This is a genomic window from Rhizobium sp. 01N424 (assembly GCF_056399485.1).
Genome location: NZ_JBFTRK010000013.1, coordinates 56,272 through 113,271 on the forward strand (window position 1 = coordinate 56,272; position 57,000 = coordinate 113,271).

Sequence of the window (57,000 nt, forward strand, 5' to 3'; positions counted from 1 at the left end):
CCCGATTCCAGCACGCCACACCACCTCACGGATGCAGAAAAACATCGGATCAAGTCCGACCTCCTCGCCGCGCTCAAGACCCCGGACGCACTGTTCTCGACCGTTCGCGCCGTCGTTTCCCGGTCCGGCAAGATGACGGTATGTGGATGGGTCAGGGTGAAGTCCGACTTTCCGGATTATCCCAGATACCCTGATAACAGGCCTTTCGTGGTCACTTACACGTATGAACAACCGCTCAGGGATTTCCGCCTGGTGCATTTTGCCAATACGCAGAGCGAAGTCCCGCCGTTGTACGTGCTTTGCTCGACGCTCGGAATTCCGCTTTGACCGGGGAAGGCGCGAAGTCGGCCACCTCTCCCGACTCGCGATCTTTGGTTGCCGCAGTGTGGCGGCCGCGGATCACGAGCCGCCCTTTAGTCTCAAGGCGTGGCCGCCTTTCACTTCCGGACCTTTATTGCGGTGCGACGAGGCTTGCGAACACATCGGCGTCCCGAGCGATGATCTCCACCTCCTCTAGCCCGGCCGTCCCGGATGGACGCCGCTGCCATAGAACGTTGCGCCGGGATAATCGACGGCCACGTCGAACCCGAGGACATCGTGACAGAAGCGGTCCGCCACAACCGTGACCGCCGCATGGACGAAGCGGATGCCTTCGCATCGAGGAGCGCGCGGTCCGCGTCGTTGGGATCGATGACAACGAAGCGCGAGCGGTCGAACTCGAAATGGCGCTCCAGCGGCTACAGCATGCCTTTTCCGATAGAGCCGAACCCGATCATGACGAGGGGCCCCGTAATCCTGCCTTGAACCAGCCATTCGTTGTTGTTCATGAGACTGTTCAATCTTCAATTCGGCGCCTGTTCGGCGCGCTGTTCTGGCTCGGAGTGCGCGGGGATATCGCCGGACGCGGAAGCGCGTCGGCGCGATCAGCGGCTTGAGCCACTTGTCGTGACGGGTCCGTTTCCGGCGTACGTCGTGCGATGACCGCCCCGCCCAATGCGTGTCGACGGTCCTTATCATCGTGCTAGGACGAAGATTGCCTGCGCGGCGCCTATCGGCCGCCACCAGCATTGTGCCCCACAGCCGGGCGCAACATGTCCCGACAGGGGGCTAGTTGCCCGCGATGGGGCACACCCTGAAGAGAATTACGCTGAGGGGGAAGACGCTGGTCATCCCCGAGAGGTGGGAGTTATCGGCATGCTTGTCAAGCAGCCGTGGCGGCACCGTCCAGCATCCTCCCGCCGGATGCTAGAGCAAAAATTCGCCCGACTTGACTTTGCGTCCGGGGTGTCCCACGTCCTGTGGCAACATGTCGACCGATCGCTGCATCCTCCCCCTTGAACGGGCGTTCCCCATCGCGGGCACCTAACCCCCGGCTCGGTCGCGTCGCGCCCCGGCCGCGGGGCATATGCCTACACGCGTTGCGATACGCGGCATTGTAGGAACGGCGACAAACCAATCCATAATGGCAGTCCTTCAGCCGTTGGCGCCCTTGTCGCGCCCGCGGTTCGATCAGTTTGGAAGAGTTTTGAAAATGACCACCACCACGGGCAGGCGCAAGCCTGCAATCACCATGACCCGCTCCGACCATCAAAGCCTGTCGCGCCTTGCCGAATCCCGCGCTGCCAGGGATCCGGATTTGTCCGAGCAACTCCTCGCCGAACTCGACCGCGCCCGCGTAGTGGAGGACAGGCGCATCGCAGCCGACGTCGTCCGCATGGGCTCGACGCTGCGGTTCACCACCGACGCGGGCGAGGACCGTACCGTCACGCTCGTGTTCCCCGGAGAGGCTGACATCGCGATGGGAAAAGTGTCGGTCCTGACGCCTATCGGCGCGGCCCTGATCGGCCTCTCAGCCTCCCAGTCGATCGACTGGACGTCGCGCGACGGCCGCGTCCACAGGCTGACCGTCGAGCATGTCGGACAGAACAATGTCGCACGGCCGCCACGGCCGCAGCCCGAACTGCGGACGGCATGACCATGTCGATGCCTCTCAGCCGCCTCTCGCTTTACGGAGGATGCCTCATCGCAGGATCGTAGCCCCCTGTGCCGCACCCTTGCGGCCAGGGGTTCTCCACCTCGTCCCGACTTACCGCTCCCAGGCGGAGCAATGGAGAACTACGATGTCAAAAGAAACCTGCATTCTCACCACGAAGGGCTTCAGGATCGTCGAGCTCATGCGCGACCGCTGCCTCGGCCAGGACGATCCGCTCGCGCCGATCCTCAAGCGCAAGATCGAATCCGCCATCGTCATGTTCCGCGACGACGTTCCGGACGATGTCGCCACCATGAGCAGCCGCGTCACGTTCAGCGTGAACGGGCGCGATCCCGATACGCGCATTATCTCGCACGACAGGATGACGTCTCCGGTAGGGATGTTCCTGCCCGTCACCACCTTGCGTGGACTGGCGCTTCTCGGCCTCGCTGAGGGCGAGCACTTCATGTTCACGAACAGAGACGGCGTGGAGGAGCGGATACTGCTCGAGAAGGTCCAATACCAGCCGGAGTCCGCGAGGCGTGAACAGGAAGCCTTGGAGAGGCTCGCTGTGCCCCTCCCGGCAGGCCTTCGCTGAGGCTGGTTCGCGGCGCATTCTACGACCGGGCGCCTCTCGCCGCCGACTCCCTGGAGGGGTTCGACGATCCTGGTCCATCGGCTGCCTAGCGGCCGCACCGCGCTCAACGACGGCAGACGATGAACAGGTGTACGGTCGGCCGTAGTCGAGCGCGGTCGTTGTCGTCGATTGGCGGATCACGTAGAGTGGCCGGGATTGATCTGTTTCAAGAGGCGGAATGGAGAACTACCAGCTACTTCTGATCGTGGCCCTGCCCTTCCTGGCAGGGCTTGCGGCGTTGCTCCTGCCGTCAGACTCGCGCGCTCCTGCCACATGGCTTGCCGGGGCGACGACCTCCGCATGCCTGGCGCTGACGCTGTCGCTCTACCCATCAGTCAGCAATGGGGGCACCTTCCACCACAGGACCGCCTGGATGCCGTCGCTTGGGGTCGAATTCACCCTCAGGATGGATGGGTTCGCCTGGATCTTCGCCTTTTTGGTAAGCGCAATCGGTTTCCTCGTCGTCATCTACACCCGCTACTATATTTCGCCCGAAGATCCGGTAAGGCGATTCTACCTGTTCTTCCTCGCATTCACGGGCTCGATGCTGGGCGTCATCTTGTCAGGCAACCTCATCGTCCTGGTCGTGTTCTGGGAATTGACCAGCATCACCTCCTTCCTTCTCATCGGCTATTGGCACCATAACCAGGCGGCGCGCGACGGTGCGCGTATGTCGCTGACCGTAACGGGTATCGGGGGCCCGGCGCTTCTCGGGGGCGTGCTGATCATTGGGCATATCGTAGGCAGCTATGATCTGGACGCTGTCCTGTCCTCCGGCAATGCAATTAGGGACAACGATCTCTACGTACCCGCGCTCCTGCTCGTCCTTCTCGGTGCCCTCACGAAAAGCGCGCAGTTTCCGTTTCATTTCTGGCTGCCGAACGCCATGGCAGCCCCCACACCCGTCTCGGCTTTCCTGCATTCGGCAACCATGGTGAAAGCCGGCGTGTTCCTCCTTGCGCGGCTGTGGCCAGTGCTCGCGGGAACTCCGGAATGGTTCACGATCCTGGGTATCGCCGGGATGGCGTCGCTCGTGTTGGGCGCCTACCTCGCCATGTTCCAGCAGGATCTGAAGGGCCTGCTCGCCTACTCCACGATCAGCCACCTGGGACTGATCGTTCTCTTGCTCAGCCTCGGAAGCCCGCTAGGGGCCGTGGCGGCCATCTTCCACATGCTCAACCACGCCACGTTCAAGGCATCGCTTTTCATGGCGGCGGGGGTCATCGACCATGAAACGGGTACCCGGGACCTGCGCAAGCTGTCCGGGCTTTTCCGCTACATGCCGATAACCGGAACACTGGTCATGGTGGCCAGCGCGGCGATGGCGGGCGTGCCGCTGCTGAACGGGTTCCTGTCGAAGGAGATGTTCTTCGCGGAGGCCGTCGAGACCCATTCGGATTCCTGGGTGGACACGATCGCGCCATATGCTGCGGTGCTCGGCAGCGCTCTGGCGGTCACCTATTCGATCCGGCTTATCCACTCGATCTTCCTCGGCGCGCCGCCGGAAACCTTTCCCAAGGAACCGCACGAGCCTCCGTTCTGGATGCGTTTCCCCATCATGTTCCTGGTGGTCGCGTGCCTGATCGTCGGAACGATTCCTGGCCTGACGGTCGGACCTTTTCTGCATGTCGCCGTATACTCCGTGCTCGGCGATGCCACGCCGCAATACAGCCTGGCGGTCTGGCATGGGCTCAACTTGCCGCTCGCGATGAGTGCCGCGGCGCTGGGAGGCGGCTTTGTGCTTTACCTGGTCGCGGGAGACTATCTCGAACGTTCGGAACGAGCGCCCGTCCTCGACCGGATTCAAGGACAGCGCGTCTTCGAACTGGTCATGGTAACCATCTCATGGAAGTGGGCGCGCTTGGTCGAACAGGTCTTCGGGACGAGACGGCTTCAGACGCAGATGCGACTGCTCGTCGCTTCGGCCGTGGCAGCGGGCGCGATCCCGATCCTCGCTTCGGGCGTCGGACTTAGCGCGGGTGGTTGGGGCACGACTGACATCGCCTTCACAGGACTCTGGTGCGTAGGGATGGCATGCGCGGTTGCAGCGGCGAACCTTGCGAAGTTCCATCGCCTGGCGGCGCTCGCGCTTCTGGGCGGCACGGGACTGGTCACCTGTGTCACCTTCCTATGGTTGTCGGCTCCGGATCTTGCGGCAACGCAGCTTGTCGTCGAAATCGTAACGACGGTCCTCATACTGCTCGGCCTGAGATGGCTTCCCAAGCGCTCCCCGACTGTATCACAGCCAAACGGGATTGCGCCGCATCTGCGTCGTTTCCGCGACCTGGCGATCGCGATCGCAGCCGGGGCGGGAATGACGGCCATCTGCTACGCTGTGATGACGCGGCCTCCCGTGGACAGCATCGCGCACTTCTTCATCGACAAGGCATACACTGAGGGGGGAGGCCGCAATGTCGTCAACGTCATCCTCGTCGACTTCCGCGGCTTCGACACCTTGGGTGAAATCACGGTCCTGGGTATCGTGGCTCTGACCGTGTTCGCGCTGTTGCGGCGGTTCCGCCCCGCTCCGGACAGCGTCGATCGACCCGAACAGCAGCAGGTCCAGCGCGCCTACGATGAAGCTGAACCGGACCGCAAGCCAGACGCGACGGCGGCTGAATACATGTACGTGCCTTCGGTGATCATGCAGTGGATGTTCCCGGTGGTCATCGTGCTCGCGGCCTACCTTTTCCTGAGAGGCCACGATGCTCCCGGCGGCGGTTTCGCGGCAGGCATCGCAATGGCCGCGGGCTTCATTCTCCAGTACATGGCAGCGGGAACGGTCTGGGTGGAAGACAGGCTTCGTATCCTTCCTGTGGCCTGGATCGGAACAGGACTGTTGCTGGCCGCGCTGACCGGGACCGTTTCCATGCTTCTCGGCGATCCCTTCCTGACCTCATATTTCCGCTACGCGGAACTTCCGCTGATCGGAAAGGTCCCTCTGGCGAGTGCGACGATCTTCGACCTCGGCGTCTTCAGCCTCGTGGTCGGAGCCACCGTTCTGATGCTGATCGCGATTGCCCACCAGTCCATCCGCCGGCTCCGCGCGGCCCGCCTCGAGCAGGAGCGCCAGTCATGGAACTGATGCTCGCGATCGCGATCGGCGTTCTGACCGGGTCCGGCGTATGGCTGGTCCTGCGGCCGCGCACCTACCAGCTCGTGATCGGTCTCTCCCTTCTTTCCTATGCCGTGAACCTCTTCATCTTCACCATGGGGCGGCTGCGCGTCGGCGCCGCTCCGGTGCTGGGGTCCGAGGGAACCATCAATCCGGCCGACTACGCCGATCCTGTCCCGCAAGCCCTGGTCTTGACCGCGATCGTGATCGGCTTCGCGACGACCGCGCTCCTCCTGGTGGTCCTGCTTGTGTCCCGAGGTCTGTCGGGCAGCGACCATGTGGACGGCCGGGAGAAGAGTTGATGGAGTGGGAAAGGCATCTACTCGTCGTTCCGGTCCTCCTGCCCCTCCTGGCCGGAGCAGCTCTCCTTCTGCTCGAGGAAACACGGCACACGCTGAAGGCGCTGGTTAGCCTAGGGTCGACCACGCTGCTCCTCGTCGTTGCTGTGACGTTGATGCGCACAGCCGACCAGAGTCCGGATGCGGCCGGCTCGATTTCGCTGTCCTATGCCGTCGCAGACTGGCCCCCCCCTTTCGCGATCGTCCTCGTTCTGGATCGCCTGTCAGCATTGATGCTGGTGCTCGCGTCTACTATCGCCCTTGCTTCGCTGGTGTTTTCCGTGGCCCGGTGGGACCGCGCTGGCCCGCACTTCCACACCCTCTTCCAGTTCCTACTGATGGGATTGAGCGGCGCGTTTCTGACGGGGGATCTGTTCAACCTCTTCGTCTTCATCGAGGTCACCCTGGCGGCGTCCTACGGGCTGCTGCTGCACGGTTCCGGCGCGTTCCGGGTCCGCTCCGGCTTGCATTACATCGCCATCAACCTCGGGGCATCGTTGCTCTTCCTGATCGGCGTAAGTCTGATCTACGGCGTCACGGGAACGCTGAACATGGCCGATCTGGCCCTTCGAATTCCGGGCGTACCCGCCGAGGACCGGATGCTGCTTCAGGCAGGCGCGGCGATTCTCGGCGTTGCCTTCCTGGTGAAGGCGGGCATGTGGCCGCTCGGGTTCTGGTTGCCGTCGGCCTACATGGCGGCCGCAGCTCCTGTCGGCGCGATCTTCGTCATCCTCACCAAGGTCGGGATATATGTGCTGCTCCGCCTGACGCTGCTGCTCTTCGGCAGCCCCGCGGGCGAGCTGACCGGGTTCGGAGGCATCGCGCTACTGTGGGGCGGCATGGCGACGCTGACATTTGCGACTGCGGGCGTTCTCGCTTCCCAGACGATGGGCAGGCTGGCGGGATACAGCGTACTCGTTTCGTCGGGAACATTGCTCGCGGCCGCAGGAATGGGCGATGCGCCGGTCGTGTCAGGAGCGCTGTTCTATCTCGTCAGTTCGACGTTGAGCACGGCCGCGTTCTTCATGCTGATCGAACTCGTGGAGCGCGCGAGAGAACCCGGAGCCGACCTGCTGGCCGTGACGATCGAGGCGTATGGCGATGAAAGGGACGAGGTCGAGGAACCTAAAGAGGAGGAAGTTCGCGTCGTCATGCCCGGTGCCCTCGCCGTCCTCGGCGTGTCGTTCGGCTGCATCGCACTGCTCCTCGCGGGACTGCCGCCGCTGGCAGGCTTCGTCGCGAAGTTTTCCATGCTGACCGGAATGCTCAACCTGAACGGCCTTGGAAGTCCTGCGGAAATTCCGGGCAGGACGTGGCTGTTGGTCGCACTCGTCATTCTGTCCGGACTCGCGGCACTCGTCGCCATGATGAGGACGGGCATCCGGACCTTCTGGGCGCCACTTGAGACGATAGTCCCGCGGGTCCTGGTGGTGGAGGTTGCTCCCGTGCTTGCGCTTCTCGCCATCTGCCTGGCGATGACGGTGGGGGCAGGCGCAATGGTCCGTTACACGGACGCGGCCGCCCGCTCGCTGAATGATCCGGCGAGATACATTAAGGGTGTTCTGGGCGCGGACGAGCGTGGGAGCCGTGCCAGATGAGCAGGTTGCTGCCCTATCCCATGCTGACCGCGGCGCTGTTGCTGACATGGATGCTGTTGACATCATTTTCACTGGGACAGTTCCTGCTTGGAGCGGCAGTCGCGACGGTGGCGTCCCGCGCGATGGCGGTCCTGCAGCCTTCGAAGCCAAGATGGAGACGATGGGAGCTCATCCCACGGCTGGCGGGAACTGTGGCGCTGGACATCCTGCGCTCGAACATAGCGGTCACGACCATCATCCTGCAGGGCCACCGCCGAAAGCGGGTTTCGGGTTTCGTAGCCATACCGCTCGACCTTAGGGACCGCACGGGGCTGGCGGTGCTCTCGTGCATCGTCACCAGCACGCCAGGCACGGCGTGGGTCGAGTATGCTACCGACACGGGCGTTCTCCTGATCCATGTCCTCGACCTTGTCGAAAAGGACGAATGGATCGCGCTGATCAAGAACCGATACGAATCCATGCTGATGGAGATTTTCGAATGACGGCAGACATCCTCCTTTGGGCCGTAACAGCCGCGCAGGCCATGCTGGTAATCGCGATGGGATGCTACGCCTGGCGGGTGATCCGCGGCCCGCGTGCGCAAGACCGGGTCCTGTGCCTAGACGCGATGTACGTGACTGCGATGCTTCTGGCCCTCACCGTCGGCATCCAGACCGGAAGCACGATCTACTTCGAGGCGGCGCTCATCATCGGCGTGCTGGGCTTCGCGTCGAGTGTCGCGCTAGCGAAGTTCCTCATGCGGGGCGAGGTGATAGAATGACCCACGCAGCCGACCTGCCTGCATGGGCCGCGCTTCTGACGGCCATGTTCATTCTTCTCGGGGCTGCCCTGACGCTGGCAGGTGCGATCGGGACCCTGAGGTTCGAGAGCTTTTTCGAGCGTGTGCACGCACCGACCCTCGGGACGAGCTGGGGCACGGGCGCGACCGTTCTCGCCTCGATCGTCTTCTTCTCGGCGCTGGATTCCAGGCTGGTTGCACATGAGATCCTGATCGGTGTGTTCATCACCGTCACCACTCCGGTCACGCTGATGTTGCTTGCGCGGGCGGCGCTCTATCGCGACCGTACGGAGATGGAAGCGACCGTGCCTTCCCGCAGGATACTCGCCGTGCCAGGCAAGGCCCTGCCGCAGGATGGAAGCAGCGACGGCGTCTCATGAGGGACGCCGTCGCGCAGAATGCGGATGTCAGCGCCGCTTCGCCTAGTCCGGGCTTGGCGATCGCCGACACTGTCGAAGGAGCCTGAACCTGCTTCTCCTTCGGCTGCTTCGGCTTGCGACCTTCGCGGTTGCCTTTTCTGGTCGCCATTTCGATTTTCCTTCTTCCAAGCGCCAGACGCCTGGATGGGAATGCTTCGAACTGTGGAAAGGGCAGCGCTGGTCCCGGGCGCTCGCCGCAGCCCAGGGCTAGAGGCCTGCTTTGGGCCGCCGCCGGAAGGAAAGTCGTATGATGGAATTGTATTCACGGCGCGCACCATGGCAAATATAAATATAAATATAAATATAAAATCAAACAGAATAATAACGCTTCCATCAGCGACGGAAGGCCGCACTCAAGCTTTACCCTTGCAATATCCATCTGAGATAGTTATATATTTTCCATGTTAAACTTCATCCGGAAGAACAACTGGTTTGCTTTTATAGCGCCATCCCTGACCCGCTCCTAGCCCCGAGCGGCTCGAATGCACGCGTTCGCCGCCTCGGGGATCCCAACACGACAATCACGCACAACGCGATGGCGCGCTCCCACGTGAACGCACCAGACGCCGTGCACGCCGCCAGCGCATTCTTGCGCGCGCGGCTCAATCAACATCGTGAATGGAGCGGCAATCATGTCCGAATTCAAACAATCAGGAACCCGTCCCGTATCAGGCCCGCGATCCGGTTTTCGCGCGAGACTGGCGGGTCTCTTCTCCCGCGCGATGGAACGCTGGCACCGCAGCCAGGCGGCGGCCGCGTTTCATCGCCTCGACGACAGGCAACTGGAAGACATCGGCATCTCTCGGAACGACGTCCCCCACGTCGTCGAAGGTCTCGTCCCTTCGAACATCGAGACCGCGACACAGGATTCCCGGATCTCGGCGCATGCCGCCAGCCTCCTGGAGGCCGCCCGATACCAGTGATGGAGACTGATATGGATATGACGACCAGGACGATCGTGGCCGTGGGCCTCCTCAGCATGATGATCATCGCTTTTCTGGTGATCTGAACGAAGTGCCCCTCCGGCGACGGTACGCCGTCCGCGGGTCGGGCTAGGTAAGGTAGACGCCACCATGCGCATCGAAACGTTCATCCGGATCTCGAGGCTTGCCGGGAAAGGCCGAATCCTTTCCCGGAGCAGGTACCCCACCCTATATTCCCGCATGTAAACGGCTGCTCCGGGACTCTTTCGACAATGCGGTTCATTCCGCGGCGCGCGCGCCGCATCCATGGAGCGTGACATGAGAATATCCCGGTCGAGGCGCGTTTGCCTTTCCTGCAGCCGTCCATTGCCGCGGGCGGCGTCCCGTTGCCCATGGTGCATCGAGTCCGTCGTCGTGCCGGCGGCGCTGCTCGATCACCCCGCCCCGCATCGCCACCCGCGCAGACGCGACATGCTGCCGAGGCAGCCATGAAACTCAGCGAACTCCTCGGAGAGGACGGTTTCGCTAGGCGTGCCGTCAGCGGAGAAGCGTTCTGCCCTCAGGGCGGTCGCGACGAAGCTCGCCGCCAGGACCGGACGTAGCGAAGGAGCGATCCTGAACGTGCTCCTGCGGCGCGAGCGCCTTGGGTCGACGGCGACGGGTGACGATGTTGCGGTCCCCCACGCCATGCTCGATGGCATATCGGAGTCTGCAGCCGTCATCGCGACACTGAAGCACCCCATCTCGTTCGACGCGCCCGACGACAGGAAAGTCGATCTGCTGCTCGGCGTGATATGGCCTCGCGACAGCAGGGAAGGATTCGTTCCCGCGCTGTCGCGACCCGTCCGCCTGCTTCGCCAGCCTGGCTATCGGGAATGCCTTCGCAACGCGACGTCGTCGGCCGAAGCCCACGCCGGGATCGAAGCCTTTGAGGCGGGAAGTGGCGGGTCCCTTCGGTACGCCCCTTCCAAGGGGCGGAAGGCATGAGTCGATAGCGCTTCCGCGCGGGCCGCGGGACTCCGGACGAGGGTGCGAATGCGGGTGCGCGTCCCGAAGATCAGGGCACCCGGTCGTTCGCGACTATCCCGCCCTCGCCCTCCATGCGGGCGATGCGCTTCGCTTCCGATTCCGTGAACTTACGCCGTACCCCGATGCCGCCGCCGTTCTCCTCGATGAACACCGCGCCAAGTTCTTCAAGGGCTGCCTGGAGGGCCGCGATGGTCTTGTCGTCAGGCTCGTAGAGCTTGTGTTCGAAGTCGCGGATGACGGCTTCATCGATGCCGGAGCGGATGGTGAGCTTGCCGCGGGTGATCTCGACGAGTGCCCTCGCCGCCCGGCATTGCGAACCAGTTATCATTCTCTTCTCCTTCAGTCCTTAATGGCGGGCCAGTCTTCTCCTGCCGCCGTCCGGAAGCAAGGGGCGCCGGGCCCGGGTCGCGGCCGTCACGTGTCGCCGGAAGGCTCGCCGTAGTGTGGCAGCGACTAATTCCAATGCAAGGCCCCGAAACGGATCGCTAGGGCCACGACGAAACCAGTTACGATCGCCGGCCAGCGCCAACCGGTCACGCGCTTTCAGGCCGTTCTCGGCAGCCGCGAGCAGCCAGTGGGCGATGGGGAGCAATCGCGACTCACGATTGCGATCCCGGCGGCTGCCAGCGTCCAGTGCTGTTTGCCGCCGCCGCTCACCTTAATCCAAGTCGATGATGCGTTGACGCGCTTCACACTGACGCCGCGGCCCCCTGAGTGCGGAACGGGCTATACTGATGAAGGTTGTCGCGTGAAATGGACGCTCGACAAAACTGACATTGCCCAAGATTTCCGACAGTGTCGCCGCCGATGGATTGCGTTCTGGACCACCGCCGCGCCCCGTCAGAATTACGAACGGAAGATAGGACCAGCTTGGTTGTTTTTCAATCCAGAGCGCAATGGAGCGTAGATCAGCTGCGCGTGAGGCCCCCTCCGTGACTACTCCAAAGGCGATCAACGGCACGCCAAAGCCAGTGTTTGCTATTTTGATCGCGCGAAGCTTGCAGCCGTTGCACAGGTGCTGGTTTAGCGTTCTTGTATTCCGCTCCCATGCAAGCCGTGGATGACCGTTCGACGCCACGAGTGGTCAGGAGACTCGACGTCTTTCAAAAGATCGTGTTGTCACCGGAGTGTGTGTGGTCGGGCTCGCTAGCTCAGGCTAATTGCGTAATTCGGTGAGTACGAATGCGCTCTGTTGATAAAGGCTGATCAATGTCGATTTTGAATACCCTGAGTTCCGGACATCATGTCGTCGATATCGATGGAATTCGCCAAAGTTTTCATGTCACGGGCAAAGGGCCGGTGATCGTGGTTCATCCCGGTGGCCCAGGAATTCACTGGCAATATCTTCGCATGCCCCTCTTGGAGCGCCATTTTACCATGGTGTACCTTGAGCCGATTGGTACAGGTGGTTCAGGCCAATTAGCAGAACATCCGCACGGCTACACTATTGAACTCTTTGCAAATCAGCTTCGCAGATTTCTTGAGACGCTCGACATTTCTAATGTCATTCTTCTCGGTCATTCGCATGGCGGTTTTGTCATCCAGGAACATACGAGCGGAAGCCCGGATCGCGTATCGGGGATGATCTTGTACTCATCGTCGGCGGTGACAGGCAATGACTTTATGAGGAACGCCGCAAACGGCATTCAAGCCTTTGCTGATCGCCGTCACGCCGATGGGCCGGCGGTACTCCAAGCTTGGCAGTCGGTCCCTAAGATGTCGAGCGATGACGACTATACAAAGATAATGCGCGACCTACTCCCCGCTTACTTTGCCGATGGTGTCCGAGAGAAGCTTGATCTTGAAGCGTTTCGCGCAGGGATTAACGCCACAATTCTCATTGGCAACAACGAACCCTTTGATGCTCGATCGAGACTTCAAAATCTTTCCGTGCGGACGCTAATTCTTACAGGTGATCACGATTTCATATGCGGGCCTAAATGGGGCGAAACCCTGCATGACAGCCTTCGAAATTCCGAGCTGGTACGCTTTGCCCATAGCGGCCATTTCGCTCATCTTGAGCAGCCGGAGGAATTCCTCGCCTCGGTACTTGCATTCGTTAAAGCTCATAAGCTAACCCCGCACTGAGGCCTTAGCCAATCTCAGCTTCCTCGCAGGATCGTCACTCCGCATGACTTTGTTTCCAGATGGACATTACGTTGCCGTCGTTTGGCTAGCCTTCTCGACATCTTAGAGTTCGCCGATCCGGTGTAAGGCTGGGATCTCGTCGTGCTGCCAGTAAATGATTTTCAGCCAGATGCGGCAGGGCCGCTGTTCAACCTTCATTCCCCGGGGCGTCCACAGATGCCCCTTTAATGTTCAGGGGCCTGGATGGTAACGAGGTGGCTCACATGATCCGCAAGCGCCAATTTTCAACCAGTGGCCAATCGGCATTTCAGCAATTCGCCGCACTCGCTGCATAACTGTGTCCAGCGATGGCCGCTTCTGCGATCTTTTCAAACGTTTGCGACAAAACCCGCGCGGCTTCTGAGCAGTACGTGAATGAGAACCAGTCTTGGAGGGGAAGTGGCGTCACCCCGCCGGAGCACTGATACTCGCATGAATCTTTCGGCGCCCCCTTGCAAAACCGCCCGCGAACGTTTAGATGATTGTTATCATCCATCTGATAGGGAAGGTGAGCCGCCATGCGAAACAGCGCAGCCAAGAAAGACGCTAATCGCCAGCTGATCTTGCAGGCCGCAGGACGGCTATTTCGAGAAAAGGGCATCGAGCAGGTCGGCGTGGCGGATGTCATGAGAGCCGCTGGAATGACGCACGGTGGATTCTACAGGCATTTCTCGGACAAGTCGGATTTGGCTACGCAAGCCATCAGTCAAGCCTTAGCCGTGCAGCAGGAGGCAGCGATCAACGGTGCTCCTGGCATTCCCGCACTTGCAGAGAGTTACCTGAACTCCGAGCACCGGGACAGCATCGGTTCAGGCTGTGTATTTGCGGCCCTTGGCTCGGAGACGGCCCGCGGACATGATGCGAGCCGTGCGGCGATGTCGCAGGCCATTCGCAGCCAGATCGATTTTCTTGCGGCAGGGGCTGCCGGCAAGACTGACGAACAGCGGCGACAGATAGCGGTCGGCAGTTGGTCCGCAATGATCGGCGCCTTGATCCTCTCGCGGATCAGCGAAGATGCCACTCTCTCAGAAGAGATTCTCCACGAAACCAAAGGTTGGCTGCTCAGCCAGCAAACATCTATCTCGGCCGATCGCCCGTGAGCGTCGGCACGAAAGCAAGTACGCAAGCGCGATCGAATTGAGGATTCTGCACCATGAACGTCACCCCCCTTTTCCGTCCCTTTAAGCTTGGGCAATTGGACCTGAGAAACCGCATCGTCATGGCTCCGATGACGCGGAAGCTAAGTCCAGACGGCGTTCCGGGTGAGGATGTATCGCAATATTATCGGCGTCGCGCCGAGGGTGGTGTCGGATTGATCATCACCGAAGGCACGACTATCGGGCGTCCTGCCGCCTCAAGTAGTTCGTCTATCCCGAATTTCCATTCACCCGACAGCCTCGTTGGCTGGGCAAAAGTAGTGAGGGAAGTCCATGCTGCCGGGTCGCGAATTGCGCCGCAGCTCTGGCATCTCGGCAACCTCCGCGCAAAAGGGACCGGACCATCACCGGAAACGCCCTCTGAAGGCCCGAGCGAAACGGAATCTGGGGCGAGGGCGATGACCGATGCCGATATCGCCGATAGCATTGCGGCGTTTGCCACGGCTGCCGCGGCCGCTCGCAAGATTGGATTTGACGCGGTAGAGCTCCACGGAGCCCATGGCTACCTCCTCGACCAGTTTTTGTGGTCGCGCACAAACGGCCGCGCGGATGCTTACGGTGGCGACGCGGCGCAACGGACGCGATTTGCGACAGATGTCGTCCGGGCCGTTCGTCAGGCCGTCGGACCTGACTTCCCGATCATCTTCCGCTTTTCGCAATGGAAACTTCAGGACTATGCGGCAACGCTCGCGGGAGATGCTGTGGAGCTTGAGCAGGTTCTAGGCCCACTCAGCGACGCCGGGGTCGATATTTTTCATGCGTCGACGAGGCGCTTTTGGGAGCCGGCATTTACGGGCTCCTCACTTAATCTCGCGGGATGGACCCGCAAGATCACAGGGCGGCCAACGATCAGCGTTGGTTCGGTTGGCCTCTCTGGTGCCGATTTCCTCGAACAGCTGCTCGGCGAGTCAAATGGCGCACCGCTCGGCACGCTGGAGGAACTGTTGCGACGCATGGAAGAGGAAGAATTCGATCTGATAGCAATCGGACGAGCCCTCATCAGCAACCCGAACTGGCCGAACGCCATGCGGCGGGGGGATTTCCAGGCGCTGTTCCCCTTCGAAAAGTCGCATTTGGCTTCACTCGCCTAGCATCGACAGTTTCCAATTTGATCCATCAACAGGAGTTAAACCTTGACTACTTATCTGATCAACCACCTGCGAATCCCCGGCGACGTTCCCAATGACCAGGGCCTCACTTATCTCGAAAGCGTTGAAGCAACAGTTGCTCCATTTGGCGGTAAATGGCTTGCGCAGGGACCTGCGACCGTTGTCGAGGGGACTTGGTCTGGTGCCGTCGTCCTCATGGAATTTCCCAGCCGCGAAGCAGCTGACACCTGGTACAATTCGCCTGAATACCAGGCTATCCTGCCGCTTCGCACGAAGAACTCGATCTCCGACCTTATCTTGATCGATCAGTTGCCTGAAGGCTTCACCGTCAAGGGCTTTGCCCAGGATGTCCGGCGCGCGATCGCCGGCGCCTGACCCAAAACAAGTCGCTGCGCCGCGTCACGCGGCGCAGCACAAGATGACGGGTTCTGTCGCGCGCTGCTGCATGGACTCATGACTGTTAGACCGCCTGCGAGACCAGGAGATAAAAACACACCAGCCGGCGGATGGGCCGCTCCGCATGAAGTTGGCTCCTCACCAAGCGGTTGGTTCCGTTGTGAGCAATAGGCTGTAGTTCCACTGGGCTGTTAGACGCGGGATCCCATTCATTTGATTGAGAGGGAAGAGCCGTCTCATCTGCATCCGCAACGAAGACTGCGAGTAACCTTGCTGCATCGTCTCGTCGCATTTCACACCGGCTGGATCCCACCAAGTGGTTCAACGCGTAAGGTCTTTTTTGTCAGACGCCGCCGTCGAACGCCGACTGAGAGATCAGGGCCTAGCCCGGGCGATCAATGGATTTCACGGACGTTCCTACCATACGAACGAACGGAGAAAGGCGATGAAGCGAAGCGCGGCCACTTGCGGAGGCCGAGGGCGCAGTCCTCCGCAACCTATCCTCATGCGCTATTTGCACTGAGCTTGGCTTGGCTGTGTTCGGACAGGTCGGTGCGGCGTGGGAGATACTGGCGCAGCAATCGATTGGTGTTTTCATTCGAACCGCGCTGCCAGGGTGATCGGGGATCGCAGAAGTAGATCTCAACGTCAGCGGCCATTGCCAGACGCTGATGGTCGGCCAGTTCCTTGCCCCGATCCCAGGTCAGTGATTGAAGTTCGCACGGTAGTTTCTGCGACTGCTTGATCAGGGCAGAGACCACGCTTTCGGTATCCTTGTTTGCGACCTTGATCAGCATGACAGAACGCGAGTGACGCTCGACCAACGTCGCTATGTAGCTGTTCCTCGACCCGCCGATAAGATCGCCCTCCCAATGACCGGGAACGGCACGGTCTTCGACAGACGCAGGTCTCTCGCTTATGGAAATCGCATCTTTGATCTGTCCCAAGCCGCTCCGTGTCATGCTGGCATGCCGGGAACGACGGATTGTTCGTCTTGCCCTAAGGTGTTCGAGCAATTCCTTTTTCAGCGCCCCGCGGGCCTGTATGTACAGGCTGCGGTAGATCGTTTCGGAGAGGCGCGAAAGCGACCAGGAACTCCTGGGGCCGCGCGGGGCAAGACGCTCGCGAGGCGGGACCTGCTGAACCCGGCGATCCTCCACACGGTTAGTACTGCCAGAAGATCGAGACCTCCAAGTCAAATTGCGCGGCAGGGCAAGTTTGTCGGGTGCTTTGCGGCCGATTGTGCTTGCCCTGTTGCCAGTGCGGGACACGTCATCCACGGTCCGGCGCGATGCCGTTACGGCCGGGCGACATGCCAGACGCCTTCGGCGCCGTCACCATGGACGTCTCCCGGCTCGGAATCGAAGTGGTAGGTATAGAGCGGCGCGCCGTTATAGGCCCACTGGGTGACGCCGGTCGGCCGGGTGACGATGCTCCAGGGGCCGGAAGCCTTGGCCCCGGCCGGTGCTTCGAACGGAGGCCAGACGAGAGCGCAGAGCAGAGTGCATTCGGACTTGCCGGGCTGGTCCTTGTCGAAGGTGTAAAGCGACTGGCCATCGGCGGCCGTCAGCAGCTTGTGCTGTCCGATCGTTGCGACGGCAGCCGGCGACATGGTCTTTGCCTCTGCCAGCGATGTCGACATCAGGGCGAGGCCGAGGGAAACGAAGAGGGTTCTAGTCATTGCAGACATTTCGAGGTCCTTTCTGTTGTTGCTCCGAGCCGAATGGGGGTATGCGGCACGGGCGGCGTGTGTTTGGTGGAGGGTTTCAGTCTCGCGGGCACCTAACCCTTGGGGGCGAGTGCCGGCGGCACCGGCAGAATGAATTCCAAAGCAACCTTCAGGTCGTATTGTCTTCGACGGCGCGCATCGTGCCATCGCGATTCCAGTCCCTTCCAACATGAATCCAGTCGATGATCATAAGGAAGGGCTTGGGCGTCCGCCCTGGCTAGCATAGGAGACGGTGATGTTCATCGGCGCGTAGGATTCGGCCACATGAGGCGTCAGGCCGTTTCTCGCTGCGTGGTCCCCAGCGCCCAACGTCCCTGCAGTCTATCAAAGGTGGGACCGGAACCAGTCGATGACGGCTCCCGATGAGGTTTCGAATTCGCGCTCGTAGGGGTCAAAGTGGCCGCCCTTGATCATGACGAGACGCTTGGGATGCAGGGCGCGCTCATAGGCCTTGAGTGCGAGGTCGGTCGGCGCGGTATGGTCGTGCTCTGCCACGATCATCAGAAGCGGGGTGGGGGAGACGCGGTCTATCCATTCGCCGGGGGCATACATGCGGGCCCAGCGGGTCGAGCGCAGCGTGACCTTGTTTTCCCATTTTCCGGCGGGCGCTTTCTTCAGGTAGAAGTCCACGGCGTCGGTTGCCTTGTAGGACGAGTTCTGATCCGCCTCCGTGCTGACGATCACCTGCATCGCGGGCGGCTCGCCGCGAAGCTGGGCAAGGTCGTCGGCGGCCAGCAGCGCTTCGAGATCGGCCACTTTTTCCGAGGGTACCCGGCGCAGGCCCGAGGCATATCCGTCGATCGTTGGAACCTGGGCCGCGATCGCCTTCAGGCGGCGGTCGGTCGCACCGAGGACGATGGCGTGGCCGCCGGCGAAACTCGTTCCCCACAGGCCGACGCGATTTTCGTCGACTTCGGGGCGCTGCTGCAGATACGAGATCGCCCGGCGCCAGTCGGTGATCTGCTGCCACGGGTTGACGTCATGGCGGGGTTGACCGCCGCTGTCGCCAAAGCCGCGATGGTCATGCAGCAGCACCACGAAACCGGCCTTTGCGAACGCTTCGGCAAAGGCATCAATGCCGTGATACTTCGTACCGGCATAGCCATGGGCCATGGTGATGGCCGGAAGCGGTTGCTGCTGGCCCTGCGGTATGTAGAGCCATGCGGATAACTCGATACCGCCCTCTGCGGGAAAGCGAACGTCTTTTTTCGTAAACATCGGTCGATCCTCTCATTGATCCAGTGAGCCCAGCAAGGGGGCAAGGCTAAGCTCTGCGTCTCGCGTCTGAAAGCCGTGCTCGAATGCGCGTCGAATGCGCCGTCCGGCCTCTTCATGGCGCAGGCTTTCGCCGAAGAGGTCGGAGTCGCGCCGGAAGTCCTCGATCGGCGCAAGGGTGGCGGCGTTCACCCGATCCTTGATAGCGGCGAGCCCCGCAGCCGGGAAGCGCGCGATGCGATGGGCCAGCGCGGTCACAAAATCGGCAAGCTTCAGGGGCGGCAGCGCCCGATTGATCCAGCCGTAGCGCTCGGCGGTATCGGCATCATAATCCTCGGCGGACAGCATGATCTCCAGCGCGCGGCCGCGGCCGACAAGCGGGGCCAGATGCTGGACGCCACCGGCGCCCGGAAGCGCGCCGAAGGCAGCCTCGATCTGGCTGAAGACCGCCGCACCCCGGGCCGCGAAGCGCATGTCGCAGGCAAGGACGAACTCGCTTCCGGCGCCCCGGGCGCGACCCTCGATCTGGGCGATCGATATGAGGCGGCTCTGGCTGAGGTGGCGGAACAGGAGACCGATGGAGGGTTCGCCTGCGAGCCTTGCGGCCTCGTTGCGATACTCGCTGACGCGGGTCACATCGACGTGGGAAATGAAAAAGTCGGGATCGGTGCTGCGGAAGACGACGACCTTGATGTCAGGGTCGCTCTCGGCATGTTCGATCAGCGATACGAAATCCCGAACCAGTTCGGGGCCGATAAGGTTCATCGGCGGTGCGTCGATCTCTGCAAACAGGACGCCTTCAGCACTCTTCGTCTTGATGGTTTCGAGGTTCATGGCAGCAACCCTTCCTTGGCATGGTTTAAAATAAACCCTTCCAAGGCTGAGCAGCAGCCGTTAAAAACGAGAAGCACCCTTTCACAGGTGGAAGGATATGGATCGCCTCGAGGCAATGACAATATTTCTGGCGGCCGTGGAAACGGGCAGCCTGTCGGCGGCCAGCAGGCGGCTGCGTATTCCCCTGGCGACGGTGAGTCGAAGGGTGTCCGAGCTCGAAGACCATTTGAAGTTTCGCCTGCTGGTGCGGGGCAATCGCAAGCTCACGCTCACGCAGGCCGGGCAGACCTATCTGTCCTCCTGCCGACGGATCCTCGAAGACCTGGCCGAAGCGGAACGCGATGCGGCCGGCGAATACGAGATGCCGCGCGGCTTGCTTACGGTCAGCGTGCCGCAGGTTCTGGGGCGCGTTCATGTGATGCCGGTCGTTGCCGAATTCCTGCGCGAATACCCCGACATCCGCGTCAGCGTTCAACTCACCGACCGCAAGATCAGCGTGGGAGAGGAAGGCGTCGATCTTGCGCTTCGCGTCGGCGAACTTCCAGACAGCAGCATGATCGCCTTGCGCGCCGGTTCGTTCGGCCAGGTCATCTGCGCCAGTCCATCCTATTTCGCGGATCGGCACGTTCCGGAACATCCTGCGGATCTGGCCGCGCATAGCTGCATTGGCTATGAGGGGCTGGCAACCGGAACGCGCTGGGAGTTCGGCTCCGGCACCGCGCGCCGGACTGTCGAGGTGCCGTGCCGCCTCCTCGTCAACTCGATCGAGGCAGCGTTGAGCGCCGCGCTGGCCGGCGGGGGGATTGCGTGCGTTTTGTCTTACCTGGCCGATGAGCTGGTCGAGGCGAAAAAGCTTGTGACCGTTCTCGACGCTCACGCTCCGCCTGCCATCCCGGTCAGCTTCATTTATCCCGGTCAGCGCCAGGTGCCAGTCAAGTTGCGCGCATTTCTGGATTTCGCAGTTCCGCGGATGAAAGACAGATTGCGGTACGGACAGCACTAGAACTGTCAGGCGAAAACGGGGGAGCGCCCGTCATCGGGCGGCGGACGTCGATCTATAGCAGCCAGTGGCCGGTGCAACCCTCACGCCTCGGCGCCTGCCATCCGGTCCATTAAGGAGCATCTGCTGCGCGATCTAGCTCCCAAAGGTGGCGTCGCCTTTACGGATCGTAGCCGCGGGCAAGGCACGCGTCCCGAATTTCAGAGCACGGTCGACAATGCGATTTCACGCCAGGTGTTGACGGCGCTGGCGCGGAGTTGGCGGTGGTCTGCGGCAGTGAGATGTTTCCGATGGAGATGAAAGAGGTTGGCGACCTGGCCATGAACCGAGACGAAACGTTGACATTGCCGCGCCGATTTGAAGCGCATCATCCGCCTCTCTCGTCGCCGCAGCGGAAGATGAGAATTTCCGGCGCGGTTGTTCAACCCCTTGTGCGATCGATGCTCAACGCCGGGTATCAACTCAGCTTTCGCGGCAGCATAGGAGCGCAGCTTGTCGGTGACCATCCCCCTCGGCGTGGCACCCTGGCTTTTGAGCAGTTTGCGGATCAGCCGCAGCGCACTTGTTCCTACGGCTTTGTAAAAGCGCATCGAGAATAAAGCCTTCGGCATCGACGGCACGCCACAGCCAGTATTTCCTGCCCTTGATCGATACCACAAGTTCACCAAGATGCCATTTGTCGGCAAAGTTGCCGCGTGATCGCCGCCGGAGTTGATAAGCGAACTTGAGGCCAAAATTCACCACCCATTTCGACACTGTCTGAAACGACACTGCAATCCTGCGTTCGGCAAGCAGGTCTTCGACATCGCGGAGGCTCAGCGGAAATCGGTAATAAAGCCACACGGCATGGGCGATAATCTCGGCCGGAAAACGATGGCGGTGGTAACGGGCAAGCGGTTCTTCGGTCATGCTGGTCGAATATCACCTCGATCAGCAAAATCCGTTAAGGCGACGCCACCTTTCAGAGAGATTTCTCTGTCTAAAATAGCAGCCAATCGCTCGGAAAAAGTGTCCTGCGACAATCACGGTGTTCTTGGACAGCAATCTTAGCGAAGCTAGATCGATATCGCCGGACCCTCGACGGGGACCGCCCAAGATGAAGACATCGGCGACTGAAACCAACGAGGAGATCGAAAACGATAAGCTGGCTCCTGAGACTAAATCCAGAAGCCACTCTCGCCACCGGATAAGGCGGCATTTCCTTGTTGGCGCACGGCCCTATAGTAATACGCGGTCGGTTTCCTGAACCAGTATTCGCCGCCGGAATCAGCCGGGCCAGCTTGAACCCAGGATGACGCTGCACATATCGACCCGCTGAAACTTCGGGTCCTTGAATGCCAGCACGTCATCATTGAAGGTGCCGAAAGTGGTGTGGGGCCGGTGCTTCATGCCGTGATAGAACGCGTCGATGATCCCGTGCTTAAAGTTATCCTCACGCGGAAAAGCTTTGACAACGGCCTGCCGTTCCTCATCGGTGAATTGATCATAGCCGCGGCCGGCCACATCCATGCCGGCCCCGCTCTGAAGCAGCGCGATCTCGGGATCCATGAATTCCGGTATGCCCGGCGTCGTGTGTAGAGCGACCGCGTTCCAGACGATTTGCAGGTCGTTGTTAGTGACGCCGTAACTCTTGAGGAAATCGCGGGCAGCATTGGCCCCATCGACCTCAAAGCGCAGCTGGCTGTTCTCGTAGTGCGCGGTCAAGCCGATGTCGTGGAACATCGCAGCCGTGTAGAGCAGCTCGGGATCGAAGGTCATGCCTTTCCGGTTGCCTGTCATGGCGCCCCAACAGAAGACGCGCGCAGAATGATGGAAGAGCAGGTCGCCCTCCGTGTCGCGAATAAACTGCGTCACATCGCGACTGAGTTTGCTGTCAGGAATTCCTAAGTTGGAAAGCTCGTCTGTGTTCATATCAGTATCTCCTTTGCTGCGAGACCGGTCGATAAACTAGCACCCGGCTGGCTAGGCCGCCCAGCATGACTTGGGATATCGCGCCGCGCGGCTCGGTGCGCCCGGATCCCATTCATTTGATCGGGGTGGTAAGGGTGGTCTCGTCAGCATCGACAACGAAGACGGCGAGCAACCTGGCTGGTTTTGTCTTGCTCGCGTTGCGGCTCACCGAATGGACCGCTCCGGGTGGTTCAAACCAGCTGTCGCCGGCTTTGTAGACCCTGGTTTGGCCGTCGTTCACCTTCGATTCAATCGCGCCTGCAAGCACATAGGCATAGATGAAGGCGGATTTGGCGTGGCTATGTGCCGGCGATGCTGCGCCCGGTGCATAAGTGACCTCTACGACACGAAGCGACTTACCGGGGATATTAGCAATCGCCTGATCGAATTTGGGTATGACCGTTTCGGCCTGACCGTCATGGGCAAAGGCATGCCCGCCGAGACTAAAGACGAGTGCGACGCAGATCGCGGGGAGGATGGTGCGGATTTTCATGGGTCTCTCCTTCTGATACTGGAAAGATGGCCAGCCGGAAGGTCAGAATAAAGTACCAAAAACGAAGCAAAATCCTGTACCATGGCTCATGACCAAGCCCCTGAACTTGAATCTCGACCGCTCAGCCAAAACATCCTTGTCGGAGCAGATCCGCAAAGCGATGGCCGCGGCAATTGAATGCGGGGTGTTGGTGCCCGGCGCACGCCTGCCGTCATGGCAGGATCTTTCTGTCCAGCTTGGTGTCGCTCGGGGAACAGTTCGAACTGCATACGCAAAACTCGCAGCCGCACAATTGATCGAAGCGTCACGAGCCTCAGGTACACGGGTTGCGCAGCGCCCCCATGCGGTCAAAAAAGGCGACCCTCTGCCACAGGCAGGTTCGTTTCTGGAGACCTATCTGGAGATGACGCGGGGACCGGCGTTCTTCCAGATGGGCGTCCCAGCAACCGACACCTTCCCAGCGACGTTGTTCTCACGCATCCACGCGAAGGCTGCCCGCATAAAGGCAGGTGCGTTGCCTCTTTATCCCGATCCGCGCGGCGAGTTTGAGCTCAGACGGGAGATTGCCTCCTACCTCGCCGTCGCCCGAGCGATCAACTGCTCGCCCTCGCAGGTGATCATCACCGGTGGATTCGGCGCGGGCCTCGGCTTGACGCTCAGCGTCCTGGCTCTGACTGGCCATGCCGCCTGGGTCGAAAATCCGGGATTCCCTTGGTCAAGAAAAGGCCTTGAGCTTTCCGGCCTTTCACTCGCACCAATTCCCGTCGATGCGGATGGCATCGATATTGATTTCGGATTGCGTCAGCATCCCGACGCCAAGATTGCTATCGTCACTCCAGGGCAGCAAGCCCCTCTCGGGCCGACGATGTCGCTTGATCGACGTCTTGGTCTCCTCGAATGGGCCAGCAACGCTGGCGCATGGGTCATCGAAGACGACTATCTGAGTGAGCTTCAGTTGACGGGACGCGCCGCGCCGGCGCTGGCATCACTCGACCGGGGCGGGCGCGTCATCCACATCGGCTCGTTCAGCAAGACGATCAGCCCGGCAATACGGCTCGGTTTCATTGTCGCGCCGGCCGATCTAGTCGGCCGGTTCTCCGAGATGGCAGCCTGCCTGGCGCCGGCCCCTGGACCTGCGATACAGGTCGCCACCGCGGAGTTCATGCAGGAGGGTCACTATATCCGCCATCTGCGCCGAACCAAGCGCGCCTACGCAGCCAGGCAAGAGGCGCTATTGGATTACCTGCGGTCGCGTGTTGGTATCGATAGGGCCGAGGCGACCGGTTTGGCCGTCTTACTGAGATTGCCCGAGGATGTATCAGACGTGGCAGCTGCTCGCGCAGCTTTCAGCTTTGGAATGTCGCCATCGCCGCTGTCGGCCTGGTACCTGTCGTCCGACGACGCGGCATCCGGGCTCCTTCTCGGCGTCGCGACGACGCCGATGAAGAATCTCGACCGATCCTGTGATCGACTGCTCGAGGCGATACGTCACTCACGCTTGCCCGCTTTACCCTGAACCAGCTCTACGAGATCTTGTAGGGCAGTTAGCTTAAACGGAGAGAACAATCTTGCCCCCTGGCGCACTACGCACCCCGTCCAGCATCAGATGAGCCTCGTACGCATGCTCAAGCGGGAGGATCGTCCCGACACGCGTCTTCAAAGCGCCATCGTCGATCAGCTCGGCGATCTTCTTCAGCTGCTCGGTTCCGACGCTGACAAGAAAGAACGCGGCTTCTACCCCATGCTCACTTGCAAGATCCTGGTCGGGTGGTGAGACAGCCGAGATCAGTTTGCCGCCGTGCTTCAGGACCTGGAACGAACGCTTTTGGGTGTCGCCGCCGACGAGATCAAGGACAGCGTCCACATCGCGGGCAACGTCTTCAAAGCGCTCGCTGTGATAGTCGACCAAAGTATCTGCGCCCAGTTCACGCAGGTAGGGAAAATCTTTGCTGGCGGCGGTGGCGATGATCTCAATACCCGCACGGCTCGCAAGCTGCACGGCGTAAGCGCCGACATTTCCAGCGGCACCATGGATGAGCACCTTCTGCCCGGCGACGAGCCGCGCTTGATCAAACAGGCCCTGCCAGGCAGTCACTGCGATCACCGGTATGGAGGCAGCCTCTACGTAGCTGATAGTTGCAGGCTTGCGAGCCACCATCTCCGCCGACGCCACCGCAAACTGCGCATATGCGCCGATGAATCTCGGATTGGTTACGCCATAGACCGGGTCTCCAACGGCAAGACCGGCCACATCGGCGCCAATGGAAACGACGTCTCCGGAAAGATCAGAGCCAAGCGTCAGCGGCAGGGGCTGAGGCAAGGCGCTCTTGCCGGCCCTGATCCATCCATCCCATGGCCCCACTCCAGCGGCCTTGACCCTGATCAGAATCTCGCCTGGACCAGGTGCCGGCTTGGGAACAGGCTCGAATTTCATAACCTCTGGCGAGCCGAAATTATGGACGCGCCACGCCATCACGGATGCATCCCTTTGTTCGGGATTTGGATTAGTGGTTTCGAATGTCATCATGAACTCCTTGAGTTGCTTTTCGTGGAAGCTCGGAACTTCTGCCTGTGCGCCTAATCGCCGACAGCCCATTTCGAATTGCGCATCAAATTGCTGAAGTCCCTGCGGCGAAAGGCAGGATCTTTATAAGCCATGACATCAGCAAGCCCTGTGCCCTGTGTCGTCTCCGGACGATGCCCAAGGCTCTTGTAGAGAATATCCATGAAGCCATCCGCAAAGTGTGGCGGGTGGGGATGGGCCGCCTCCACTGCGTTACGCTCTGCAGTCGTGAAATCATCGTAGCCTGCCCCAACTAAATCCACATTGGCGCCCTCGGCAACCAGTGCCGCGGTCGGGGAAAGGTTGGCGGAAATGCCATTCGTCGTGTGGAGCGCGATCGCAAGCCAGATATTCTCGCGTGAAACTTCGGCCACGCCGTGGCCGCGCAAGAAATCACGTGCGGCGTTTGCGCCGTCGACTTCGAAGCGAAGATGGCTCTGACCATACCTGTCCGTGAGGCCAAAATCGTGAAACAAAGCCGCCACATATAGTAGCTCAGGATCAAAGATGAGCCCTTTGCGTCTGCCCGCCAGCGCGGCCCACTGATAGACGCGGACAGAGTGCTCGAACAGAAAGTCGCCCTCCGCCTCGCGAACCAGGCGCGTCGCGTCGCGTGTCAATTCGGTGTCCGGTATATCTGCTGCGGGTTTACTCGTGTTGATATCTGCCTCGGCTACAAGCGGTTCGGCTTGGCCGTCTTTCGGAAGACCAGTCAAGCCGGCAAAAACCGAAAGCGTGGTGCAGGTAGCCGCGATGATGGTTCGGAAGTTCATTGGATTTCTCCTTATCGCACGCTGGATATAATTCCGCGCTGGATCAGGAAACAGGACCAAGAATTTCGAAAAATTATGTACCAGCTGGGTCCGTCCAGTAGCGTCCTACACTGAGACCGCGGCACCGAAGCTGAAGGCGGACTTACAGCCTCCAGCCTCTACCATTTGCGAGACGTTGCGATCGCCGTAGGCGTTAACCGTTGTATATAGACCTGTGTTTCACACCGAGCCTATCGCCTTGAAAGTAGTCGAACAGTCGGCTGCGCCGTTGGGTACGCGATATTCTCATCGCACATCGACCAAGCTTCCGTTCCCGATTCCTTTGTGAAAGTTCTCGCACCCCTCGAAATCAATCTAGGACTTCTAGCAATTTCAATTGGATAAGACTTTCAGCACTGGCGACGATTGCTTCTTCGCTTGTGCGTGGCTTCCACCCGAGCCTCTGCCTCGCCTTGTCACTGCTGGAGCGTCTATGGCTCGCGCTAGCTGAGGAAGAGGCGCCACGACTAGGAACTCTGGCGGCAAATTCTGGAAAGCGCTCGCGCAATATGGTGGCAACCGCCAACAGAGATACTGGCTCGCCGCTCACGGCAATAAAGCGCTTGCCCGCCGCGTACGGATCAATCATGGCCCGCAGATGCAGGTCGGCGACGTCGCGCACATCGACCACACCGAACCATATATCCGGCAACTCAGGTGGAAAGGCTCCGTCCAGCAGTCCTTTGATGATCTGAATTGACGTCGAAAGCTGAGGGCCGAGCACGGGTCCGAATATTCCGGTTGGGTTGACGACACTCAGCTCGGGTGTTCCACTGTCCTTCACGAAATCCCATGCAGCACGCTCCGCGATGGCTTTCGACAGGATGTATGGCTGATTTGGTGCATCCACCGGCGTCCAGTCATCCTCGGTAAAGACATGACTTGGTGCTTCCGTGCCGTACCCAACGGCGGCAAAGGAGGATGTGAGGACAACGCGCCTCACGCCGGCACGGCTGGCCGCGCGAAGAACACGCAAGGTCCCGTCACGCGCCGGCGCAATCAGGTCGTTAGGGTCGTCCGGCTGGACTGACGGAAACGGAGAGGCAGTGTGCAGAACATAGTCGCAGCCCGTGACAGCGTCGCTCCAACCTTCGTCATGCCCCAGATCAGCTTCATAAAATGCGACCTCGTGCTTGGGATCGACACCGGCTGCCGCGAGCATGGCGCGGACTTCTCCTGCCTTGTCGAGACTGCGAAGCGTCGTGCGAACCTCCTGCCCCGCGGCGAGCGCCGCTACGATGCAATGGCTGCCAAGGAACCCTGAACCACCCGTTATAAGAATCTTGGTCATATGATTTTCCATACCTTCACTTGTCCTTGCGACCAGTCATTGCGAAGCATATGAAAATTGGCAAGTAGGATGAATTTTCAGAGGTAGTATGAAAAACCAGACCATAGAGCCGCGGATATATGGCGAAGATTGCGATGGCTGCACGGGACCTGAGCCGATCGACGTCATGCGCTTTCAGCGAGCGATCCGGGCGATCACCGGTAAGTGGAAGATCGAGATCGTCTGTAGCCTGGTTGCTGGGCCGATGCGTTTCGGCGAACTGCGTCGTGCGCTGCCGGGTATCACTCAGCACATGCTGACCGAGCAGCTTCGCGACCTCGAGCGCAACGGCATTGTCATTCGCACCGCGTACGCCGAGATACCGCCACGGGTGGAATATGCGCTTTCGCAGGCCGGTATCGTCCTCATGCCGACCTTTGCGACCTTGCGGGACTGGGCCTTGCGTTACGAAGAGCAGTTGGCGGGTTAGCTACGCAGATACACCGCGTCACGTGCGTTTACTGAGGGCGTCGCGCGGAAAGCCGGCAGCGAGATGGTCGATGAGCGCCCGGACGGCAGGTGACAGGCCGCGTCTCGTCGTAAACATCAGATGCACGATACCCTGTAACCCACCCCAAGCTGGCAACACGCGCACAAGCTTTCCAGCCTCCAGCGCCTCGCGACAGACATGATCGGGCAGCAGCGCAATACCCAGGCCATTGATTGCAGCATCGCGCACGGTTGCCATGTCCTCGCATCCCATCCGCGGCTGGACGCGAACGACATGCTTGCGCCCACCCTCCGCTTCCAGGTGCCATTCGAGATCGTCCGACGCATGGTCAGTTGCCAATGTCGGGAAGGTGTTCAGATGCTCGATGTTGGCCACCTGGCTGGCAAGTTGAGGACTGGCAACCAGAATGCGGATCGAGGCTCCCAGCGACCGCATGGTCAGGGCTGCATCCGAGGTAAGGCTGGCGCGGACGCGAAGCGCGAGATCAATGCGTTCTTCGATCAGATCCACCGCCCGGTCGGTTGCCACCAGCTGGAGCCGCACTTTCGGAAAGCGTAACAGGAAGGATGACATCAATGCCGAAATGGGCGCGACCATCCCTGTTGGGCAACTGAAGCGGATGCGGCCATGCGGTTCAGCCTGCGCCTGCGCGACCAGCGCTTCCGCCTGTTCGGCTTCCGCGAGTATTGCTCTGCATCGCTCGTAAAATGCCTGGCCAGTGTCAGTCACCCGGAAACGGCGGCTCGACCGCTCGATCAATCGCAAGCCTAGCCGCTCCTCAAGGCCGGCAATCCTTCGACTAAGTTTAGACTTCGGCTCACGCAGCGCCCGTCCTGCGGCGGCAAAGCCGCCATGAGCGACGACTTCGGCGAAATAGGCGTAATCGTTCAGATCAATCCGCATCCAGCGTTCCTCCCATGGAACGGTACGTGTCAAACTCGTTGACTACAAGCCTCATCGTTCATCTTCCATATTCGAAAGCGACGGCACTTCGCCGGTTTTGAAGGAAAAAGACGATGACGAATAGGTTCAACAACAAGGTCGTGGTGGTGACGGGTGGATCCAGCGGTATCGGCCTCGCCGCGGCGAAGGCGTTTGCAGCAGAGGGTGCTTCGGTATTTATCACCGGCCGCCGGCAGGAAGCATTGGATTCAGCCGCAAAGCAGATCGGCGGTCGGGTCACTGCGGTGCGGGGCGACATGGCTGATCTTGCCGATATCGACCGGCTTTATGACGCCGTCCAACAGAAGCACGCACAGATCGATGTGCTGTTCGCCAATGCCGGTGGCGGCGAAATGGTCGCGCTCGGTGCGATCACCGAGGAACATTATCAGCGCACGTTCGACACCAACGTGAAGGGCGTCCTGTTCACGGTTCAGAAGGCGCTACCGCTTTTGAAGGACGGTGCCTCCGTCATCCTGACGAGTTCTACCACCAGCATTTCCGGCACACCGGCCTTTAGCGTCTATTCGGCGACCAAGGCCGCGGTGCGTAACTTCGCCCGCAACTGGATGCTCGACCTGAAGGATCGCCACATTCGCGTCAACGCGATCAGCCCTGGCGTCACGGACACCGCCGGCCTGGACGAATTGTTCGGTGGTGGCACGCAGGCCCAGGGCACAAGGGACTATCTCGCCAGCCTGATTCCTGCCGGTCGGGTCGGCCAGCCGGAAGAGATCGCCAAGTCCGTGCTGTTCCTTGCCTCCGATGACGCGAGCTTCGTCAACGGTATCGAACTCTTCGTCGATGGCGGCCAGGCTCAAATCTGAAGTCCCACATGTCGCCTGGAACCTTGGCGCAATGTCGTGGCCGAGGTCGGCGTCTTCTCAAGGAAAGATGTCATGATACAGTCTAATGAATCCGCGGAGCGTATCCGCGAGTTGCTTGACCGGAACCTCCAGGAGGTCTTCGGCGAAGGCGACAACGACCGCCGGCGTGCCGCGATCGGCGAACTCTGGGCAGGGGACGGCGTCCTCTACGTTCCTCCCGGTGCAATCATCGGCCACGATGCGATCGACAAGTTCGCTGGCGACCTAAGAGCCACGCATCCGCACTATGTCTACACACCACATGGCAAGCCGCAGGTGCTCCATAACGCCGGACGGATGGCTTGGGGTTCGGGGCCGCGCGGCGAAGCGCCTGAATATACCGGCTGGGACGTGATCACCGTCCGCGATGGCAAGATTACAGCGCTGTACGTCTTTCTCGACGAGACCTCGGATGAGTTTCGCCGGGCCAGCGGCAAAACTGCGAGCTGAGTTGCTCTCCTGAGCCGGCAGGCATGCCGGGCGAAGACGGCTGAGCGACCGCGATCCTGTATAATGGACTGATGGGTCGGCCCAACCGGCCTCTCATCGACGCCCGGCCTTCCGCATGCAGTAGAAAACGCACCCTAAGGAGACGCGAGCAAAATCCGTTGCTCGCGTATTACGCCTTGAAGGGATCTGAACCAACGACCCTGTTATTTGAATAGAGCTAACGCGCTGAGATGCCACAGCGGGGAGAGTCGTTTCACTTAAGGGGGAAAGGCTGATTTGGGGCCGGAGGCGGACTGTCCGTTGCTAGACGGTCATTGCGAAGAGCAGACATCCAAGGCGTGACTGCGGAAGTCTGGACTAACTCAAATCAGCCATCAGGCTGGGTTTTTCCTGGCGCCGTCCGAGCGTGATATTCCATCATCGGGCTTCCTTCCGGGGATGTGCCGGCCCGTTCGCGGACCTTAAGCTTGTCGAAGTCGATGCATAGGCAAGAACGAGGCGAAGGGGGAACATTTGTGAGACGGCAGGTTAGACCGAGTGAAGGACGAGATGCGCTTCAGACGCCTTCTTGGCACAGCCTAACATTCCGCACCGACAACGCTACAAGGAGTGTCAAGAGCCCCCGATATCGATGACGGCGTGAGCGAAAGGTTGCGACGCCTCCTGTGGCAGATTATGTCCTATGCCGCCACTGATAATCCGATGCTCATATCTGCTCGAGAATTTCTTTGCATAGACAGTCGCAAGCGGATGTGGGGCACCATTGTTATCCCCCTCAAGAGTAATCGTCGGAACGGTAATAACCGGGCTTTGTGCGAGCCGCTTTTCCAGGTCATCGTATTTCGATTCCCCGTCTGCCAACCCCAGGCGCCAGCGATAATTATGCACCACGATGTCCACGTGATCTGGATTGTTGAGTGATCGGCCGGTCCGCTCGAACGTTGCATCATCGAACTTCCAGCTTGGCGATGCGGTCTGCCAGATAAGCCTGGCAAAGTCCTGCCGGTTCACAGAATATCCAGCACGTCCGCGCTCGGTCGCGAAATAGAACTGATACCACCACTGCTGTTCGGCGTTTGGGGGCAGAGGCATCTTATTCGCTTCCCGACTGCCGATCAGATATCCGCTCACCGACACCAATGCCTTAACGCGTTCCGGCCATAGGGCGGCAAGGATACATGCGGTCCTTGCGCCCCAGTCGCATCCGGCAATGATGGCCCGGTCAACATGCAGGGCGTCCATCAACGCGATGACGTCGACTGCAAGCGCAGCCTGTTGGCCATTGCGCGGTGTGTCCGCAGACAAGAACCTCGTCGTGCCATAGCCGCGTAAAAAAGGGACAATCACCCTGAAACCCTTCAATGCCAGCAAGGGCGCAACGTCGACGTAGGTGTGAATGTCGTAGGGCCAACCGTGCAACAAAATAACAACAGGCCCATCGGCAGGGCCAGTTTCCGCATATCCAACATCAAGGACGCCGGCTTTAATCTGTTTCACCGAGGCATACGTAGTTTTGCTTGTGAGGTTAGCCAGCGCGGTGTCGTTCGATACCGCCTCTGCTGAGTTCGCGCGCGCAGGACGGATCGTAACAGCTTGTGCTAGGGCTAAAGTCCCAGTTGCGATAGCGAGAAATTGGCGGCGTTGGCCGCTGAACCCGGTGGACATTGAAGCTCCTCCAACACTTTGCGATCTACGTTTTCGTGACGACGGTCGCTGTCCGCTACTGGCGTTCAACTTTGACAGTCGCAAGGTCAATCGTAATGGGCGCGAATCCCTGGTCCGCGACCCCATCGGCGTCGTGAAGAAACACTCGGCGACGGGTTGGAAAAACGAACCCGTCGAACGTTTTGTGATCGAAGGTGTAGTGCGCCACAGGCGGTTTGCCCGTCACATCCGGTGAGTAGTCCATCCGCCGAAGAAGAAAGGACTCATCATAATAGAAAGTCTGATCGGCATTATGATTGGCGATAGATGTCGGGAAACTGACAGCCAGTCGTCGCCAAATCTGGCCGTCCTCGGTCCAGGGATTGATCTCCGTGGCTATGACACCAGACTGCACAAAAACAAACGGCGCTGTGAGGTAATTCCATACCGCCGCACTGGTGAAGTATGCGACCTGGATCGCGTCCCATGGCGTGGTGAAGGGGTCAAAGACTGTTGGAAAGGACTCGCGCGGATTGAGGCGCTCTTGAACCGCGCGACCATCCGACGTCGTCAGTGCAACACGCTCAGGCGCTACGTCCAGCACGGACGTGTACCCCTCCGCAGTGAATGGCGAAAAGGTAATGTGCTCGCGATGTGGATCTGCGACGACGGTTTGCCTGTCGAAAATGCCTGGCCATCCACGGGCTGCCCAAAAAGGACCCCCGAGCGTCATTTCAGCCGTTAGCTTGGTGACCTTCGACCAATTTTGCAATCCACCATGCGCGTCAAGGACGCTCGTCAACAACCTGTCCATTTTACTTCCTCTGGGATCTCACTTGATTCATGCTCATCGACGCAACAAATCCTTTGAAATGCTCGTGGCGACGGAGCGGCGACACCTATTTGTTCGACGGCGCCCACCGAGGTCGGCGCCGTCAGGTGCTCAAATGGACGAGCGGAGGGACTTAAACGCAGTCCTCAACTCGGCGGAGAAAAGCTCGGGCTGCTCCCACGCGGCGAAATGGCCACCCTTGTCGACTTCGTTCCAGTGGATGATATTGCCGAAGCTTTTTTCGCCCCAGCTTTTTGGCGCACGGTATATTTCCGCAGGGAAAATTGTGACCGCGACTGGCAACGTTGGGATGTCAAACGCATTGAATGGACCGCCGCCGGCTTGGGCACCTTCCCAATATGACCGTGATGAGGATGTCCCCGTGTTCGTCAGCCAATAGAGGGAGATCGCGTCGAGCATCTCGTCATTGGTGAGGACCTTTTCAGGTTCGCCGCCCGTGTCGGTCCACTCAGCGAACTTATCGTAGTAGTATGCCGCCATCGCCACTGGCGAGTCAGCCAATGCATAACCGATTGTTTGCGGGCTCTGGTTCATCATCGCGGCGTATCCGAAGCCGTCGCGGTAGAAATGAAGCAGTCGGTCATAAGCGATCTTCTCCCGATCAGAGAGTTCAGTCGGCGCTGGGTCGAAGTTCAGCAGGTGACGCAGCACGTCCGGCGGCAAGGTACCTGGCATATTGATGTGGATGCCGAGCAGCCCTTCAGGAGCCTGGACCGCAAGAATTTCCGAGATAATTGCACCCCAGTCGCCACCTTGAGAGACATACTTCGGATAGCCAAGTCGCAGCATGAGTTCGTGGAAAGCGGTTGCCATCCGGGCCGGACTCCAGCCCGTGGTCGTCGGATTGCCGGAAAAGCCGTAACCGGGCATCGTAGGAAGAATGAGATGGAAGGCGTCCTCGGCGCGGCCGCCGTGAGCGGTTGGGTTGGTCAGCGGCTCGATGACCTTCAGCAGTTCGATGATTGAGCCCGGCCAACCATGCGTCATGAGCATCGGCATAGCCTGTTCGTGCGGCGAGCGGATATGTGCGAACTGGATGTCCAGCCCGTCGATCTCCGTGATGAACTGCGGCAGGGCGTTGAGCTTCGCCTCAACTTTTCGCCAGTCGTAGCCAGTTCCCCAATATTCGACGAGCGGCTTAAGCTTCGCCAGTTGCACACCTTGCGATCGATCGTTGACGGTCTCGCGGTCCGGCCATCGTGTGGCCTGGACGCGACGGCGCAAGTCGGCGAGCGCAGCTTCCGGAATGTCGATATGAAACGGACGTATCGCGCCACTCGTTGCAGCGGTGGCCACTTGCGGCGACAACACGCTGAATGCAGTCGTGCTCGCCAAGAGTGCGACTGATGTGGCTGCCGAGACCGAAAGAAAATCCCGTCTTGTTTGTGGAAATGATTTCGCGGTCATGCTGATGCTCCTCACCTCATGTGAATGCTGTTTGCATCATGCAAACGCTGAGCTATTCAGATCATGGCGACGGCACCAAATATATTGAACGATGGTGTCGGCGATACTAAAGCATTGCTTTTGACATCGTTTGAAGGACGGCCGGCTTAAGACGACCGTAAGCTCTGCATGACATCGGCATGTCGTGCAGAGCATACGTCCCCGCGAGGAAAATTAGGATCTGCCAAAGGCCGCGTTGAGAGCGGCAAGCAGGGCGATGTCCGTGAACGGCTTGAATAGGCATTCTACTGCTCCGCGCGCCATCATCAAAGGCCGAACGTTATCGTCGCCATGGGCGGTGATAAATATGATCGGGATTTCCATCTCGTTTCGCCTCAACTCTTCCTGAAGCTCCGGACCCGACATTCCTGGCATTGCAACATCAAGGACGAGGCAACCGGTCCTGCCCTGATCCTCTGAGGCGAGGAACTCTTCTGCGGAAGAGAATGCTCGCGCTGCAAAGCCAAGCTCAATTATCAAGTCCGGCAGAGAATCCCTGACGGACTCGTCGTCATCGACGATGGAAACAAGCGGATATTCGATCATTGCGGATGCCTTGAGACGTCTACGAGTTTTAACGGCGGAATACGAACGATGGTCCTGCCGACGGATTCAGCGCTCTCCGAGATTGGCAAGGAGAAGGAGAACGTCGCTCCGGGGCCCTGATTTGGTGTTGCAGACAGAATTCCGGAGTGACTTTCAATGATTGAACGACTGACGGACAACCCCATGCCCATTCCGGTCTCTTTAGTGGTGTAGAACGCCTCGAACAGCTTTTCGAGATCCTGCCATTCCAAGCCAGCTCCGACATCCTGAACGGAGAGGTCTACCCTGTCGTCTGCTTGATGTCGGGTCCGAATAATGAGCTTTCTGGGCCGGTCATGGATCTCGCTCATTGCATCGCAGGCGTTGAGCAGCAGATTGAGGATAACCTGCTGCAACTGCACTCGATCCCCCGAAACAAGCGGCAGCTTGCCCGCGAGATCGGCTTGCAAATTCACCCGAGCACGCTGCAGTTCGCTCGATGTGAGCGCAATAACTTCCCTAGCGGCTTCGTTGAGGTCTACTGGTTCTGTCGTGGTGCCCTTTGTGCCAAAAAGCGAGCGCAACCGGGTGATAACATCGGCTGCACGATGACCGTCACGAATGGACCGTTCGGCGGTCCTGCGCGCGCCCTCGATGTTCGGTGGGTCGGCCGCCAGCATGCGCAGGCAGGTGCTCGCGTTGGTGACGATTCCCAGCAGGGGCTGATTGACCTCATGGGCGATCGATGCGGTCAGAACGCCAAGTGTCGTGACGCGTGCAACATGAGCCAACTCGGACCGGGCGCGTCCCAGAGCTTCTTCGGCCAAATGGCGCTGCGTCACATCCTGGATCGCGCCGATGTACTCGAGCTGACCATTTTTGTCGCGAGAGCCGTGAGCCACCAGATGAAGGTGCTTCACGGACAGATCCGGCATCTGCGCGCGGTAAAGGTAGTCCAGGTCATCGGCCGGACCTCGCGCGATATCGATCATCTCCTGAAGAATGGGAAGATCCTCGGGGTGTATGCGTGATGCGATGACGTCGAGGGTAATTGTCTGAAGCGGATCAAGTTCATAGATGACGCAGGTCTGTTCGGAAAACTCCAATGTGTCCGCCGCTACTCGCCAGTACCAGCTTCCGGTCGAGCTCAGGTGTTGCGCTTCGCGCAACCATGCCTCGCTTCGCTTGAGGGCCGCTCCGCTCTGCAAGCCTTCGACCGCAATGCTGGCAATATGCGCAAACTGTTCAATCAGTTCACGGAGGACTGAGGTGGGCGTGCTTGGTTCCCTGTGATAGATCGCGAAGGCGCCTAACGCCCTGCCGGTCGATGATGAAATCGGGGTTGACCAACAGGCCATAAGGCCGTGTTCCATAGCGACAGGGCACCAGGTCGGCCAGCGCGTTTCGGTGCTGATATCCTCCGAAGTGACTTGCTCTTTCAAAAACGTCGCCATCCCGCAAGGTCCAGACTCGGCGTTGATCGGTCTGCCGATTAGGGCATCAATAAATTCGGCAGGGATACTGGGAGCTGCACCCTGCTCAACGCGCTGTCCGCTCTGGTCCGCCAGGATAACGCTACAGTAGCAGCCGTCAGCAGTGCTCTCGACCAGTCGGCAAAGCGCATCCAGCACAGCGGGTGAAGAGTCACCTCTTGCGACCATTTCTAGCAATTGCTTCTCGCCGAACAGCAGTGCTTCCGCGCGTTTGCGGTCCTCGATATCGGTCTGCAGAAAGTACCAAACGGAGATCTCTCCATTTGAGGCTCGCAACGGGCATCCTTGCGTGTGAAACCACCGATACGCTCCGTCTGCGCGCCGGAGACGAGCCTCGAAATCGTATGGCTGTCCTGATGCAGCAGAGCGTTCCCACCTTTTTAATACCTCGGGGCGATCTTCGGGGTGAAAAGCCTGGCCAACCGCACGCCCGCGCATCTCCTCGCTTGTGGTGCCGAGATATTCAAGCATGTGCCTATTGGCATGTTCGACGTGACCGTCGGGGGATAAAAGGGTGACTATTGACGGCAGCCCATCGACGATCGAGCGATAGCGGTCTTGGAGTTCGCGTCCAATCGTCTCGGTCCGTTTTCGGTTGTCGATATCCGAGTTTATTCCACACCATTGTATTATCTTGTCGTCCGGGTCGAGGAGTGGATTGGCGCGAATGTTGAACCACCGATGCACGCCGTCGAAGCGCCGCATACGCGCTTCAAATTCTCCCGCTTGGCCTGATACGACCATACGCTCCCAGCTTGCCAGGAATTCAGCCAGATCCTCGGGATGAACACACGAATGCCAACCGGTGCCTAGTGCCTCCTCACGCACCAGGCCGGTGTATTCAAGCCAGCGTTTGTTCAAAAAGTCGGCTTGACCATTGGGATGAGCAGTCCAAACCAGTCCGGGGAGCGCGTCAACGACATGGCGAAGCGGGTTGTTCATGGCAGTCCTTTCAGGACTTCTAACGAACACCATGCAGCCAGTACGTGCAAAAGTCCATTGTCCTAAGGTATCGGTTTAGATCCGTTGAGCCATCCGCAGAGCGCAGGTCATCTGAAAACGTTCTAGCCCGGCGTTGCTGCACGCTCACGCCGACCAATGCGATGGTATCGTCGATACTATTGTACAATGGTTTCCAGGAGAGTTCTGTCTGAACTTACCCGCGCATTTGAGAACAGATGCCGAGAAAGGGAGACAAATAATGGATACCGCGACACAGATTGAAAAAGTCTATTACACAGGCAAGACCCACACGACGGGGGGCAGAGACGGTGCGTCTCGCAGCTCCGATGGGCGGCTCGACGTGAAGCTTTCGTCCCCCGGCACGGCGGGGAGCGGCACCAATCCGGAACAGCTCTTTGCAGCGGGCTGGTCGGCATGCTTCGAAGGTGCAATGGGGCTTGCGGCTCGCAAAATGAAAATCGCCCTGCCAGCCGACCTCGCGATCGACGCAGAAGTCGATCTTTGTCTGGTTGATGGTCAGTACTTCCTGCAGGCACGTCTCAACGTTAGCCTCCCTGGACTTGACCCGGAAATGGCACGTGCCGTCGTAGACGCCGCCCATCAGACATGCCCGTATTCCAAAGCCACGCGTGGCAATGTTGACGTGGTTATCAACGTGGTTTGACGCGTTCGCTGGATCCCAATCGATTGGGATCGCCTGACGCTAAAGGAGCTTATTGTGAAACACACCGTGATGGGAACCGCGTTAATCACCGGAGCGTCGACCGGCATCGGAGCGGTTTATGCCGACAGGCTATCAAGGCGCGGTTACGACCTGATCCTGGTTGCAAGAAATGCTGCGAACCTAGAAAAAATCGCTGCTCGAGTTCGGACCGAAACAGGCCAAAAAGTTGAGGTTCGGGCGGCGGACCTGACCAACTCGGACGACCTCGCGAGCATTGAGCGGTGTATTGAAACCGATGCCTCGATCACTCTGTTGGTCAACAATGCAGGGATTGATCTGAACGGAGGGTTGCTCGACAACAAAGCCGCCGAACTAAAACAATTAATCGACCTCAACATTACCGCGCCAACGGTATTGGCCGCCGCCGCAGGCAGAGCATTTATGGACCGGAAGGCAGGTGCCATCATCAACATAGCTTCGGTACTGGCATTCGCCCCGGAGTTCTTGGATGGCGTCTATAGTGGATCGAAGGCGTATCTGCTCAATCTCAGCCTGTCGATGGCTTTGAAGATGACAACCGGGAACGTTCAGATCCAGGTTGTCCTCCCAGGAGCGACGCGAACCGAAATCTGGGAGCGCTCCGGCAAGGACGTCGACGCCATCGTTCCAGAGGCAGTCATGGATGCGGGGGATCTGGTCGATGCTGCCCTTGTTGGATTTGACAAGCGTGAGGTGACTATCCCACCTCTAGCGGACGAACGGCTCTGGCTTGCGTACAACGAGGCTCGTTTGGCGATGGCTCCTTATTTGTCGAAAAAAGACGTTGCCCCGCGATACCAATAAAGAAGAAAAAGGGCGTTCGAGCTCATTGCAAACGTCCGTTCATGTTTACCAGATCCGGCAACGATTTTGCCTTCATCTTCCGCATCCCCCAAGGTTTTGCCTTGTCGCTGGAAAACCAACACTATGGTGCCATAGACAACAGAGAAATTCGAGCGCAGACTTTCACATGGCTAGTGGGCACCGCACTTGCGAAGACGCCGCCCATGCCCATGAAATACCGCCCGTTGCGCCTGCTGTTTCGCGAGGGTGTGTCACACCGCCTAGCAAGCCCCAAAGGATACTAATGTGATCGACACCGTCGCAAGAAGGCCGTGGCCCAGTTATGTGGCTAAGGTCTCGGCGGTTCTGATGATCACGCTCGGCGCTATCGTTCTCTTGGGCTGGACTGTCAAAAGCCCGGCTTTGATACAGCTCTCGCCCACTCTGCCGCCAATGACGCGAAACGCCGCATTGTGCTTCGGATTATGTGGTGTCGCCCTTCTGACTTTGGCGATCGATGGTCCTCGTTGGGCTGTGTTCCTGTGCGCTGGATTGGTGACTTTTGTCAGCATGACGACAATCATCGAGATCGTGTTCCGGGTCGATGCCGGTATCGACGAACTGCTCGGCAGCTCCTTCATTTCGGTGAACCTGAGAAGTCCCGGAAGAATGGCTCCGCTGACAGCAGTCTGTTTCGCGTTTAGCTCCGTGGCGCTGATGCTGGCCCCCAGTACATTCACGATCACATCGTCCCTCTTGGTGGGCCTGGGTGGCTCAATCGTCACTGCCTTCGGAGCGGCCGCAGTTGTTGGCTACTGGGGTGGGGTGACCCTCGCAGCCCTCCATACTTCATTCGGTCTCGTGATCCTCGGCGTGGGAATGCTTGCGTTGGCTTGGCGGGTTGAGGCACATCCCATGCCAACGCCGCCATGGCTCCCCCTCAGTGTCGTGATTGGAGTTTTGACGGGTATCGTCGGCCTATGGCGAGCGCTCGTATTGGGAGGGTATGCGCCATTCTCCATGTTGCCGACGGTGGTATTGGTCGTCGGGTGCGTGGTCGGGCCTATATTTGGTCTGACGGTGTTCCTCGCGCAGCGAGGACATGCTCAGGCCGCCGCCCTGCGCCGGAGCGAAACCTTCCTGGAGGAAGCCCAGCACTTGAGCCGGACGGGTAGCTTCTCCTGGAACGTGTCTACCGACACTGTCACATTCTCAGCCCAAGCTTATCGGATCTATGAGTTCGAAGCTGGCCCCATATCTTTCGCGAGCATCGCGAGGATGACGCATACCGACGACATGCCCCTTTTTCTTGATATGGCCGGCCGCGCCCGCCGCGGCGAAGACCTGGACGAGGAATATCGCTTGCGCATGGGCGATCAGTCGGTCAAGCACCTGCATCTCGTCGCCCATCAATGCGGAGCCAACGAGAATTTCGAATACATAGGGGCGATCCAGGACGTCACGGATCGGCAGCTATCGGAGGAAGCGCTTGACCAGGTGCGTTCCGAACTGGCGCGTGTTGCTCGGGTGACCAGCCTTGGTACCCTGACGGCTTCAATCGCTCATGAAGTCAATCAGCCGCTTGCGGGCATCATCACTAACGCCGGAACCTGTCTCAGGATGCTGGCGTCGGACTCCCCCAATGTGGAAGGTGCACGCGAAACAGCAAAACGCACGATACGGGACGCAAACCGTGCGTCCGAAGTCATCAAGCGATTGCGCGCGCTGTTCGTCAAGAACGCCGCCAACAATGAACTGGTGGACCTGAGCGAAGCGACGCGGGAGGTGACCGCACTGTTATCGAACGAGCTCCAAAGAAGCCGAGTGTTGCTTCGAACCGAGCTCGCAGACGCGCTTCCCCCTGTCCTGGGAGATCGCGTTCAATTGCAACAAGTGATCATGAATCTTCTGATGAACGCATCTGACGCCATGGTCTCCGTTGACGATCGTCCGAGACAGTTGGTGATCACGACGACCAGAGACGATGACAATAGTGTGCGATTGACGGTTGAAGATGTCGGCGTCGGCTTCCAGCCTGACGAAGCGAACAGACTTTTCGAGGCGTTTTATACGACCAAGAACCGCGGGATGGGGATCGGCCTTTCCGTCAGTCGCTCCATCGTCGAACGGCACAATGGTCGCCTTTGGGCGGTGCCCAACAGTGGTCCTGGTGCCACCTTCTCATTCGCCATACCGCATTCCGTGGAAAGTTCTCCCGGTGTCGGCAACTGTGTGCGCGACCGGATAGCCGGACGGCCAAACGGACAGCATGCTGCAGGAAAACTATGATGATTAGGCCACCACTCGTCTCGGTCGTCGACGACGATGAGTCTATTCGTGACTCCTTGCCCGACCTTTTGAGGGAATTCGGTTTTGCAGCCATGGCGTTTTCGTCGGCGGAGCAGTTTCTCACGTCCGGCCATGTCGATGAAACCCGTTGTTTGATCCTTGACATCTCCATGCCCGGAATGTCCGGCCCTGAGTTGAAGCGAGAGCTTTCCAGGCGTCAACAGCATATCCCTGTCGTGTTCATCACCGCCACGGGTGACGAGAACGCGCCGCCAAACGAAAGAGACCTGGGAGAGGCCGAATGCCTGTTTAAACCCTTCAGTGACACTGGCCTTTTGGCAGCGCTGAAGGCCGCGTTGAGAGTGAACTAGGCCCTGCACTCATAAACGGGGTTCACACGCGGGCATGGCTTTGATTCAATGAGGCTTTGATTTGGAGGCCTCAGATGACCCGTCGCCGGTTCGACCTGACTGATTTCGAATGGAGCATTATCCAGCTGCTTCTTCCTAACAAGCCTCGCGGTGTCCCGCGAGTTGACGACCGGCGCGTAATCAACGGCATCTTGTGGCGATTTCGGACCGGCTCGCCCTGGGCGGATGTTCCTGAGCGCTATGGCCCCTACACAACCTGCTACAATCGTTTTGTTCGTTGGCGAAAGGCGGGTGTCTGGGACCATGTTCTGGAGGAGGTCTCAAGGGCCTTCGACGGCGATATTGTCATGATCGACAGTTCCTGTGTCCGCGTTCATCAACATGCGGCCACGGGAAAAAGGGGGATCAAGACGATGGCTGCATGGGACGTTCCCGCGGCGGCTTGACGACGAAGATCCATGCTCTTGTCGATGCAGATGGCCGTCCAATTGGCATCGACCTGACCCCAGGACAAGTGCACGACAGCAGGGTCGCCGAGCCAATGCTGAAGGATATCGGAAAAGGTGCCATACTTTTGGCAGACAGGGCTTATGATACAAACGCCCTTCGAACCTTGGCAAAAACAAAACGGGCCTGGGCCAATATTCCAGCAAAGCGAAACCGCAAGGAGAGCTTTCCGTTCAGCTCATGGGTATATCGGCAGCGAAACCTCGTCGAACGCTTCTTCAACAAGCTCAAGCAGTTCAGAGGGATTGCCACTCGATATGACAAGGACCCCCAAAACTTCCTAGCAGCCGTAAAACTACTCGCCACCCGCATCTGGATCAGGTCGTTATGAGTCTACGCCCTAGCGATTTGCTGCGCCGAAGATGAAGTGATAGTTTCGATCCGCGCATGACAGTGAAACGAGAAGTCACCATGCCTCAGATGGAATCAGCTCCTTTAGTGCCGGTCGTGTATGTCGTTGATGACGACATTTCGGTTCGCGAATCCCTTGAGCCATTGATCGCTTTCGAGGGGTGGAAGGCGGTGATGTGCGCATCGGCGAAGGAGTTTCTGGAACAGCAGCGCACGGCCGTCCCAAGTTGCCTTATTCTCGATATCTCTCTACCCGATCTCAACGGGCTCGACCTGCAAGAACAGATTTCAGGGGATCGGACCGAGATTCCGATTATCTTCATCACTGGGTACGGCGATGTGCCGATGACAGTGAAGGCGATGAAGGCCGGAGCCCTAGAGTTTCTGATGAAGCCGTTCCCTGATGACGTGCTGATCAATGCGATTCGATATGCCCTCGACCGAAGTGCCACCTCACTCGAGGATAAAAGTGCGCTTCAGTCCATCAGAGACGGACACTCTTCCCTGAGCCGCCGCGAACGAGAAGTCATGGCGCTCGTTGTGGCAGGACTGCTGAACAAGCAGGTCGGATTTGAACTCGGAATCAGCGAGATCACAGTCAAGGCCCACCGCGGCCAGGTGATGCGCAAGATGAAGGCGCGCTCGCTACCCGACCTGGTGAACATGAGTGCGCGCTTGCGACTGCCGGAAACGCAGAGCAGCAAGGTGGAACACCCATCGAGTCTCACCGATCCAATGGTGTCGGGGACACCATCGTCCAATAGATCGGCACCCAAGACTGTGACCTGATAGCGCATGTGTTCCGCATCTCATGGAAACATCTTCGATGTGGGGCAGGCCTGCCCTCGAAGTCCATCTCGACGGTAAACCGGACAAAGGTCATTGGTGACCAATATTATTCCATCTCGAAGCAGATCGGGTCAGAACCCAAGCATTCTTCGCAGATACCACAGCAGTCCTCATCGAATTCGCACTGTAATTTCGCTTGCCTACAACAGTCACAGATGACGGTTCTCCCAGCGAGTAATCGCTGAGGAGGCATGATTTCCACGATTGGCGGCACGACACTCTCAACGGCAGGTTCTGGCATTCCAACCTCCCTAATTAGGCTACTGATATTCCTTGAGATAGTGACGGCATGACCGCTCTTCCAGATGTCAGATATCGATCCCGATGGAGACGATGCAGCCAGTTTGCGTTGCTTGCGCATTGTCATGCCACCGAGCCATTTGTGATCGAGCGCGGTAGGTCGTCGAATACTGTGGAGCGACACGAACGAACGAAGAACATCATTGCCATTTATGCGCGTGCACGCCTATGCCGCACTTCCAAGAGAAGCTACAGGCCGCGCATCGAATGGGCCTAGTCGGTGTATCTCGTGGGGAGTTTTGTGAGGTCGGTCGACGTATGCTTCAGATCGCGTGGGATGCCGACCTGCATAGTGATTAACCCCTGATGTCACCTCGGTCCCGAAACCACCACTTCTGCTTGATCACTGCCCTGTGTCTGCTTTCAGGAAACGGCGGAACTGATTTGAATGACCGAAATGACGGCGCAAAGCCAGCATAGCCATGCACTTCGCCTTGAAGAGATTGGAACCTACGGCATGCCACTGAATTCGGCTAAATGCTGAAAATTTCGCCCGAAAGAACACTCTCAGCGGCCGAACTCGCAAGGACTGTGCTGTTTCTAGCAAGCGATGAGTCGTATTCCACAACGGGCGACGAACTGATTGCTGATTATGGTTGGACGCAATTCTACATCGGCAACAACCCGTCATCTCGACTCTATTCGCAGATGGCGGGCGGCCGCTATTCCACCGGAGGAACGCGCCCAAATTCGGCAAGCGCTTCTCGCAGTTTAGGCACAGCGAAGTCAACGAAACGACGTAGCTTCAAAGGCATGTTGTTTCGGGTAAGATGGACGATGTGAACCGGGATCGGTTCGACTTCATACTCTTGCAAGATATAGGTCAGCTTTCCCTCTTTGACAGCAGCGTCGGCGTCGTGCTCCAGCACGACCGTTGCGCCGATGCTGTCAATTGCGGCGTCGACAGCAGCATCCGGCGACGATACCAGCAGCCTGGGCACCTCAGCGATCGTCGAAATCTCTCCTGTATTCCGGTTGCGAAAATGCCAGGGCGAGAGGTTGGGGCTATCGAAGACGACGCAGGGATAACCGCGAAGGCCTTCCGGTGATGCCGGCTCCCCCCGCCTTCCCAATAGCTCCTTGCTGGCGATCGTCACCACGCGCAGGCTTCCAACTCGCGTTGCGACAAGGCTGCTATCCCGCAAGCGACCAACCCGAACCGCCACATCGGCATGAGAATCGATGAGATCGACGTTTCGGTCGGACTGCAAGAGCCGGATTCTTATCTCTGGGTAAAGCGCTAGAAACTGATCGATAACCGGCAGCACCCGCAGGCGCGCGACTTGTACGGGCGTGGTGACGACAAGCTCGCCTCGTGGAGCTGTAAATTCGCCAGCGGCACGACGCTGCTGCTCATCGACCTGCTCCAGAATTTGTTTTGCCGCCTCAACGTAGTCAGACCCGGCATCTGTGAGTTTCAGCTTCCGCGTCGATCGAACTAGCAGCTTCGTACCAACGAGTGCCTCGAGGTCGTTGACATTTCGAGTGAGTGTGGTGACTGGAACGCGCAGTTTTCTTGCAGCAGCCGAGAGACTCCCTTCCTCGACGGACGACACCAGCATCGCCATAGCTTCCAGCCGATCCAAATCACTCACCGTAAACGTTTTGAAGTCGCGATCCTAGAGCAGAAAAACTCCCGAAGTTCAAGAAAGGGCCGCACAAGGCGAGCTTGCCAACGCTGATGACCTTCTGATCCCCGACAATCAGTTGGATCAGGGGTGCTTTAGTCCGTTCAAAGCTCGTTATAACGACGGGGACCGACTTGGATCTTGCCGATAGCCCCAGAGCTTACACGCCTGCCAGACTGGCCAGTTCGACGAGGCTCGTAGCGAAGATATCGATGGATGGGTCGAGCGCAATGTCGACCTTCCCGCCCGGTCCGGTCTCTAGGGGTCGAGGAACGAAGGCCGTCTTAAAGCCAGCTTCTCTTGCCGCCTTCAGATCCCACTTATGCGCAGCGACCATCATGATCTGCTCCGGTTTGAACCCGAGGTAAGTGCATGCCGACTTGTACACGTCGGGATCCGGCTTGTAGGCGTGAATGAGCTCTCCGGTCAACACCGCGTCGAACAACAGCCCACCACGCTTGGAGAGCGAGATAACTGGCGCCATTCCTGCGTTCGACAGCGCCGAAACGGTAAACTTGCGCTTCAGCCGACCGATCCCCTCGACGCAATCATGCCAGGGCTGCATCTGCCCCCATACCGACATCAGTTCGGTGCGCTCGATCTCAGCGATGGCGTCCGTCAACTTGCGTTGATCGAGGACAGTATCGAGAGCATGCCGGTAAATCTGTCCAGCGGGTGCCCATGCCTGTGTTCCAGCGACGATCGACTGGATGGTGGCCGAGGCACCGGCGACCCAATCGAGGAGAAAGCTGTGCCAGTCGATCGACAGCCCGCGTCGCCTCGAAATATCGCTGCTGATGCGCATGAACGGAGTATAATAGTCGACGACGGTGCCTTGGATATCAAAGGTCATGGCCTTGATATCGTTGAATGCGGCGGAGACTTTTACAGCCCGCTGCGAAGTCCTCGAAAATGCAGGAACGGTAAGCGCCGATATCGCGGCAACTGTAAGGAGTCTGCGGCGCGTCGGCGAGAAGCCGGAGCCGGTGGATCTAATCGTCATGTTGAAAACCCCGAGAGTGAATGTTTCAAAGACCCGTGTAGACACGGCAGATCTACGTCGCGACATGAGGCGATATTGGTTGCTGGCCGAAAAATCACTCTTGCGAGCGAGGTCGACACCAACAATGCCATGCCGATCCGTAGGCGCGAGGAAGACCGCCGTCAGGCGATCTCCCTACAACTAATGAGGCGAAGGCAAGTGGTCAGCGGCTCTGTACGGTCGCGGCCGCTTTGCGAATGACTTCGAGAACTACGTCAGGCTGTGAAACCATGGGTACATGGCTGCTGGCCACCTCGGTAACATCCGCGCCCATGCGTTTTGACACCCAGCGCTGCAGGTCAGGATGCACAGTGCGGTCCTCAGTAGCCAGCAAATACCAGCTCGGCTTGGTCTTCCAAGCGATCTGGTCGGCTGTCAGCTTCTGCTGGCCAATTAGTTCTGCATTCGGTGCGAACTGAGTCGCCCAAACCAGCTTTTGCTCGGCCTCTGACAGGTCGCCTGCAAGGGACCCAGTCCCGCTCGGCCGCAACCAAATGCGATTGTCTTCGATCTCGAGGTGGTTGAAAATTTCAGACGGATATTTGTTCAACTGACCCTGAACAGTCTCGCCGGCGTCAGGAGCGACCGCAGTAATGTAGACCAGGCCGACAACCCGATCATCCATTCCCGTACCGGTAATTACGGCGCCGCCGTAGGAGTGACCAACAAGCAGAACAGGACCGCCGACGCGGTTCAAGGTCCGCTTCACCGTCGCCAGATCCTCCTCGTAGGAATCGAGACCGTACTGAACGGAAATCACCTCGTGGCCTTCAGCCTGAAGTGCGGGAATGACTTTATTGAAGCAAGACCCATCGGCCCAGAGGCCATGGCAGAAAGCAATAGTAACTTTGGATGATGTTGTAGACATAGTAGTTTCTTCCTTATTTGGCCGCGGGTTTGCCAATCGCCTGCCGACGCTGCGCCCTAGCGCGCGATTTCTTGAAACTGTCGCATGATTTTTGACTTAGGCAGCTCATCGATTTCGCCGTGCCGCACGTCGCGAAGCGCTGGCTGATTTGGGGCGAATTATCGATCTCGTCGTGAGAACAAGGGACCCGATTTTAAAGCGCTCGTTCTTTTGAAGCGAGCTGCCCGCCATCACAAAAATACCGAGATGGCGGGCCAGGTAGCCCTGACTTGGCAAACGCAGATCAGAACTGTGTCAAACCACCATCGACCACCAGCTCCGCACCGGTTGTGTATGACGAATCTGCGGACGCCAAGAAGAGAACGGCCTTTGCAAGTTCCGCGGCTTCACCGAAGCGCTTCAGACCGATTTTCTGCGTGATGCCGGCAGCGACTTCCGAAAGGACGGAATCAGGCAGGCCGATCTTGCCGTAGAACGGCGTAGCGATCGCGCCGGGGCTGACGGCATTCACACGGATACCACGAGGCGCCAGTTCTGCGCCCAGGGTGCGGACCAGCGAGCGCGTTGCAGCCTTGGTGGCGGCAAGGATCGAGAGGCCGGGATAACCGATCGCGTTCAGGAACGAGGTGGTGACGATGATGCTGCCAGCGTCAGCGATGATCGGCGCCGTCTTCTGGATCGTGAAGAAGGTACCAGTGAAGTTGAGCGCAATGTTCTCGGCAACATATTCTTCGGTTGCCGCTTCGAGCGGTGCGACAGTGGTGGCGCCGGCATTGGCGAACACAACATCGATGCGACCGAACTTCGTGCGGGTTTCTTCGACCGCACGTTCGATATCGGCGACCTTGCGGATATCGGCGCGAATGAGAAGAGCCTGGCCGTTGAGTTCCTTGCCCGCTGCAGCCAGACGCTCCTCGTTAGAGCCGACCAGAACGACATTCGCACCTTCTGCCTGGAACAACTTTGCAGTTTCCAGACCAATGCCCGACGAGCCACCAGTGATGAAAGCGACTTTATTTAACAGCTTCATTTTAGCCTCCTTGGCTTTTAAAGTTGAATTGTGAAAACGACCGCAAATCCCGCTCGCTGAACCGTTTTGGCTTAGGAGCGGTTTGCTTGGCACGAACAATGCATTTAGTTGGAAAGCTTCGGAATTAGCGAAATCTGGGCAACATCTAACCGAAGGGTGATTAGATGAGGAGTCGCCCCAATCGGCCGATTAGCACCGATACCTAACTATCGTTGACCTGAAAGAAGTGACCTGTGCGGGCTCAATAGGCACTGTCATCCTTTACAAGGATGAGCAACGTTAACTACCAGGGCCACGGATCACAGCGCCTATGGCATGGCATGGCTGCTCGCCTCGAAGCGAGGTTCGCGCCGTCGTGTTCAAAATATCGATAGCAAATCCGTGCACGTCGCAATATCGTGCTCTTGAAGGGGTTCGAACCTTCGACCCGTGCATCCGTTTGCATGAAGTCCTGATTCCAAATGATAAAAAGCTTTGCTTGCAACATGGTCAACGTTCCTAATATGTTCTAACTTCGATCGTCGAAAGCTTGTTGGACAGCTCGAATTGAATGGAGGTCTACCTGCGCTGCGAACGAAGCTACGCCGTACCTGGTAAGGAAATATTGTAGCTTCCGACGCACGATCCCAGTGTGGATGACCTCCGCCACCGCCTTATATTGCCGCCCCGTTTTGTATTAGAATGGCTCAACGAAGAGAGAATGACTGTGTCGAACGCCAAGCAAATCCTTGCCATGTTGCGAAGTCGCGCTGAGGGCGACGATGACCTGTTTTTCTCGATTGCTCTCCAGATCGCCGCATCCGAAGCCCGTCAGGGACACAGGACTACGGCTGATGAAATGCGAGCCGAGGTTGACAAGGCCCGGGCCCGCAAATCCCGAGGAGCAAGTGTTGCCATTCCTCTCGGGGCGCCTCGAGGCGACCTCGAAGGACTTCTCGAGCTTCGCGAGCCACGCTTCAAGCTAAAGGACATGGTTTTGGCGCCGGGATTGCTCGACAGTCTCGAGGATATGATCCGGCAGCAGAGGAAGCGTGACTGGCTGCGGGAACATGGCCGCACTCCTAATCGTCGGGTTTTGTTCGTCGGGCCGCCTGGTTCGGGCAAGACGATGTCCTCTGAAGCGCTGGCCGGCGAGCTCAATCTGCCATATTACGTGATCCGGCTGGAAGGACTTATCACACGCTATATGGGTGAGACCGCAGCAAAGCTCAGGCTAGTTTTCGACGAAACCGCAAAGCGCCGCGGCGTCTACCTCTTTGACGAATTCGACGCGGTTGGCGCGCATAGAACGTCGACGAACGATGTCGCCGAGATGCGCCGAGTCCTCAACTCATTCCTGCAGTTCATGGAAGAGGGCAATTCGACAGACAGCCTCATTGTTTGTTCGACCAATCACCCCTCGCTTCTCGATCGAGCGCTGTTGCGTCGATACGATCTCGTCCTCGAGTTTGAAGCGCCGACGGCCGACCAGATCAAGCAAATCATCGTCAACAACCTCAAGCCGATGTCATCAGCCAGGCTCGGCTGGACGAAAATCGTCAAGGCAGCCGACGGTCTCAGCCAATCCGAAATCGTCCGCGCGGCCGATGATGCAGTCAAAACCGCGATCCTTGATGAACGGAGGACGATTGCAACTGAGGACGTCGTGCAACGTCTTAACCAGCGTCGGGAGATGCGCGATGCTTTCCTCGATGAGAAGCGTGTACACTGACCGATGGCAGGCCGATTCACGCTTCCGCACATTGATGTTTCGGCGCTCCATACCGCAAGCCCCTATACCGGCACAGGAAGCGGTGGTTCAAGCGTCCCGCGCATCCGTGCGGAGCATGGACGCAAACTCAGCCACGAACTGGATGTCGCGCTCGCCGCAATTACTGAACTCAGGGGTGCAGATCCTAGACTGGAACCTGCCGCAGGCGGATACATCGAAGTTGAATTGCGGGCCGGCGCCAGTGCCGACGTTTTAGAATGGAAGAAGCAGGGCATACGCCCAGGGGCGACTAAGGACCGCGACAACGTGCGCACGGTGGCGCTCTATGTTCCGGATAATGCGCGAGAAGCCATCCAGCAGATCCTCGATGATTATCTGTCAGGTCCCCTCTCCCCGAAGGGTAATCCCCCAAATGCCAGTCGCGTAGAGAAAATCGAGGAGATCAGGCGCGCACGCCTTGAAGTCTTCTGGACCGACGACCCTAGTGCTCTGCCCGACAACCCTCAGCATCTGATGTGGTGGGCTATCTGGGCGCATCGCGATAATGAAGCGGCCGTTGAGGACGTTTGCCGCCGGCTCTCTCTGCGTGCCGCCTCCGCCGATCGCCGGCTGTATTTCCCGGAGGCGGTTGTGATCCCCGTTCTCGCGCGCCGCGCAGCGATCGAGTTGATGACCTTCGCAACCGGGGTCGTCAGCGAGCTTCGACGCGCGAGCGACAATCCGGTGTTCTTCCTTGAAGACGCCCAGGAAAGCCAAAACGAATGGGTCGACGATCTCGCCGGACGTATCATATGGCCTGGAAACGAGGTACCTGCCGTCTGCGTCTTGGATACGGGAGTCAATCGCGGCCACTCGCTGATCGAGCCGGCCCTGGCTGCAGCCGACCAGCACGCAATCGACCGTGACTGGGGCGTCGATGATCATCATAGCCACGGCACGGCTATGGCAGGCTTGGCCCTGCACGGGGATTTGACGGCCGCACTATCCGATCGGTCCGAGCGACGGCTGAACCATCGGCTGGAATCGGTAAAGCTCTTGCCGCCGCAGGATATGGACCCGAACGATCCCCACTCCTACGGCGTGATCACCCAGACCGCGGTATCGCTGGCGGAGATCGCTGCACCCGAGAGAAGCCGAATATTCTGTATGGCGGTGACTAACGACAATGTTTCCGGTGCCCGCCCATCAACTTGGAGCGCTGCGATCGACCAAGCCGCGGCCGGCACGATGAATGGAGACGACGACGAGGCTCCGAAAAGGTTATTCGTCATTTCTGCCGGCAATGTCCCAGCCGAGATTGAATACGCTCGGATTTTCCGGCAGGACGATTACCCGGCCGAAGATCCGAGTCAGGCTTGGAACGCCATCACCGTCGGCGGATACACCGATCTCAATCAGATCTCCGACGTGGGCTACGAAGATTGGTCATGCCTTGCCAGCCCCGGAGAACTCAGCCCTTACAGCCGCACGAGTGTCAATTGGGCTCACGCCCGCGCGCCAATTAAGCCGGAAGTCGTCCTGGAGGCCGGTAATCGCGCACTCAGCCCGGCTCGCCGAGAAGTTCTCAGCCTAGATTCGCTATCACTTCTAACCACATCGCCGACAACCGGCGCAAACGCCGTTACCGCGTTTCAGGCGACTAGCGCTGCGACCGCACAAGCCGCGCGCATGGTCGCAAAGCTCACGGCCGAGCACCCAAACTATTGGCCGGAAACCATCAGGGCGCTTGTGATTCATAGCGCCGAATGGACCGAACCAATGCTTGAGCAGCTGAACAGTCCTGCGGGAAAGAAGGACCGGTACCCGCTGATGAGGCGGTTCGGCTATGGGGTACCTGATTTCGACCGGGCGTCGGCTTCGGCGCAGGACCATCTGGCGCTGGTCGCTCAGGCCGCTATCCAGCCGTTTCGTCTGAAAGGTCAGCGAGAATTCAACGAGTGCCACTATTACCAACTCCCGCTTCCAGCTGCGATCTTGGAGGATCTGCAGAACGCCGTAGTCGAGCTCAAGGTCACGCTGTCGTACTTCGTGGATCCCAATCCAGGGTTCTCGGCCAATGTCGATCCACAGCGCTACCAGTCCTTCGGGCTGCGCTTCGACCTACAGCGTCGAGGCGAGCTTGCCGAACGCTTCAAGCAGCGGGTCAATGCCGCAGAGCGCGAGGATGGTGCGCGGGCACCAATTCACGCCGACGATGCCCGATGGATGTTTGGCCCGGGCAGTATTTCGGCAGGCTCCCTGCACTGCGACGTCTGGTCAGGGCCCGCAATCGAGCTGTTGAGCCGTGAGCTGCTGTGTGTGAAGCCAGTTGTAGGTTGGTGGCGCAATCGAGCCGCCAAGGATATCGTCAATCGTAAGACACGCTATTCGTTGGTCGTGACGTTGAAAGCTCCAGGAGTCGAGGTTGACCTCTACACTGGCGTAATCGCCGCGAAGTCTCGCATTGAGACGACGGTTGCAGCCGAAACGGATATCCTGGTCTAGTCTCGGCATCATTGACACCTGGGATGAGGCAAAGCACTTCGCCCGTCCGGTCCGAATAATGCGCTGATCATCTTATCGCGTGAAACCTATGGTTCATCGATCATATCGAAATCGAGCGAAGTTGTTCCTGACTTGGCGCGTTCAATAGGAGGCCATCTGATAGTTCGAAATTGGATAAGGCATTTCCTACCATACTCGGGCTCTACGCGCGTAGCCCATCCAATTTTTCCACGAACTATATGAAACATTCCACCTATAGAGGTCTTATTGGCTTGCGCATGGGTAGCCGGGCCATGATCATCTGAAGTCAGATAATGGAGGTGCTGGCGCAGATCGTCTTTGAACTCCTTCGTAAGACGAGGTCTTTGGCCATCCACAAGCATTCCCAAAACAATCCTCCGCGTTCCTGGGCCACGGATATGGGTCTTCCGTAGGTTCGGCCGAAATCCCGCGGCATTGAGTTCAGTAAGGACTTTCCGCTTAAATCGCTTTATTGATTCGAAGTCATGAGGCTTTCGAGCTGAGAACGTTAGATCATCGGCATAGCGAGTATAGGATATGCCTTCCGAGCTTGCCAACTCCTGAAGTTTTTCGTCTAAGGCGAGCATTGCCAAATTAGACAACATTGGGCTTGTCGGAGCTCCCTGCGGGAGAAAGCCCTCATATCTTGATTGGTAAGCAGGGATGGCAGGCCATCGACGTTCAGAGAGGCCCTCCGGGAGCTCCATGCCTTGCGCTGTAACGGTGGTAAGGCGGGCCAACTCGAAGGAAACAAGGTCCGAAAAGCCAAGATCACGGAATATGCGAGTAATCTTGCCCTCAGTTACTCTGTTGAAAAAATCCTGAATATCAACTTTCAAAAGATAGTCACAGCCGCAGTGAGCTTTCGCTGCAAACTCCGGACGTGACTTTGGATGGTAGGCGTAGCTAGCTGGATGCGACCGCGTATGGCGCAGGATATTCCTTACAATCCAATCTTGTACGGTCTTTAGCTCTTCATTCGGCACGCAAATCAACCGATATCGAGTGCGACCCGGTACGTTTTTTCTCAAAGAAAAAACGCGATACTTTTTCCGCATCATCGAACGTGAGATCACCGAGCGAAGAAAGCCATATTCGACTCCCGACATTGCGCTCAAATGACGCAAAGTGAGAACAGGAGTGACATTGGCGTTGTTCGCTACAATCAGCTCTATGCGGGCTATAGCATTGTCAATTGTCTCATCCTGAACACCGTGACGCTCTGCTTCGTAGCGATAGTGCTGAGGGCTCCATGCTTGCATTACTTTGACCCCATTCGGTGGGTACTGGCGCGAGGCGTACCTAAGACGCCGCCGGTAAAGGCTCGTGCCAGTGCGCAGCATGAAAAACAAGCTACGTGAAGCGAGCATCGAGAATCCGGTGCTCTGGACACCCGTGGTGCCCATCGCCGCTTCCGCGGCGCATTCCTAATCGCTGTCATGGAGCCCTCAGCTGACTCGGATAGTAGAATGGATTCGTATCCGAGGGGAATACTGTTCTAGGACGTAACCGCCTTCTCAATCGCTTAAGCTCCAGCCGGCCTAAAACGGTAAGTCGCCCTTTACCCGCGATCCAACCGGCTGTCCGACAGAGCGTTAGTTGCGAGCCCGCTTCGCGAAGCGGTATCCCCAACCTCGCGGAGACTTCCCTCGCACCGCGCGCTCCATCTTCGCTCGCCGCCAAAATCGCCATGGTGGAAAGCCAAAGCCGACCGTCTGGGGCATCTAATCGTTCTCGCGCGGTCGTAGCTTTGAGTATGCGCTCCGCTCGCTCCCTCAGCAAATCATCGTCATCAATAGCGAAAGCTTCTTGCGCGGCCAGAACAGTACGACCTGGAAATATTGGTTTCCATGAGTTCGCTCTGGTCCACAGGATAGCGGGTGCGTTATTGGGGCAACCATGAGAGAACGAAATAAGAGCTCCACCACCTTTCCATCCAAAGGGATCGCCGCGCCTTGCGGGCGGATATTTTCGACAGAGGCTGTAAGCTAGCTCGCGTCTCGCCCCTCTGAAGGCTGTGTAAAGGGTCGCGGAACTCACCACCGACCGAACCTCGTGAGGCAGAGGCATAGTCTGAAGGCGCCGCAGACCGGTGTCCGTTGAGGCATAAGCGACGACGATAAACTTGATCAGTCCGTACGATTGCCAGCTCCGAAGGGTCGCCACATGCCCAAATGATTCGAGCATCCTATAAATGCGATCGCCCGAACCTATAAGATCGGTTACCAGCACAATGTGGCTCACTCGATCCTTTCGCAGCTTAGTTGGTCCAGGGTGCGACAATGCAACCCGTGGATTCGCGCGGCAGTAAGCCGTTATCAGCTGTGCGACTATGCCTTCGCTGCCAACCTCCTGGTCTTTCGGATTGACGACAATCGGGGGGACGCCCGGACCCTCAGCTCGACCGTGCCGAGAGTTAGGGAAGAATGCAGGAACATCTCCCCACGCTAGTTTCATCGGCCTTTCCGAGTAAAGCGCGATTTTCCGATCCTTGTCCGGTCTCTCTGCTGCAATCTCATCAATGAGCTCGATAATTCCATCACTGAACTTCCGCGAGGAAACAAGTTGAACCTCGTCGAGCACCATTCGCGCAACATCGCGATCCTCTGCCTTGAACTGCTTCAACCATTCCTGCGACGAGGCCAGTCCTGATAATGCACTCATTTATCCCGATCCCGGTATCCAAAAGGCCGATCGTCATCGCTCGTTACGATTACGATATTAGTCACCCTTTGCGAGGTCTACGACCTTCCATCCTTGTTTTTGTGCGATCTCCGCAAGCGCAACGAACTCCGACTTCCTTAGCGCAAGGCACAAGAGTTCCCGAGGTCGTGTCACCGCGACGAAGACATTCGTGGCCGCGGCCAACCCTATTTCGGATAATGGCGCGGCTCCTTCAACTCCGAACGCTGTCGGCAAGACGGTTGCCAGATCGAGGCATGATTGGCCTTTTGCGTGCCCTTTCCAGACCTCGCTTTCCATGACCAAGATACCGTCGACCGTCTTCCCTTTAACCGAATGGATAGAGCCGAGACGGATGGTTGCTTGCGATATTGTGACCTGCTTCGTTGCCTGCCTAGCGGGCTCCACCGCATCCGCCTCTTTACCCCCGACGAAACCACAATAGTCGGACACCTCCCCCGGAACAGCCTGTCCATCGCCTGAGTCAAACATGGCAACCAACGTTCCGCAGAATTGCTTCCAAGCGACCTCCTCCCAAGCAGCGCTGCCAACCAATATGTGCTTGTGAAGAAGCAATCTTATTTTTCGAGGGAGTTCGCCTTCGCGCCGACCAAGGGTCACCCAAAGGTTTCTTGCCGTGATCGGCCCCCCGTTTGAACCGGTCCAACCGCGAAGCCGCGAAAGCTCGGCGATAGCACCACAAAAAATATCCATAACTTCGAACGGTGGACGAGCAGCCGCGTGAAGGAGTGCCGCTTTCTGAAGCTGTCTGCAAAGCAGATTTGCCTCTTTAGCCGTCCCGGCTTCACTGCGATAAGGGGGATAATAATCAACGAGGCTCTTTGGGTGCCAGGGTCCCTTGACCTTCCCGGTGACATTATGCCGTGACGCTACCGCCCAGATCTCTTTCTCCGAAAAGGTCTCGGGCCAATGAGCCCTGGCTTCGTCTGCGAAGGCGGACAGCACCCCGCCAATCGTTTTTTCGTCGAAGACAATGACAACCATCAGCGTACGCTTATCGTCAACGCTCTGAATTTTCTGCGGAAGCTTGGTGGTCAACCGGCTCGCAAAGTCGGCTATCGGCTGCCCGAACCGGCGACTCTCGTCAAGAGGAATACACTGGGGACCTGGTCTCCAGTAGGATGGCACAGGGGCATCGTCTTGGTATAGGGTCTGATTGCCATCGCCGAGACGCTGAAACGCCGTGCCTCCGTCGGCGAACAAGTGCTCCAAAAGCTTCAATTGCTTGCCGTTCGTGTCTTGTGCTTCATCCAGAATGACAAGAGGGAAGCGGGAGCGCAGCCGCTCTGCAATTTTCGGGTTCTCTTTAAGAGCACGCAATGCGAGGGCAGTCATATCGGCGTATCGATAAAGGCCTTTCTTCACCATGGATGCTTTGAGCCTTGCAAGCGCTTTTCCGCAGTCTGTGTCGGCGCCGTGTTGCCCTTTTCTGCGATGGACAGCCAGCGACTCAGGCAATTCCGAACCGGCCACGAAATCCACATCTAGATCTAAGCCCCTGATCCATGAGTCTACCATCGTCGGGGCTTTTTTTGCTTGCGCCTTTAACTCCCAATAGTGAGGAAGTGCTCGAGCCGCTTCCGCAGCAAAGACATCATCATCAATGCGCCGGATCGGCCAGCCAAGACCATGCAAATAAGGTAACGCCAGGAACTGGTTGACCAATGCCGTCACGGTTCCTGTGAAATGAGGATACGCCATAAATTGCGAAGCTGTCGGGTGGCGCGAGATCTGCTGCTCGACTTCCGTGCGTGCGGCATTAGTATGAGAAATAATGCACACGCCTTGGCTTCGGCTGTCCCAACTTCGCGAGAGGAGAGCTAGCTTCGCCGCCAGCAGCGTGGTTTTCCCATTGCCGGGTGCCGCCTGCACGTCACAGGAGGCCATGCTCGCAAGAAAATCCGAACGACTCTTGTCCGTGAAGTCGCAGCCACCGAGCTCGGCGCCAAGCTCGGCAAGAAGTTCGGGGGTAATTGGCACGATTTCCAGCACGGCTACAAGGTCTCCGCGACTGGATCAACTTCGGGCAGGTCATCCTCCTCGGCGACGTCCGCAAATGGCGGCTTTCCAACCTCATACGGTTGGGTAACGAAATCGATGGCACGGACGAGATATGGGGGCAGCCGGTCACGCATTTCGGCTGGTGTTTCCGGTCGGGCCCGAATGATGGCCGCCAGTTCTTCGGCGACCTCAGCTTTTGATG

At 58.6% G+C, this 57,000-nt stretch carries 50 protein-coding genes and 8 pseudogenes (2 of these 58 cut by a window edge); 30 read left to right on the forward strand and 28 right to left on the reverse strand.

The annotated features are described in order from the left end of the window. Positions 1–327, forward strand: the 3' portion of a protein-coding gene (locus AC1DNK_RS25425; RefSeq protein WP_477943900.1) for a hypothetical protein. Its footprint begins 75 nt before the window's first position; only the last 327 of its 402 coding nucleotides appear in the window; its start codon lies beyond the left edge, outside the window; its stop codon occupies positions 325–327. A 294-nt stretch (positions 328–621) separates the two neighbouring features. On the opposite strand, the pseudogene AC1DNK_RS25430 reads toward AC1DNK_RS25425, so the two are convergent. After that, positions 622–827 (reverse strand): annotated as a pseudogene (locus AC1DNK_RS25430) (saccharopine dehydrogenase NADP-binding domain-containing protein); the annotation flags it as partial. Between the two features lie 704 nt (positions 828–1,531). Between AC1DNK_RS25430 and rnk the strand changes: the two are divergent. The 10 genes and pseudogenes from rnk to AC1DNK_RS25480 all read left to right on the forward strand — a co-directional run. Continuing rightward, on the forward strand, positions 1,532–1,975 hold the full coding sequence (rnk, locus tag AC1DNK_RS25435) for a nucleoside diphosphate kinase regulator (RefSeq protein ID WP_477943901.1): 444 nt from the start codon (positions 1,532–1,534) through the stop codon (positions 1,973–1,975). Between the two features lie 145 nt (positions 1,976–2,120). Further along, positions 2,121–2,570, forward strand: a complete 450-nt coding sequence (locus AC1DNK_RS25440; RefSeq protein WP_477943902.1) for a GreA/GreB family elongation factor — start codon at positions 2,121–2,123, stop codon at positions 2,568–2,570. Between the two features lie 217 nt (positions 2,571–2,787). Further along, positions 2,788–5,694, forward strand: coding sequence for a monovalent cation/H+ antiporter subunit A (locus AC1DNK_RS25445; RefSeq protein ID WP_477943903.1), 2,907 nt, complete (start codon positions 2,788–2,790; stop codon positions 5,692–5,694). Next, positions 5,685–6,026 (forward strand): Na+/H+ antiporter subunit C, encoded by a 342-nt coding sequence (locus AC1DNK_RS25450; RefSeq protein ID WP_477943904.1) that lies wholly within the window; start codon positions 5,685–5,687, stop codon positions 6,024–6,026. The genes AC1DNK_RS25445 and AC1DNK_RS25450 overlap by 10 nt, the downstream gene beginning before the upstream one ends. Further along, entirely contained in the window at positions 6,026–7,660 is a 1,635-nt protein-coding gene (locus tag AC1DNK_RS25455) for a monovalent cation/H+ antiporter subunit D (protein WP_477943963.1), read from the forward strand. The genes AC1DNK_RS25450 and AC1DNK_RS25455 overlap by 1 nt, the downstream gene beginning before the upstream one ends. Next, positions 7,657–8,142 (forward strand): Na+/H+ antiporter subunit E, encoded by a 486-nt coding sequence (locus AC1DNK_RS25460; RefSeq protein ID WP_477943905.1) that lies wholly within the window; start codon positions 7,657–7,659, stop codon positions 8,140–8,142. Before AC1DNK_RS25455 ends, AC1DNK_RS25460 begins: the two co-directional genes overlap by 4 nt. Continuing rightward, the gene (locus AC1DNK_RS25465) at positions 8,139–8,420 is read left to right on the forward strand and encodes a K+/H+ antiporter subunit F (RefSeq protein WP_477943906.1); all 282 of its coding nucleotides are present in this window, start codon (positions 8,139–8,141) and stop codon (positions 8,418–8,420) included. Before AC1DNK_RS25460 ends, AC1DNK_RS25465 begins: the two co-directional genes overlap by 4 nt. Beyond that, positions 8,417–8,818, forward strand: a complete 402-nt coding sequence (mnhG, locus tag AC1DNK_RS25470) for a monovalent cation/H(+) antiporter subunit G (RefSeq protein WP_477943907.1) — start codon at positions 8,417–8,419, stop codon at positions 8,816–8,818. The genes AC1DNK_RS25465 and mnhG overlap by 4 nt, the downstream gene beginning before the upstream one ends. 671 nt (positions 8,819–9,489) lie before the next feature. Further along, complete coding sequence (locus AC1DNK_RS25475) at positions 9,490–9,780, forward strand: DUF1127 domain-containing protein (RefSeq protein ID WP_477943908.1); 291 nt, start codon at positions 9,490–9,492, stop codon at positions 9,778–9,780. 525 nt (positions 9,781–10,305) lie between these two features. Beyond that, positions 10,306–10,767: pseudogene (locus AC1DNK_RS25480) on the forward strand (PTS sugar transporter subunit IIA); the annotation flags it as partial. Between the two features lie 70 nt (positions 10,768–10,837). Here the strand turns inward: AC1DNK_RS25480 and AC1DNK_RS25485 are convergent. Together AC1DNK_RS25485 and AC1DNK_RS25490 are read right to left on the reverse strand one after the other, a co-directional pair. Next, a complete protein-coding gene (locus tag AC1DNK_RS25485; RefSeq protein ID WP_477943909.1) occupies positions 10,838–11,137 on the reverse strand; it encodes a helix-turn-helix domain-containing protein in 300 nt (99 codons plus the stop codon). 333 nt (positions 11,138–11,470) lie between these two features. Then, positions 11,471–11,797 (reverse strand): annotated as a pseudogene (locus tag AC1DNK_RS25490) (hypothetical protein); the annotation flags it as partial. 221 nt (positions 11,798–12,018) lie between these two features. Between AC1DNK_RS25490 and AC1DNK_RS25495 the strand changes: the two are divergent. The 5 genes and pseudogenes from AC1DNK_RS25495 (at position 12,019) to AC1DNK_RS25515 (ending at position 15,577) form a co-directional block, all read left to right on the forward strand. After that, the gene (locus tag AC1DNK_RS25495) at positions 12,019–12,897 is read left to right on the forward strand and encodes an alpha/beta fold hydrolase (protein ID WP_477943910.1); all 879 of its coding nucleotides are present in this window, start codon (positions 12,019–12,021) and stop codon (positions 12,895–12,897) included. Between the two features lie 239 nt (positions 12,898–13,136). After that, positions 13,137–13,232 (forward strand): annotated as a pseudogene (locus AC1DNK_RS25500) (IS6 family transposase); the annotation flags it as partial. Positions 13,233–13,454: 222 nt separating this feature from the next. Further along, positions 13,455–14,036, forward strand: coding sequence for a TetR/AcrR family transcriptional regulator (locus AC1DNK_RS25505; protein ID WP_064647179.1), 582 nt, complete (start codon positions 13,455–13,457; stop codon positions 14,034–14,036). Positions 14,037–14,089: 53 nt separating this feature from the next. Further along, a complete protein-coding gene (locus AC1DNK_RS25510; protein WP_064647181.1) occupies positions 14,090–15,184 on the forward strand; it encodes an NADH:flavin oxidoreductase in 1,095 nt (364 codons plus the stop codon). Positions 15,185–15,226: 42 nt separating this feature from the next. Continuing rightward, complete coding sequence (locus AC1DNK_RS25515; RefSeq protein ID WP_056541577.1) at positions 15,227–15,577, forward strand: DUF1330 domain-containing protein; 351 nt, start codon at positions 15,227–15,229, stop codon at positions 15,575–15,577. Positions 15,578–16,113: 536 nt separating this feature from the next. Here the strand turns inward: AC1DNK_RS25515 and AC1DNK_RS25520 are convergent. The 5 genes and pseudogenes from AC1DNK_RS25520 to AC1DNK_RS25540 all read right to left on the reverse strand — a co-directional run. Next, a pseudogene (locus tag AC1DNK_RS25520) lies at positions 16,114–16,878 on the reverse strand (IS30 family transposase); the annotation flags it as partial. Between the two features lie 17 nt (positions 16,879–16,895). Beyond that, positions 16,896–17,279 (reverse strand): COG4315 family predicted lipoprotein, encoded by a 384-nt coding sequence (locus AC1DNK_RS25525; protein ID WP_477943911.1) that lies wholly within the window; start codon positions 17,277–17,279, stop codon positions 16,896–16,898. 101 nt (positions 17,280–17,380) lie between these two features. Beyond that, positions 17,381–17,606: pseudogene (locus AC1DNK_RS25530) on the reverse strand (hypothetical protein); the annotation flags it as partial. Between the two features lie 45 nt (positions 17,607–17,651). Next, on the reverse strand, positions 17,652–18,545 hold the full coding sequence (locus AC1DNK_RS25535; RefSeq protein WP_222350367.1) for an alpha/beta hydrolase: 894 nt from the start codon (positions 18,543–18,545) through the stop codon (positions 17,652–17,654). A 12-nt stretch (positions 18,546–18,557) separates the two neighbouring features. Continuing rightward, on the reverse strand, positions 18,558–19,376 hold the full coding sequence (locus AC1DNK_RS25540; protein WP_477943912.1) for an enoyl-CoA hydratase/isomerase family protein: 819 nt from the start codon (positions 19,374–19,376) through the stop codon (positions 18,558–18,560). Positions 19,377–19,473: 97 nt separating this feature from the next. Here AC1DNK_RS25540 and AC1DNK_RS25545 point away from each other — a divergent pair, with 97 nt between their 5' ends. Beyond that, a complete protein-coding gene (locus tag AC1DNK_RS25545) occupies positions 19,474–20,379 on the forward strand; it encodes a LysR family transcriptional regulator (RefSeq protein ID WP_477943913.1) in 906 nt (301 codons plus the stop codon). Positions 20,380–20,576: 197 nt separating this feature from the next. Here the strand turns inward: AC1DNK_RS25545 and AC1DNK_RS25550 are convergent. The 3 genes and pseudogenes from AC1DNK_RS25550 to AC1DNK_RS25560 form a co-directional block, all read right to left on the reverse strand. Continuing rightward, positions 20,577–21,285, reverse strand: a pseudogene (locus AC1DNK_RS25550) (IS6 family transposase). 357 nt (positions 21,286–21,642) lie between these two features. Next, complete coding sequence (locus AC1DNK_RS25555) at positions 21,643–22,287, reverse strand: HD domain-containing protein (protein WP_477943914.1); 645 nt, start codon at positions 22,285–22,287, stop codon at positions 21,643–21,645. A gap of 112 nt (positions 22,288–22,399) precedes the next feature. After that, positions 22,400–22,819 (reverse strand): cupin domain-containing protein, encoded by a 420-nt coding sequence (locus AC1DNK_RS25560; protein WP_477943915.1) that lies wholly within the window; start codon positions 22,817–22,819, stop codon positions 22,400–22,402. 88 nt (positions 22,820–22,907) lie between these two features. On the opposite strand from AC1DNK_RS25560, the gene pdxR reads away from it, so the two are divergent. Then, positions 22,908–24,335, forward strand: a complete 1,428-nt coding sequence (gene pdxR / locus AC1DNK_RS25565) for a MocR-like pyridoxine biosynthesis transcription factor PdxR (RefSeq protein ID WP_477943916.1) — start codon at positions 22,908–22,910, stop codon at positions 24,333–24,335. Between the two features lie 33 nt (positions 24,336–24,368). Here pdxR and AC1DNK_RS25570 read toward each other — a convergent pair whose 3' ends face one another. The 3 genes from AC1DNK_RS25570 to AC1DNK_RS25580 all read right to left on the reverse strand — a co-directional run bounded on the left by AC1DNK_RS25570 (position 24,369) and on the right by AC1DNK_RS25580 (position 27,485). Further along, positions 24,369–25,346, reverse strand: coding sequence for an NADP-dependent oxidoreductase (locus AC1DNK_RS25570; RefSeq protein ID WP_477943917.1), 978 nt, complete (start codon positions 25,344–25,346; stop codon positions 24,369–24,371). Positions 25,347–25,396: 50 nt separating this feature from the next. Further along, the gene (locus AC1DNK_RS25575; RefSeq protein WP_477943918.1) at positions 25,397–26,155 is read right to left on the reverse strand and encodes an HD domain-containing protein; all 759 of its coding nucleotides are present in this window, start codon (positions 26,153–26,155) and stop codon (positions 25,397–25,399) included. Positions 26,156–26,504: 349 nt separating this feature from the next. Then, positions 26,505–27,485 carry an SDR family oxidoreductase gene (locus tag AC1DNK_RS25580; RefSeq protein ID WP_477943919.1) on the reverse strand — a complete coding sequence of 327 codons (981 nt, stop codon included), beginning with the start codon at positions 27,483–27,485 and terminating at the stop codon, positions 26,505–26,507. Positions 27,486–27,573: 88 nt separating this feature from the next. Between AC1DNK_RS25580 and AC1DNK_RS25585 the strand changes: the two genes are divergently transcribed. Then, the gene (locus AC1DNK_RS25585; RefSeq protein WP_477943920.1) at positions 27,574–27,954 is read left to right on the forward strand and encodes a winged helix-turn-helix transcriptional regulator; all 381 of its coding nucleotides are present in this window, start codon (positions 27,574–27,576) and stop codon (positions 27,952–27,954) included. Positions 27,955–27,972: 18 nt separating this feature from the next. Here the strand turns inward: AC1DNK_RS25585 and AC1DNK_RS25590 are convergent, their stop codons facing one another. Beyond that, complete coding sequence (locus AC1DNK_RS25590; RefSeq protein WP_477943921.1) at positions 27,973–28,878, reverse strand: LysR substrate-binding domain-containing protein; 906 nt, start codon at positions 28,876–28,878, stop codon at positions 27,973–27,975. 113 nt (positions 28,879–28,991) lie between these two features. Between AC1DNK_RS25590 and AC1DNK_RS25595 the strand changes: the two genes are divergently transcribed. Together AC1DNK_RS25595 and AC1DNK_RS25600 are read left to right on the forward strand one after the other, a co-directional pair. After that, positions 28,992–29,744, forward strand: a complete 753-nt coding sequence (locus AC1DNK_RS25595) for an SDR family NAD(P)-dependent oxidoreductase (RefSeq protein ID WP_477943922.1) — start codon at positions 28,992–28,994, stop codon at positions 29,742–29,744. Positions 29,745–29,816: 72 nt separating this feature from the next. After that, complete coding sequence (locus AC1DNK_RS25600; RefSeq protein WP_423342623.1) at positions 29,817–30,233, forward strand: nuclear transport factor 2 family protein; 417 nt, start codon at positions 29,817–29,819, stop codon at positions 30,231–30,233. Positions 30,234–30,845: 612 nt separating this feature from the next. Here the strand turns inward: AC1DNK_RS25600 and AC1DNK_RS25605 are convergent. The 5 genes from AC1DNK_RS25605 to AC1DNK_RS25625 form a co-directional block, all read right to left on the reverse strand. Continuing rightward, positions 30,846–31,898 carry an alpha/beta hydrolase gene (locus AC1DNK_RS25605; protein WP_477943923.1) on the reverse strand — a complete coding sequence of 351 codons (1,053 nt, stop codon included), beginning with the start codon at positions 31,896–31,898 and terminating at the stop codon, positions 30,846–30,848. Between the two features lie 55 nt (positions 31,899–31,953). Beyond that, positions 31,954–32,691, reverse strand: a complete 738-nt coding sequence (locus tag AC1DNK_RS25610; RefSeq protein ID WP_477943924.1) for a hypothetical protein — start codon at positions 32,689–32,691, stop codon at positions 31,954–31,956. Between the two features lie 129 nt (positions 32,692–32,820). Continuing rightward, positions 32,821–34,137, reverse strand: a complete 1,317-nt coding sequence (locus AC1DNK_RS25615) for an epoxide hydrolase family protein (protein ID WP_477943925.1) — start codon at positions 34,135–34,137, stop codon at positions 32,821–32,823. Positions 34,138–34,350: 213 nt separating this feature from the next. Further along, the gene (locus tag AC1DNK_RS25620) at positions 34,351–34,722 is read right to left on the reverse strand and encodes a response regulator (RefSeq protein WP_477943926.1); all 372 of its coding nucleotides are present in this window, start codon (positions 34,720–34,722) and stop codon (positions 34,351–34,353) included. Continuing rightward, entirely contained in the window at positions 34,719–37,136 is a 2,418-nt protein-coding gene (locus AC1DNK_RS25625; RefSeq protein WP_477943927.1) for a PAS domain-containing protein, read from the reverse strand. Before AC1DNK_RS25625 ends, AC1DNK_RS25620 begins: the two co-directional genes overlap by 4 nt. Before the next feature lie 259 nt (positions 37,137–37,395). Between AC1DNK_RS25625 and AC1DNK_RS25630 the strand changes: the two genes are divergently transcribed. The 7 genes and pseudogenes from AC1DNK_RS25630 (at position 37,396) to AC1DNK_RS25660 (ending at position 42,950) form a co-directional block, all read left to right on the forward strand. Continuing rightward, on the forward strand, positions 37,396–37,821 hold the full coding sequence (locus AC1DNK_RS25630; RefSeq protein WP_477943928.1) for an organic hydroperoxide resistance protein: 426 nt from the start codon (positions 37,396–37,398) through the stop codon (positions 37,819–37,821). A gap of 54 nt (positions 37,822–37,875) precedes the next feature. Next, complete coding sequence (locus tag AC1DNK_RS25635) at positions 37,876–38,664, forward strand: SDR family NAD(P)-dependent oxidoreductase (protein WP_477943929.1); 789 nt, start codon at positions 37,876–37,878, stop codon at positions 38,662–38,664. A 41-nt stretch (positions 38,665–38,705) separates the two neighbouring features. Beyond that, positions 38,706–38,948 (forward strand): hypothetical protein, encoded by a 243-nt coding sequence (locus tag AC1DNK_RS25640; RefSeq protein WP_477943930.1) that lies wholly within the window; start codon positions 38,706–38,708, stop codon positions 38,946–38,948. Position 38,949: 1 nt separating this feature from the next. Beyond that, positions 38,950–40,932 carry an ATP-binding protein gene (locus AC1DNK_RS25645; RefSeq protein ID WP_477943931.1) on the forward strand — a complete coding sequence of 661 codons (1,983 nt, stop codon included), beginning with the start codon at positions 38,950–38,952 and terminating at the stop codon, positions 40,930–40,932. Then, positions 40,929–41,303, forward strand: coding sequence for a response regulator (locus tag AC1DNK_RS25650; protein WP_477943932.1), 375 nt, complete (start codon positions 40,929–40,931; stop codon positions 41,301–41,303). Before AC1DNK_RS25645 ends, AC1DNK_RS25650 begins: the two co-directional genes overlap by 4 nt. A 74-nt stretch (positions 41,304–41,377) precedes the next feature. Further along, a pseudogene (locus AC1DNK_RS25655) lies at positions 41,378–42,141 on the forward strand (IS5 family transposase). Between the two features lie 80 nt (positions 42,142–42,221). Then, positions 42,222–42,950 carry a response regulator transcription factor gene (locus AC1DNK_RS25660; RefSeq protein WP_477943933.1) on the forward strand — a complete coding sequence of 243 codons (729 nt, stop codon included), beginning with the start codon at positions 42,222–42,224 and terminating at the stop codon, positions 42,948–42,950. Positions 42,951–43,972: 1,022 nt separating this feature from the next. On the opposite strand, the gene AC1DNK_RS25665 is transcribed toward AC1DNK_RS25660, so the two are convergent. The 4 genes from AC1DNK_RS25665 to AC1DNK_RS25680 all read right to left on the reverse strand — a co-directional run bounded on the left by AC1DNK_RS25665 (position 43,973) and on the right by AC1DNK_RS25680 (position 47,878). Further along, positions 43,973–44,896 carry a LysR family transcriptional regulator gene (locus tag AC1DNK_RS25665; protein WP_477943934.1) on the reverse strand — a complete coding sequence of 308 codons (924 nt, stop codon included), beginning with the start codon at positions 44,894–44,896 and terminating at the stop codon, positions 43,973–43,975. Positions 44,897–45,098: 202 nt separating this feature from the next. After that, the gene (locus tag AC1DNK_RS25670) at positions 45,099–45,941 is read right to left on the reverse strand and encodes a haloacid dehalogenase type II (RefSeq protein WP_477943935.1); all 843 of its coding nucleotides are present in this window, start codon (positions 45,939–45,941) and stop codon (positions 45,099–45,101) included. Between the two features lie 202 nt (positions 45,942–46,143). Beyond that, positions 46,144–46,848: an alpha/beta hydrolase gene (locus tag AC1DNK_RS25675; protein WP_477943936.1), complete on the reverse strand. Its 705-nt coding sequence runs from the start codon at positions 46,846–46,848 to the stop codon at positions 46,144–46,146. Between the two features lie 283 nt (positions 46,849–47,131). Further along, entirely contained in the window at positions 47,132–47,878 is a 747-nt protein-coding gene (locus AC1DNK_RS25680) for an SDR family oxidoreductase (RefSeq protein WP_477943937.1), read from the reverse strand. Positions 47,879–48,578: 700 nt separating this feature from the next. Between AC1DNK_RS25680 and AC1DNK_RS25685 the strand changes: the two genes are divergently transcribed. Then, positions 48,579–49,589, forward strand: a complete 1,011-nt coding sequence (locus AC1DNK_RS25685) for an AAA family ATPase (RefSeq protein WP_153793785.1) — start codon at positions 48,579–48,581, stop codon at positions 49,587–49,589. Positions 49,590–49,592: 3 nt separating this feature from the next. Beyond that, a complete protein-coding gene (locus AC1DNK_RS25690; protein WP_112445735.1) occupies positions 49,593–52,073 on the forward strand; it encodes a S8 family peptidase in 2,481 nt (826 codons plus the stop codon). Positions 52,074–52,159: 86 nt separating this feature from the next. Here AC1DNK_RS25690 and AC1DNK_RS25695 read toward each other — a convergent pair whose 3' ends face one another. The 4 genes in view from AC1DNK_RS25695 to AC1DNK_RS25710 are tightly spaced (at most 57 nt apart) and all read right to left on the reverse strand, a layout consistent with a single transcriptional unit that may run on beyond the window. Continuing rightward, positions 52,160–53,500, reverse strand: a complete 1,341-nt coding sequence (locus tag AC1DNK_RS25695; protein WP_112445737.1) for a reverse transcriptase family protein — start codon at positions 53,498–53,500, stop codon at positions 52,160–52,162. Between the two features lie 31 nt (positions 53,501–53,531). Further along, positions 53,532–54,758, reverse strand: a complete 1,227-nt coding sequence (locus tag AC1DNK_RS25700) for a phosphoribosyltransferase-like protein (RefSeq protein WP_112518742.1) — start codon at positions 54,756–54,758, stop codon at positions 53,532–53,534. A gap of 57 nt (positions 54,759–54,815) precedes the next feature. Beyond that, a complete protein-coding gene (locus AC1DNK_RS25705) occupies positions 54,816–56,789 on the reverse strand; it encodes a UvrD-helicase domain-containing protein (RefSeq protein ID WP_477943938.1) in 1,974 nt (657 codons plus the stop codon). 2 nt (positions 56,790–56,791) lie between these two features. Beyond that, positions 56,792–57,000: the end of an ATP-dependent nuclease gene (locus AC1DNK_RS25710; protein WP_477943939.1), read on the reverse strand. Its footprint extends 1,726 nt past the window's final position; 209 of the gene's 1,935 nt are visible here — the last part of the coding sequence; its start codon lies beyond the right edge, outside the window; it ends in the stop codon at positions 56,792–56,794.

Bases quoted from the DNA above. Each gene is read 5' to 3' on its own strand.
- rnk (WP_477943901.1), top strand. From the start codon at position 1,532: ATGACCACCACCACGGGCAGGCGCAAGCCTGCAATCACCATGACCCGC.
- AC1DNK_RS25440 (WP_477943902.1), top strand. From the start codon at position 2,121: ATGTCAAAAGAAACCTGCATTCTCACCACGAAGGGCTTCAGGATCGTC.
- AC1DNK_RS25445 (WP_477943903.1), top strand. From the start codon at position 2,788: ATGGAGAACTACCAGCTACTTCTGATCGTGGCCCTGCCCTTCCTGGCA.
- AC1DNK_RS25450 (WP_477943904.1), top strand. From the start codon at position 5,685: ATGGAACTGATGCTCGCGATCGCGATCGGCGTTCTGACCGGGTCCGGC.
- AC1DNK_RS25455 (WP_477943963.1), top strand. From the start codon at position 6,026: ATGGAGTGGGAAAGGCATCTACTCGTCGTTCCGGTCCTCCTGCCCCTC.
- AC1DNK_RS25460 (WP_477943905.1), top strand. From the start codon at position 7,657: ATGAGCAGGTTGCTGCCCTATCCCATGCTGACCGCGGCGCTGTTGCTG.
- AC1DNK_RS25465 (WP_477943906.1), top strand. From the start codon at position 8,139: ATGACGGCAGACATCCTCCTTTGGGCCGTAACAGCCGCGCAGGCCATG.
- mnhG (WP_477943907.1), top strand. From the start codon at position 8,417: ATGACCCACGCAGCCGACCTGCCTGCATGGGCCGCGCTTCTGACGGCC.
- AC1DNK_RS25475 (WP_477943908.1), top strand. From the start codon at position 9,490: ATGTCCGAATTCAAACAATCAGGAACCCGTCCCGTATCAGGCCCGCGA.
- AC1DNK_RS25485 (WP_477943909.1), bottom strand. From the start codon at position 11,137: ATGATAACTGGTTCGCAATGCCGGGCGGCGAGGGCACTCGTCGAGATC.
- AC1DNK_RS25495 (WP_477943910.1), top strand. From the start codon at position 12,019: ATGTCGATTTTGAATACCCTGAGTTCCGGACATCATGTCGTCGATATC.
- AC1DNK_RS25505 (WP_064647179.1), top strand. From the start codon at position 13,455: ATGCGAAACAGCGCAGCCAAGAAAGACGCTAATCGCCAGCTGATCTTG.
- AC1DNK_RS25510 (WP_064647181.1), top strand. From the start codon at position 14,090: ATGAACGTCACCCCCCTTTTCCGTCCCTTTAAGCTTGGGCAATTGGAC.
- AC1DNK_RS25525 (WP_477943911.1), bottom strand. From the start codon at position 17,279: ATGACTAGAACCCTCTTCGTTTCCCTCGGCCTCGCCCTGATGTCGACA.
- AC1DNK_RS25535 (WP_222350367.1), bottom strand. From the start codon at position 18,545: ATGTTTACGAAAAAAGACGTTCGCTTTCCCGCAGAGGGCGGTATCGAG.
- AC1DNK_RS25540 (WP_477943912.1), bottom strand. From the start codon at position 19,376: ATGAACCTCGAAACCATCAAGACGAAGAGTGCTGAAGGCGTCCTGTTT.
- AC1DNK_RS25545 (WP_477943913.1), top strand. From the start codon at position 19,474: ATGGATCGCCTCGAGGCAATGACAATATTTCTGGCGGCCGTGGAAACG.
- AC1DNK_RS25555 (WP_477943914.1), bottom strand. From the start codon at position 22,287: ATGAACACAGACGAGCTTTCCAACTTAGGAATTCCTGACAGCAAACTC.
- AC1DNK_RS25560 (WP_477943915.1), bottom strand. From the start codon at position 22,819: ATGAAAATCCGCACCATCCTCCCCGCGATCTGCGTCGCACTCGTCTTT.
- pdxR (WP_477943916.1), top strand. From the start codon at position 22,908: ATGACCAAGCCCCTGAACTTGAATCTCGACCGCTCAGCCAAAACATCC.
- AC1DNK_RS25570 (WP_477943917.1), bottom strand. From the start codon at position 25,346: ATGATGACATTCGAAACCACTAATCCAAATCCCGAACAAAGGGATGCA.
- AC1DNK_RS25575 (WP_477943918.1), bottom strand. From the start codon at position 26,155: ATGAACTTCCGAACCATCATCGCGGCTACCTGCACCACGCTTTCGGTT.
- AC1DNK_RS25580 (WP_477943919.1), bottom strand. From the start codon at position 27,485: ATGACCAAGATTCTTATAACGGGTGGTTCAGGGTTCCTTGGCAGCCAT.
- AC1DNK_RS25585 (WP_477943920.1), top strand. From the start codon at position 27,574: ATGAAAAACCAGACCATAGAGCCGCGGATATATGGCGAAGATTGCGAT.
- AC1DNK_RS25590 (WP_477943921.1), bottom strand. From the start codon at position 28,878: ATGCGGATTGATCTGAACGATTACGCCTATTTCGCCGAAGTCGTCGCT.
- AC1DNK_RS25595 (WP_477943922.1), top strand. From the start codon at position 28,992: ATGACGAATAGGTTCAACAACAAGGTCGTGGTGGTGACGGGTGGATCC.
- AC1DNK_RS25600 (WP_423342623.1), top strand. From the start codon at position 29,817: ATGATACAGTCTAATGAATCCGCGGAGCGTATCCGCGAGTTGCTTGAC.
- AC1DNK_RS25605 (WP_477943923.1), bottom strand. From the start codon at position 31,898: ATGTCCACCGGGTTCAGCGGCCAACGCCGCCAATTTCTCGCTATCGCA.
- AC1DNK_RS25610 (WP_477943924.1), bottom strand. From the start codon at position 32,691: ATGGACAGGTTGTTGACGAGCGTCCTTGACGCGCATGGTGGATTGCAA.
- AC1DNK_RS25615 (WP_477943925.1), bottom strand. From the start codon at position 34,137: ATGACCGCGAAATCATTTCCACAAACAAGACGGGATTTTCTTTCGGTC.
- AC1DNK_RS25620 (WP_477943926.1), bottom strand. From the start codon at position 34,722: ATGATCGAATATCCGCTTGTTTCCATCGTCGATGACGACGAGTCCGTC.
- AC1DNK_RS25625 (WP_477943927.1), bottom strand. From the start codon at position 37,136: ATGAACAACCCGCTTCGCCATGTCGTTGACGCGCTCCCCGGACTGGTT.
- AC1DNK_RS25630 (WP_477943928.1), top strand. From the start codon at position 37,396: ATGGATACCGCGACACAGATTGAAAAAGTCTATTACACAGGCAAGACC.
- AC1DNK_RS25640 (WP_477943930.1), top strand. From the start codon at position 38,706: ATGTTTACCAGATCCGGCAACGATTTTGCCTTCATCTTCCGCATCCCC.
- AC1DNK_RS25650 (WP_477943932.1), top strand. From the start codon at position 40,929: ATGATGATTAGGCCACCACTCGTCTCGGTCGTCGACGACGATGAGTCT.
- AC1DNK_RS25660 (WP_477943933.1), top strand. From the start codon at position 42,222: ATGCCTCAGATGGAATCAGCTCCTTTAGTGCCGGTCGTGTATGTCGTT.
- AC1DNK_RS25670 (WP_477943935.1), bottom strand. From the start codon at position 45,941: ATGACGATTAGATCCACCGGCTCCGGCTTCTCGCCGACGCGCCGCAGA.
- AC1DNK_RS25675 (WP_477943936.1), bottom strand. From the start codon at position 46,848: ATGTCTACAACATCATCCAAAGTTACTATTGCTTTCTGCCATGGCCTC.
- AC1DNK_RS25680 (WP_477943937.1), bottom strand. From the start codon at position 47,878: ATGAAGCTGTTAAATAAAGTCGCTTTCATCACTGGTGGCTCGTCGGGC.
- AC1DNK_RS25685 (WP_153793785.1), top strand. From the start codon at position 48,579: ATGACTGTGTCGAACGCCAAGCAAATCCTTGCCATGTTGCGAAGTCGC.
- AC1DNK_RS25690 (WP_112445735.1), top strand. From the start codon at position 49,593: ATGGCAGGCCGATTCACGCTTCCGCACATTGATGTTTCGGCGCTCCAT.
- AC1DNK_RS25695 (WP_112445737.1), bottom strand. From the start codon at position 53,500: ATGGGCACCACGGGTGTCCAGAGCACCGGATTCTCGATGCTCGCTTCA.
- AC1DNK_RS25700 (WP_112518742.1), bottom strand. From the start codon at position 54,758: ATGAGTGCATTATCAGGACTGGCCTCGTCGCAGGAATGGTTGAAGCAG.